General features: G+C 40.3%; 50 protein-coding genes. 15 read left to right on the top strand and 35 right to left on the bottom strand.

Annotation, left to right across the window (positions count from 1 at the left end):
• Positions 1–184 precede the first annotated feature (184 nt).
• From BKL49_RS12095 to glpX, 23 genes are all read right to left on the bottom strand, one after another.
• Positions 185–967 carry a hypothetical protein gene (locus tag BKL49_RS12095; RefSeq protein ID WP_143530783.1) on the bottom strand — a complete coding sequence of 261 codons (783 nt, stop codon included), beginning with the start codon at positions 965–967 and terminating at the stop codon, positions 185–187.
• A complete protein-coding gene (locus BKL49_RS12540; RefSeq protein ID WP_244151925.1) occupies positions 958–2,940 on the bottom strand; it encodes a glycoside hydrolase family 19 protein in 1,983 nt (660 codons plus the stop codon). The genes BKL49_RS12095 and BKL49_RS12540 overlap by 10 nt, the downstream gene beginning before the upstream one ends.
• A 148-nt stretch (positions 2,941–3,088) precedes the next feature.
• A complete protein-coding gene (locus BKL49_RS01360; protein WP_077422852.1) occupies positions 3,089–3,364 on the bottom strand; it encodes a hypothetical protein in 276 nt (91 codons plus the stop codon).
• A complete protein-coding gene (locus BKL49_RS01355; protein ID WP_077422851.1) occupies positions 3,361–3,597 on the bottom strand; it encodes a hypothetical protein in 237 nt (78 codons plus the stop codon). Before BKL49_RS01355 ends, BKL49_RS01360 begins: the two co-directional genes overlap by 4 nt.
• Before the next feature lie 523 nt (positions 3,598–4,120).
• Positions 4,121–4,519, bottom strand: a complete 399-nt coding sequence (locus tag BKL49_RS01350; protein WP_077422850.1) for a hypothetical protein — start codon at positions 4,517–4,519, stop codon at positions 4,121–4,123.
• Positions 4,516–6,048 carry a glycoside hydrolase family 19 protein gene (locus BKL49_RS01345; protein ID WP_077422849.1) on the bottom strand — a complete coding sequence of 511 codons (1,533 nt, stop codon included), beginning with the start codon at positions 6,046–6,048 and terminating at the stop codon, positions 4,516–4,518. The genes BKL49_RS01350 and BKL49_RS01345 overlap by 4 nt, the downstream gene beginning before the upstream one ends.
• A gap of 35 nt (positions 6,049–6,083) precedes the next feature.
• Positions 6,084–8,375 carry a type VI secretion system Vgr family protein gene (locus BKL49_RS01340; RefSeq protein ID WP_077422848.1) on the bottom strand — a complete coding sequence of 764 codons (2,292 nt, stop codon included), beginning with the start codon at positions 8,373–8,375 and terminating at the stop codon, positions 6,084–6,086.
• Positions 8,376–8,434: 59 nt separating this feature from the next.
• Positions 8,435–8,692 carry an FAD assembly factor SdhE gene (locus tag BKL49_RS01335; protein WP_077422847.1) on the bottom strand — a complete coding sequence of 86 codons (258 nt, stop codon included), beginning with the start codon at positions 8,690–8,692 and terminating at the stop codon, positions 8,435–8,437.
• Positions 8,693–8,780: 88 nt separating this feature from the next.
• The gene (locus BKL49_RS01330) at positions 8,781–10,454 is read right to left on the bottom strand and encodes a fructose-specific PTS transporter subunit EIIC (RefSeq protein ID WP_077422846.1); all 1,674 of its coding nucleotides are present in this window, start codon (positions 10,452–10,454) and stop codon (positions 8,781–8,783) included.
• 4 nt (positions 10,455–10,458) lie between these two features.
• The gene (gene fruK / locus BKL49_RS01325; RefSeq protein WP_077422845.1) at positions 10,459–11,400 is read right to left on the bottom strand and encodes a 1-phosphofructokinase; all 942 of its coding nucleotides are present in this window, start codon (positions 11,398–11,400) and stop codon (positions 10,459–10,461) included.
• A complete protein-coding gene (fruB, locus tag BKL49_RS01320; RefSeq protein ID WP_077422844.1) occupies positions 11,400–12,926 on the bottom strand; it encodes a fused PTS fructose transporter subunit IIA/HPr protein in 1,527 nt (508 codons plus the stop codon). Before fruB ends, fruK begins: the two co-directional genes overlap by 1 nt.
• Before the next feature lie 68 nt (positions 12,927–12,994).
• The gene (locus BKL49_RS01315) at positions 12,995–13,525 is read right to left on the bottom strand and encodes a hypothetical protein (RefSeq protein ID WP_167367102.1); all 531 of its coding nucleotides are present in this window, start codon (positions 13,523–13,525) and stop codon (positions 12,995–12,997) included.
• Between the two features lie 77 nt (positions 13,526–13,602).
• Positions 13,603–14,895 (bottom strand): polyamine export protein PaeA, encoded by a 1,293-nt coding sequence (gene paeA, locus BKL49_RS01310; RefSeq protein ID WP_077422842.1) that lies wholly within the window; start codon positions 14,893–14,895, stop codon positions 13,603–13,605.
• Between the two features lie 84 nt (positions 14,896–14,979).
• On the bottom strand, positions 14,980–15,504 hold the full coding sequence (locus tag BKL49_RS01305; RefSeq protein WP_077422841.1) for a DUF1523 family protein: 525 nt from the start codon (positions 15,502–15,504) through the stop codon (positions 14,980–14,982).
• A gap of 27 nt (positions 15,505–15,531) precedes the next feature.
• Positions 15,532–16,314, bottom strand: coding sequence for a TatD family hydrolase (locus BKL49_RS01300; protein ID WP_077422840.1), 783 nt, complete (start codon positions 16,312–16,314; stop codon positions 15,532–15,534).
• Between the two features lie 50 nt (positions 16,315–16,364).
• Complete coding sequence (locus tag BKL49_RS01295; RefSeq protein WP_077422839.1) at positions 16,365–17,357, bottom strand: DNA polymerase III subunit delta'; 993 nt, start codon at positions 17,355–17,357, stop codon at positions 16,365–16,367.
• Positions 17,354–17,986, bottom strand: a complete 633-nt coding sequence (gene tmk / locus BKL49_RS01290; RefSeq protein WP_077422838.1) for a dTMP kinase — start codon at positions 17,984–17,986, stop codon at positions 17,354–17,356. Before tmk ends, BKL49_RS01295 begins: the two co-directional genes overlap by 4 nt.
• A 1-nt stretch (position 17,987) precedes the next feature.
• Positions 17,988–19,034: an endolytic transglycosylase MltG gene (gene mltG / locus BKL49_RS01285; protein WP_077422854.1), complete on the bottom strand. Its 1,047-nt coding sequence runs from the start codon at positions 19,032–19,034 to the stop codon at positions 17,988–17,990.
• A 65-nt stretch (positions 19,035–19,099) separates the two neighbouring features.
• Positions 19,100–20,032 carry a peptidylprolyl isomerase gene (locus BKL49_RS01280; protein WP_167367101.1) on the bottom strand — a complete coding sequence of 311 codons (933 nt, stop codon included), beginning with the start codon at positions 20,030–20,032 and terminating at the stop codon, positions 19,100–19,102.
• 75 nt (positions 20,033–20,107) lie between these two features.
• Positions 20,108–20,647, bottom strand: a complete 540-nt coding sequence (pyrR, locus tag BKL49_RS01275; protein WP_077422853.1) for a bifunctional pyr operon transcriptional regulator/uracil phosphoribosyltransferase PyrR — start codon at positions 20,645–20,647, stop codon at positions 20,108–20,110.
• Positions 20,648–20,784: 137 nt separating this feature from the next.
• On the bottom strand, positions 20,785–23,208 hold the full coding sequence (gene gyrB / locus BKL49_RS01270) for a DNA topoisomerase (ATP-hydrolyzing) subunit B (protein ID WP_077422836.1): 2,424 nt from the start codon (positions 23,206–23,208) through the stop codon (positions 20,785–20,787).
• Between the two features lie 133 nt (positions 23,209–23,341).
• Complete coding sequence (locus tag BKL49_RS01265) at positions 23,342–24,472, bottom strand: NADH-dependent flavin oxidoreductase (protein ID WP_077422835.1); 1,131 nt, start codon at positions 24,470–24,472, stop codon at positions 23,342–23,344.
• A 212-nt stretch (positions 24,473–24,684) separates the two neighbouring features.
• Positions 24,685–25,698: a class II fructose-bisphosphatase gene (gene glpX, locus BKL49_RS01260; RefSeq protein ID WP_077422834.1), complete on the bottom strand. Its 1,014-nt coding sequence runs from the start codon at positions 25,696–25,698 to the stop codon at positions 24,685–24,687.
• Between the two features lie 151 nt (positions 25,699–25,849).
• Between glpX and zapB the strand changes: the two genes are divergently transcribed.
• The 3 genes from zapB to mnmG all read left to right on the top strand — a co-directional run bounded on the left by zapB (position 25,850) and on the right by mnmG (position 28,861).
• Positions 25,850–26,068, top strand: a complete 219-nt coding sequence (zapB, locus tag BKL49_RS01255) for a cell division protein ZapB (protein WP_077422833.1) — start codon at positions 25,850–25,852, stop codon at positions 26,066–26,068.
• A gap of 54 nt (positions 26,069–26,122) precedes the next feature.
• On the top strand, positions 26,123–26,563 hold the full coding sequence (gene mioC, locus BKL49_RS01250) for an FMN-binding protein MioC (RefSeq protein WP_077422832.1): 441 nt from the start codon (positions 26,123–26,125) through the stop codon (positions 26,561–26,563).
• Between the two features lie 408 nt (positions 26,564–26,971).
• Positions 26,972–28,861, top strand: coding sequence for a tRNA uridine-5-carboxymethylaminomethyl(34) synthesis enzyme MnmG (mnmG, locus tag BKL49_RS01245; protein ID WP_077422831.1), 1,890 nt, complete (start codon positions 26,972–26,974; stop codon positions 28,859–28,861).
• A gap of 57 nt (positions 28,862–28,918) precedes the next feature.
• Here the strand turns inward: mnmG and BKL49_RS01240 are convergent, their stop codons facing one another.
• Positions 28,919–29,764, bottom strand: a complete 846-nt coding sequence (locus BKL49_RS01240; RefSeq protein WP_077422830.1) for an SDR family oxidoreductase — start codon at positions 29,762–29,764, stop codon at positions 28,919–28,921.
• A 153-nt stretch (positions 29,765–29,917) separates the two neighbouring features.
• Here BKL49_RS01240 and BKL49_RS01235 point away from each other — a divergent pair, with 153 nt between their 5' ends.
• The 11 genes from BKL49_RS01235 (at position 29,918) to BKL49_RS01185 (ending at position 37,949) form a co-directional block, all read left to right on the top strand.
• The gene (locus BKL49_RS01235) at positions 29,918–30,274 is read left to right on the top strand and encodes a winged helix-turn-helix transcriptional regulator (protein WP_077422829.1); all 357 of its coding nucleotides are present in this window, start codon (positions 29,918–29,920) and stop codon (positions 30,272–30,274) included.
• Positions 30,275–30,348: 74 nt separating this feature from the next.
• Positions 30,349–30,960: a 16S rRNA (guanine(527)-N(7))-methyltransferase RsmG gene (gene rsmG, locus BKL49_RS01230; protein ID WP_077422828.1), complete on the top strand. Its 612-nt coding sequence runs from the start codon at positions 30,349–30,351 to the stop codon at positions 30,958–30,960.
• Between the two features lie 123 nt (positions 30,961–31,083).
• Positions 31,084–31,452: an ATP synthase subunit I gene (locus tag BKL49_RS01225; protein ID WP_077422827.1), complete on the top strand. Its 369-nt coding sequence runs from the start codon at positions 31,084–31,086 to the stop codon at positions 31,450–31,452.
• Between the two features lie 27 nt (positions 31,453–31,479).
• Positions 31,480–32,268, top strand: a complete 789-nt coding sequence (atpB, locus tag BKL49_RS01220; protein WP_077422826.1) for a F0F1 ATP synthase subunit A — start codon at positions 31,480–31,482, stop codon at positions 32,266–32,268.
• Between the two features lie 55 nt (positions 32,269–32,323).
• Positions 32,324–32,578 (top strand): F0F1 ATP synthase subunit C, encoded by a 255-nt coding sequence (gene atpE, locus BKL49_RS01215; RefSeq protein ID WP_005539567.1) that lies wholly within the window; start codon positions 32,324–32,326, stop codon positions 32,576–32,578.
• A 48-nt stretch (positions 32,579–32,626) separates the two neighbouring features.
• Positions 32,627–33,097 (top strand): F0F1 ATP synthase subunit B, encoded by a 471-nt coding sequence (gene atpF / locus BKL49_RS01210; protein WP_077422825.1) that lies wholly within the window; start codon positions 32,627–32,629, stop codon positions 33,095–33,097.
• 13 nt (positions 33,098–33,110) lie between these two features.
• On the top strand, positions 33,111–33,656 hold the full coding sequence (atpH, locus tag BKL49_RS01205; RefSeq protein WP_077422824.1) for a F0F1 ATP synthase subunit delta: 546 nt from the start codon (positions 33,111–33,113) through the stop codon (positions 33,654–33,656).
• A gap of 14 nt (positions 33,657–33,670) precedes the next feature.
• Positions 33,671–35,212, top strand: coding sequence for a F0F1 ATP synthase subunit alpha (atpA, locus tag BKL49_RS01200; protein WP_077422823.1), 1,542 nt, complete (start codon positions 33,671–33,673; stop codon positions 35,210–35,212).
• Positions 35,213–35,229: 17 nt separating this feature from the next.
• Entirely contained in the window at positions 35,230–36,099 is an 870-nt protein-coding gene (gene atpG / locus BKL49_RS01195) for a F0F1 ATP synthase subunit gamma (protein ID WP_077422822.1), read from the top strand.
• Positions 36,100–36,116: 17 nt separating this feature from the next.
• On the top strand, positions 36,117–37,490 hold the full coding sequence (gene atpD / locus BKL49_RS01190; protein ID WP_077422821.1) for a F0F1 ATP synthase subunit beta: 1,374 nt from the start codon (positions 36,117–36,119) through the stop codon (positions 37,488–37,490).
• Between the two features lie 30 nt (positions 37,491–37,520).
• Entirely contained in the window at positions 37,521–37,949 is a 429-nt protein-coding gene (locus BKL49_RS01185) for a F0F1 ATP synthase subunit epsilon (RefSeq protein WP_077422820.1), read from the top strand.
• A gap of 133 nt (positions 37,950–38,082) precedes the next feature.
• On the opposite strand, the gene BKL49_RS01180 is transcribed toward BKL49_RS01185, so the two are convergent.
• The 6 genes from BKL49_RS01180 to rbsD form a co-directional block, all read right to left on the bottom strand.
• Positions 38,083–39,078 (bottom strand): substrate-binding domain-containing protein, encoded by a 996-nt coding sequence (locus BKL49_RS01180; protein ID WP_077422819.1) that lies wholly within the window; start codon positions 39,076–39,078, stop codon positions 38,083–38,085.
• A 27-nt stretch (positions 39,079–39,105) separates the two neighbouring features.
• Positions 39,106–40,026 (bottom strand): ribokinase, encoded by a 921-nt coding sequence (gene rbsK, locus BKL49_RS01175; protein WP_077422818.1) that lies wholly within the window; start codon positions 40,024–40,026, stop codon positions 39,106–39,108.
• Between the two features lie 75 nt (positions 40,027–40,101).
• Positions 40,102–40,980, bottom strand: a complete 879-nt coding sequence (gene rbsB, locus BKL49_RS01170) for a ribose ABC transporter substrate-binding protein RbsB (RefSeq protein ID WP_077422817.1) — start codon at positions 40,978–40,980, stop codon at positions 40,102–40,104.
• A 20-nt stretch (positions 40,981–41,000) separates the two neighbouring features.
• A complete protein-coding gene (gene rbsC / locus BKL49_RS01165) occupies positions 41,001–41,969 on the bottom strand; it encodes a ribose ABC transporter permease (protein WP_077422816.1) in 969 nt (322 codons plus the stop codon).
• A gap of 9 nt (positions 41,970–41,978) precedes the next feature.
• Positions 41,979–43,466: a ribose ABC transporter ATP-binding protein RbsA gene (gene rbsA, locus BKL49_RS01160; protein ID WP_077422815.1), complete on the bottom strand. Its 1,488-nt coding sequence runs from the start codon at positions 43,464–43,466 to the stop codon at positions 41,979–41,981.
• Between the two features lie 14 nt (positions 43,467–43,480).
• Positions 43,481–43,900, bottom strand: coding sequence for a D-ribose pyranase (gene rbsD / locus BKL49_RS01155; RefSeq protein WP_077422814.1), 420 nt, complete (start codon positions 43,898–43,900; stop codon positions 43,481–43,483).
• Positions 43,901–44,168: 268 nt separating this feature from the next.
• Between rbsD and BKL49_RS01150 the strand changes: the two genes are divergently transcribed.
• On the top strand, positions 44,169–44,888 hold the full coding sequence (locus BKL49_RS01150) for a lysine/arginine/ornithine ABC transporter substrate-binding protein (protein WP_077422813.1): 720 nt from the start codon (positions 44,169–44,171) through the stop codon (positions 44,886–44,888).
• Positions 44,889–44,959: 71 nt separating this feature from the next.
• Here BKL49_RS01150 and hcr read toward each other — a convergent pair whose 3' ends face one another.
• From hcr to speFL, 5 genes are all read right to left on the bottom strand, one after another.
• The gene (gene hcr / locus BKL49_RS01145; protein WP_077422812.1) at positions 44,960–45,982 is read right to left on the bottom strand and encodes an NADH oxidoreductase; all 1,023 of its coding nucleotides are present in this window, start codon (positions 45,980–45,982) and stop codon (positions 44,960–44,962) included.
• Positions 45,983–46,103: 121 nt separating this feature from the next.
• Positions 46,104–47,756: a hydroxylamine reductase gene (gene hcp / locus BKL49_RS01140; RefSeq protein ID WP_077422811.1), complete on the bottom strand. Its 1,653-nt coding sequence runs from the start codon at positions 47,754–47,756 to the stop codon at positions 46,104–46,106.
• A 373-nt stretch (positions 47,757–48,129) separates the two neighbouring features.
• Entirely contained in the window at positions 48,130–49,449 is a 1,320-nt protein-coding gene (gene potE / locus BKL49_RS01135; RefSeq protein WP_077422810.1) for a putrescine-ornithine antiporter, read from the bottom strand.
• Positions 49,450–49,508: 59 nt separating this feature from the next.
• Positions 49,509–51,671 carry an ornithine decarboxylase SpeF gene (gene speF / locus BKL49_RS01130; RefSeq protein ID WP_077422809.1) on the bottom strand — a complete coding sequence of 721 codons (2,163 nt, stop codon included), beginning with the start codon at positions 51,669–51,671 and terminating at the stop codon, positions 49,509–49,511.
• A gap of 226 nt (positions 51,672–51,897) precedes the next feature.
• Positions 51,898–52,050: a leader peptide SpeFL gene (gene speFL, locus BKL49_RS01125; RefSeq protein WP_341860617.1), complete on the bottom strand. Its 153-nt coding sequence runs from the start codon at positions 52,048–52,050 to the stop codon at positions 51,898–51,900.
• Between the last annotated feature and the right edge of the window lie 22 nt (positions 52,051–52,072).

Genomic DNA, 52,072 nt, shown 5'->3' with positions numbered 1-52,072 from the left:
TGTAAAGCTGACTGTTCCGCGCAACATATAAAAAGTTATCTTTAATCCCTTTCTTTATCTTGTTTATATGCCGCTTCCGCTTTTTCTTTAAATTGCTCGATATCGTCATAGGTAAAGATAAGTTTTGGTTTTAAAAGAACAAAAAAATAACCGCACTTTATAAAAAGTGCGGTCGATATCGTGGTTAATTTAGATCAACTGAATCAGCTTTGATCCACATATTGATTTCTTTTTTTCCTTTGTAGTTGATGAAATACCATTTTTCTCCATGTTCATCAATTTTCTCATCTAGAATAGAAACTTTATCACCCTTTATTAAATATATCTTACTTAAACTTCCAAAATGTTTATATAAGTAAGATTTATTATTCACAATCCCAATTTTATTACAGGTTTCATTATTTACTTTAAAATCATAAATATTACACTCATAGTACCCGAAATCAGCCCATTCTTCTCCATCAGCATTACTCTTAAATAGATAAACAACATTATTTTTTTTAGTAAAAAAGTTAATTTTACTTATAGGTGTCACTAACTTTACCTTCAAACTAGAGTTTGTTTTATTAAAATCATAATCAACAACACCAAATTTAGAATCTAAATCATCAACATAGTTAGAATTTATATCTTCAAACCTAATCCCATTTTTAAAAGAGAGATTATATCCATAATATATATCATACTCAGGAGAATAATTAATTTTATAAATATCTTTTAATCTCCCACTAATTTTATCAAAAATATAGTTCGCTTCAGTTTTAGTATTAAATGACGCATTGTAATTATTTGATACCTGGAAAGTATTATTTGTAAAAGTGAGCGAGCTACTTAACTCTTCACTTATTAGATCATTTCTTATTTCTTTTCCTTCTAAGTAAACTCTATTATCTTTTATTTCATAATCAGCAAATACCAAATCAGAAAACAAAAAAACAACTAAAGATAAAATTAACTTTACAACCATCTTAAACACTCCTCTAATTTAGATGCATACCCTGCTATTGTTAAGGCTTTATCTGTTCCATTGATTATACGTCTAGCATTTAAATAATCCTTATTACTATTAGAAATATAATTAGACATTTTTTTCCCTGTAAACATCCCTGTTTCCATACCATAAATCATGATCTTTGTTGCATATTTTTGGTCTAAAGCTAACTCCGGGTTATTAACAAGATCTTTTTTTAAATACTCTCCTGATTTTCTATAATTTTTCTTCCAGGTAAGTTGAACATAACCTCTCCCCCTATATTTATATCCATCTCCTTTCTGGGTATTTTCCATATCTATTGCCCTTGCTCTTCTTTCTCGTGTATCAGCCAACACTGGATCATATTTATTAAAATATGACAAACCACCTTTCTCGGTAATCGGCTCAAAAGTATGCCCTGTTTCATGCTTTGCAGTCGCAAGCATGTATGCAATTTTTGGTAAAGTACAAATATATGACGAATCAGCTTCAACGTATTCCTCAATACCGGTAAATATATTTTCCAGAGCCTGTTTCTGAGAACTCGTCAACTTCTTAAATAGCTTTTCATACTGGCTAAAAAAGAAATCTCGATCAATTAATCCTTTATTCTTAGCCAACCACCCAATCAGCCCCAACGGATGCATATAATACGCCTGCTCGCCGCTATTAAATCCGTCCACCTCTAATTTGATAGATAAATCTTCTACCCGTTTTTCTATTCCGGAAGCTACGTCGTTCTTCCCGTTATCCCGATAAACATCACACACTTGTTTAAAATCGGCTGACTTCGTCTTCTTCCACTCGCTGTCATGTTTGGCAATAATACCCGTCAACCTTCTTTGTTGTATCGGATTTAATAATAAATCCTTGAGCTTGCCCGCTTCAAATTTTATCGGTGTACCTTTATCCGCTTCTAAATTTAGCTCCGTCATTATCGCCTTAAACATCGGGTCTAATTCGTTTTTCTGCTCAATCGTCAACTCACTTTCTGGGTCGATAGTCTGATGTAAAGGGTGCTTGAATATGCAAAGCCCCTTACCCGCTTGAGTAAACACATTAACACCCGGGAATAATATGCCGTGGGTTACATGGCTGTCATCCACATAAATCCCGCTGTCTTTATTGTTTTGTTGTTGCTGATAGAGATATGGCTGTACATTGTAATAGGTTTTTGTCTGCTTCGGGTTTTGCTTGTCTTTTATGCTTCGCTTTTCCACATCGGCAAGCGGTACCATCATTTCAACTTGACTTTGTTCCAGTTCAAACGCCTCATCGTTCACGAGGCTGTAAAGCTGACTGTTCCGTGCAACATATAAAAAGTTATCTTGAATTCCTTTCTTTTCTTTATCTTGTTTATATGCCGCTTCCGCTTTGGCTTTAAATTGGTTGACGTTGTCATAGGTAAACACTTCAAGATGTAACAACTTTTCGCCGCTTTCTCCTGGTTGGTTATATTCACCCATCAGCCCCAATTCTTCACCCGCTTTAATTTCGATTGGTTTGCTCAATGTCACTTCTGTGTCAAGCAATGTGTCAAGATTATGACGAATCAAGAGCGGTATGCCGCTTATCGGGTGGTCTATGAGGGTTTCATAAGAGCCATTAAAGATTTTCCAGTGTTTACCTGTTTTCGGCTTATGTTCAACACCATTCGCGTCTTTATACCACATGACTTCATCAAACTGAGTTTTGTTATCGGGGTATTTTCTGATTAACAGCTGCAACCCGTCAGGCAACTGTGCCACTCTCTTATTCTCTTCTCTTATCATCACCGGGAATTTATCCGCTGATTTCGTTAATGCCAAAACTTCTTTGCCCGAACTCTGATAATCACTCACTCTTGCCGTATGGCGGTAAAGCGAATAAAACCTCAGGATATTATCTTTAGGATAAGCTATCTCATGTTTTACCAGAAAAAATCCCGTCGAATAGACCGCACTTTGAGAAGACGATTCGCTATCCACTTTATAAATAATCAGTTTGCTGTCGACAATTTCACCCTGCCAGCTTATCTAACTTAACTTCTTCAATATCGGTCTGTGTTGATAAATTCTAGTTTTAAAAGAACAAAAAAATAACCGCACTTTTTATAAAGTGCGGTTTATATAGTCATTAATTTAGATCAACTGAATCGGCTTTGATCCACATATTGATTTCTTTTTTACCTCTATAATTAATAAAGTACCATTTTTGCTCCAAGTAAGAAAATTCATCCAATATAAAAAAATGATCTCCATCTATTAAATATAACTTTGTTTTGTATTCATCTCTTGGATTATCATATAAATAAATTTTATTTTTAGAAACTCCTTTTTTATAAAACTTTAATTCTTTACTTAAACATGATAGTAGAGAATATTCACCTTCTAGCTTAAAAAATAAAATCATAGCTTTATACTTTCTAAATTATCTTTTTTAGGAAATCTACCTACAATATTTTTTATATCATCACAAGAGAATGACTTCATATACTGTTTATTTGAATTAAATGCTTTCAGTAAAGAATCAAGTTTATCAAATTCTGAACCATTAAAATTTCCCTCATATAAGGGATAACATGTAATAGTATTATCATCTATATCAGAAAAATCCACTCTCGATATATCTTTTGGTGTAGACATAGAACAATACTCTGTTCTTAAATCATTACAGTAAGAACAAGGAGTAACATACTCAATACGCTCCTGAATAAATGATTTTTTATTGTGATCATATTTTATTGATGAAACATAATAAGATGAATTTGACGAGCTAGAACTATAGATATCAACTTGCTCATTAAAAATATTATATTTTATATTAATAATATCATCATCTGAATTTTTCTATATTTATATTTGCTTGTATATCACCTCTACTATAAAAGAGTATATTATCTTTAAGAAAGTACCCTCCCCACGACACTTTACAAAAAAGAGAAAGGATAAACCCAAATAAACATAATTTAATCTTCTTCATCTTTAATATAATCCTAATATCTTTTCTGTTTTAGAATAGCTTCATTTAAAAGATCACTCCTTTTCATTAGATTTATTTTATTAAGTAAATACCGATATAAAGTTTAAACTCAATAGCTCGGATAACTCTCCAGTAAGTTTAAAGCTAATGAAATCAAATTATTGAGTACTATAAAATAGCATATAGTTAATAGCATCTTCCAGATATATCAGAAACCTGATAATTAGATCCAAATATTCTATTAAAGATCATTTTTTTCTTTGTGGATGAGTTATAGTAGTTAACTTCATCAATTTTTCCACTTTGTATCATAAGTGTATATATCCCTGATGTTTTTTTTCCATTAATAATTTCATAATAACTTTCAGAAAATGTAATTTTGTTACTATCTCCTCCATCATCAAAAATTTCTCTATTTTTAAATTCTAGACTTATTCTTTTATTAATTGGGTAATAGGATAAATAACCTCTATCTGGTGAGATCATGAGAATTCTATTAGAGCCATCAATAGAAAAACAAAAGTTCTCAGCATAAATATTTTTAGAAAAAAATAAAAAAAATACTAATACTATTTTATTTATCATAGTTTCTCCAATCTATTTCTTGCAAAATCAACTGCTCCAGTTCCTGTATACCCATATCTAGCTTTTTCTTTATTTTTCTTTTTATTATAACCAAATGGATATGTTTTATTTTTTGCCATTTCTAAGAAGCGTTCATACCCTTTTTTAGCCTCATTTGTACTCTTAGATTTCCCTTTTTTAGATAGTCCAGGGTCATTCCAAAGTGCCCATCCAAAGCATTCAGCAATAAATTTTGGATCTTGATAAACTGCACTATCTTCAAAAGGAGTGTAGTTATCTAGCATTGATATCACCTTACGCGATAGATTCTTACAAAGTCTAACATTTAAGGCATTAATTGATAATTTATAATATCTTGCTCTCTCATCAAAATGGTTATACCCACCATTAATCAAAGCGCTAACAGTAATTAAATCATTATTAATTGCATATTTATCAAGTTCTCTTTTTTTCCAAAACCACATCCCTGATCCAACAGCATGTTTTTTCTCTTTTCCTATTCTGACTTTATTGTCACCTAAAAAGTTTTCCCCAACACTTTCTCCATATCCTCTGTAGTTATCCGCCCAAGTCAACTGCATTACCCCTCTTCCCTTATATCCATCATATACATCTTTTTCTTGAATTCCCCTTCCTAGAATTTCCTCTAAAAACTTATATTCTCCTGATTCATGCAATGAATTGGCAATAAAAAAAGCTTTTCCTATACATGTATTAATATCATATTTTTTAAAAAATTCATTTAAATACTCTAAAAAGTCTATAGCTTGTTTATTTTTGATAATTTGATTAAATTCATCTAATGTAATATCCCTATAGCAAAAACACCCACCCTCTTTAGGCGGAGTAACATCTACAGGCTTCCCATTAGCCGCACTTCGTTGCTCTATCGTACTATTCTTTTTATTATCCTGACTATTTTCTTTTTCTGAAGATGCTTGTTTTTGTTCGATTTTTTTCTCAGATTTTTCAAATTCTTTCTCTTTTTTAAGTACTTGTTGAGAGGGTACATTTCTCGTTCTAAATCCCAAAGGGTAGTATAACTTTGTCCCTTCAACCAACTTGTCACTATATATCATTCGGTTATAGAACATTAATGCCTCAACCGCATCGCCCCCTAATTTAACCTCAAGGCTATCCCAAGTATCGCCTTGTCTTACAAGGTAATAAGCTCGCTTATAGTCTTGCTCTTCATCATTTTCATTAGCAAGTGCTCTAGTCTTAATAATATACGTATCCGGCATCAATGCTTTGATTGATGTTTTTCCTTCCGGCCAAAAAAATGTATCTGTTGTAGAATGCTGAGTTCTAGGAAATTTTTCACTCCAAAAGACAAGCTCTAACACTTTATGTACCATTGTCGTTGATTTGACCAGTTCTTTATTGAACCACACTTTTCCGTTGTTATCTGCTCTTGGCGGTAAATTTGTAACTAAGCTACCATTAATATAGAGCTCAAAATGGCAATATACTATTGGTTTTCTTTCATTATCTAGAAACTCAATGCTATATAATTCTTGTTTGCTCATATCTTTCTCTCTTATTCTTTTTCATGATACACAAATTAACTTTCAATTCTCGCTTGACCAACAAATATGGTTAGCTGCTCTTCAACCTCTCGATAGATGCGAGTTGTTCGACCATCTTCATCTAACATCCCATCTGTCACGATGTTCCCCTGGTCATCCAATATCGTATAAGGCACTTTCTTTTCACTACAACGTCCATAAATGTCATAGACATCCAAACGCGTTGAATAGTAAGTATCTGATGTAATCGTATTATTTATCGTGGTTTCAAACGGGTTCACCGCGTCGGCTTCGCCATTCTCCTCAATCAACTCCCCCTCAATATACACATTCCCTATCAGCTCAATGCCCTCTCGGTTAATGACTATCGAACCGCCCGGTCCGCTGATTTCTACGGTTTCGTAACCCTCTAAGTCAAACTCTTCGCAGATTTGCTCAAGCAGTTCCCCCGCCCGCCAACTGCCGTTTTGGGCAATGTCGATGTTGAGTTCATTGCCGACGTGGATGATGGTGTCGCCATGCACATTGACATAACGGTTGTTATTGACGTTGAGGAGGTCGTCTTGTTCCACTTTAGTGATACGGTTGCGTCCGATAGTTTTGATTTGGTCTCGGTTGACGGTTAAGTCTTCATCTTGATTGACCGTTTCCGTGCGGTTGTTGCCGATGTGGATAGTTTCGTTTCGGCTCACTTGTTCGGTGCGGTCATTACCTATTTGAGTTGTTTCATCTTGTTTGACGATGTGGTTTAAGTCTTTTTCCGCGTGAAGAAAGATTTCTTCTTGTCCTTTCTCATCTTCAAAACGCAATTCATTAAACCCGTTGCCTTTGTGGCTTTTGGATTTGATTGTGGTGCGGGTTTTGTGTTCGGGCAATGTGTAAGGCGGTTCGGTGGTGCTGTGATAGGTGCGTCCGACCACGATAGGTTGGTCAGGGTCACCGTTTAAATATTTTACCAATACCTCGTCGCCGATTCTCGGTATCATCATATTGCCGTATTGTGCACCCGCCCAGCCTTGAAGCACCCGAATCCAACAAGAGCTGTGTTCGTCTCCATTGCCCCGTCTGTCCCACGGAAATTGTAATTTGACCCGTCCCCATTCGTCACAGTAGATTTCTTCTCCTTTAGGGCCAACTACATGTGCCACTTGGGTGCCGCGAATAATCGGACGGGGCGTTGGTGGGCTGCGCCAAGGTTTGTGATGAGGAATCAGAAGCAGCTTGTTTTCGTAGTGGTTGCCACTTTCTACTGTTTCCTCTTCAACCTCAACGATTGTCCGTTCTACTGCTTCTTCCTCTAAAACCCCGATTTGTGTCCCCGTATGCTCCACGCGCACCACTAACCAATTTTGATTGAATACCTGTGTGCCGTGTCCTTCGAGGGTAAAACCATAACCCGGTATGACGCGCATATCATCGCCCGTCGCGAGAGCCGTTTCAGAAAGTGCCAGTTCCGCCTCCAACCGATAACGGCTAAAGGGATTGCCTTGTTCGTCACGTTTGTATCGGCCGGGGTAATCGTAGTGTTCATAAACGCTCGGTGAAGTGACCGCACTTTTAGGCGGTTTAGATGAGGAGGAATTGCTTGGGGCGGTAGATTGGGCGGTATGTTGATGTTCTAAATGGTAGTTAGGATTTAAGAAAGTGTAATCACGGAGGGTTTGGCGGGAGATTGTCATTTTTCGACAATATTCAAACTGCCAAAGACTGGCAAAAGGGCGGTCGCCGGCGGGATTGGCGTTATAAGTCAATGTGCCTAAAATCGGTGAGGTGACACTTTGATGCCCAAAACGCAGTTCGTGACTATCCGCATGATGGTCGAAATAATAATACCACCCTTCTTCTGCTGCCAAGCGTTCGATAAACGCTAAATCCGTTTCACGGTATTGCACACAATATTCCCGTTCCCAATCCAACGGCAATGGTTCAAAGCTGACTTTTTCTACATGGTTCTTTTGTAATAAAGTACGGATGATTTTTTCGCTGTTTTGCTGTTGGAAAATACGGCTGTCCGATTGCAACCCCGCCCGTACTAACGCCGGCTCTACCACCATTTGATAATGGGTACGGACAAAGCCGGTTTTACCCAACCCAAATCCCGTGACAATCCCGTTCACATAGCGCACCGGTTTATCTTCCTGCCAGAAAGTAAATGTTACCGGTTTATCCATCAATGCCGAAAACGCAATGTTTGGGTCAAAGCTTGATAACATGAGTTCTAAACGAAAGGGCTCTGAAAGCCCTTCGGTTAAATGAAAACTCACCACATCAAAAAGGTATTTATTACTTGTATCAAGGGTATAGCGGTAGTTGGATTGGGTTGCCATAAATGTCCTTTATTCTAAATTTAAAAACTAGTTAACCTAAAAAGCGCTAAAAGGGTAAATTACGCCGTAGGAATTTTTTGTACCCTTTGAATATATTCCACCATATTTTGCAACTCGGTATCTTCGGATCTTCCCCGATTAAAAAACCAAGAAAACAGTTGCAAATCCGTACTGGCAAGCAAGCGAATGAAAATATCTTTTTGTGTATCCGGCAGTTGGTCAAAATGTTGTTGGTAAAAAGGCATAATAATTTTATCCAACTCTAACATTCCGCGCCGACAATCCCATTCAATACGAAGTTTATTGTATTTTTCCATCTTTCCTCCAAGCAAAAGTGCGGTTAAATTTTCTGACGTTTTAAAATTTTAGAAAAAACAACCGCACTTTTCATTGATCATTTCGCGATTATTCCGCCGTTACTTTCGGTTTAATTAAGGCATAAATCACACCGGTAATTAATGCACCCGCCGCAATCGCCGCTAAATAACGCATTGGCTCGGAAACAAACGGAATGACAAACAAACCGCCGTGTGGCGCTTGTAATGAAATATCGGACGCCATTGAAATCGCCCCAGCCGTCGCACCGCCAATTACCGAACTGATAATCACACGAATTGGATCGGCCGCCACAAAAGGCAATGCTCCCTCGGAAATAAAACATAAACCCAATACGAAAGAGGCTTTCCCCGCATCACGTTGATTTGCGGTAAATTTACTGCGCGCAATCCAAGTGGCAATCGCCATACCGATTGGCGGTACCATTCCTGCTGCCATTGCCGCCGCCATTGGCGTATAAACTTGCGATGCAATCATCCCTACCGAGAAAGTATATGCTGCTTTGTTGACCGGCCCGCCCATATCAATACACATCATCGCACCGATTAAAGTTCCTAGCACCATGGCATTCACTTCGCCCATCGATTTTAACCACTCGCTCAAAGCATTCATAATTTGAGCAACCGGTGGGTTGATAACATAAAGCATTGCCAAGCCAACGATTAGCGTTCCCAAGAGCGGTAAAATTAAAATCGGTTTTAATGAAGTCAAACTTGCCGGTAATTTAATGATGAGATTTAAACCTTTCACCACATAACCCGCAAGGAAACCGGCAACGATACCGCCTAAAATACCCGCCCCTGCCGTGGTAGCGAGCATACCGCCGATAAGCCCCACCGCAAGTCCCGGGCGATCCGCAATTGAGAACGCCACATAACCGGTAAAGACTGCGATCATCAAATGGAAGGCTGCTCCGCCGCCGATGTCCATTAAGGCTTTCGGAATACCGTGGAAAATGGTTTCATCTTTAAAGGCTTCAATGCCGAACATAAAGGAAATGGCGATTAATAATCCCCCCGCCACCACCAATGGCAACATATGGGACACACCGGTCATCAAGTGTTTATAAACGCCTTTTTTCTCGCCGCTTTGTTCCGCATCTGTCGCTTTTGCATTGCCGCCTTCAAACACTTTTGCTTCTTTAAAGGCTTTGTCAAATTCTTGTGCGGTTTTCTTTAAAGCAAGTCCTGTTGAAGTGCGGTACATCGGTTTTCCTTTGAATTTATCCAACGGCACATCAATATCCGCTGCCACAAACACAAGATCTGCCGCAGCCACTTCTTCTGCGGTAATTTCATTGCCTGCGCCCACTTGACCACGTGTTTCCACTTTCACGTTCCAACCTTGTTTTTTCCCATAGGCTTCAATGGCTTCGGCAGACATAAAAGTATGCGCCACGCCGGTAGGGCAAGCGGTCACCGCCACGATATTTTTCACACCGGAAACACCGCCAAAACCGACCGCACTTTTCGGTGCAACATAATCGACACCGTTCGCTATTGCATTGGCGAGGGTAACTTCCGGTGAAATCATTGCAATATCAACGCCCACCATAAACACTTTTTTGCCCACTAATGCCGCATTGTTCGGTAATGTTGAACCAAACACCAACGCAAGATCTGCCTCTGCGGCATTTTCAACGATTGAAACATTGGCTTTCTGCGCCGCAGTACGAAATATTTCACGTAATAAGTAGGCTTTTGCGTTGCCCACGTTGTCTGATTGGGTTAAAAATAACTTCATTCTCTTATCCTTCAATCACAGTGATTTTCACTTGGTTTAAAATGGGGTTAAGCAGTGCCGGATCGCTGACACCAACATTGCTTTGTGAAACGGCAAATGCAGATACGGCACTGGCAAATGCTAAGGTTTCGTTTTTTGATAAACCTTGTTCAATACCATAAATTAAGCCTGCCACCATCGAATCACCGGCTCCCACCGTACTCACCACGTTTTCACATTTTGGCGGCTGTGCTTTCACAATGCCTTCGTTATTAATCCAAAGCGATCCTTCCGCGCCCCTCGAAATAATCACATTTTCAATGCCTTGTGCTTTCAATTTTTGTGCGGCATTGATGATTTCTTCTTCATTATTAAGTGAATGCCCCACCCACGCTTCCAGTTCTCGGTGATTTGGTTTCACCAACCAAGGATGGGCTTTTAAACCGGCTGTCAAGGCGGCATTGCTACTGTCTAATACCACTTTCACACCGGCTTGATGAAGTTGATTTAACCATTCGGCAAATAATTCCGGCGTAACACCACGGGGCAAACTTCCGCACACGGCAACGATGTCATAATCTAAACAATATGCCAGAGAATCGGCGGCAAATTGTTGCCACGCCTGCGGACTAATTTCATAACCAAGGAAATTTAAGTCGGTGACATCCGCCTCGGTTTCCGTGATTTTTACATTAATGCGGGTTTTGCCAGCAACACGGTGAAATTTATCTTCCAACTCTTGTTTTTTGAACAGTTGCTCAAAGTCCCCTACATTGTCTTCACCTAAAAAACCGCCTACCGCAACATCTGTGCCTAAATCCTTCAGCACTTTTGCCACATTAATCCCTTTTCCGGCAGGGAAAAGCCCAAGGGTTTCAACGGTGTTGACTTCGCCTAATTCAATGCGTGCCAAACGCCCGACCAAATCATAAGCTGTATTTAATGTAATAGTTGCCACTTTTGCCATTATTCTTCTCCTTTCCCTTCGCCAAGACCGGATTCAATGGCAAGACGAATACCCTCAATGGCTTCTTTCGCTTGTTCGCCTGTGGCAACAAAGCGTAAACGAGTGCCTTTTACTACACCTAACGCGACGATTTTCATTAAACTTTTCGCACTCACCAACTGGGAATCACGATCAAGATTTTGCACCGCAACGGAAGCATTATATTTTTTCACTTCGTTCACCAATACCGCACTCGGACGGGCGTGCAAGCCGTGTTCATTGTTGATTACAAAGACCGCTTCAATGGCATCGGAAGGTAAGCTGTTATCTTCTGCCACTGTGGCTGTGGAAGGTTGTTCGCCCATAACGACAATACTGTCAGGTTCGGCTGGCGGTACGGCAGATACATTTTCCCCTAATCCTTCCGCAATGACTTTCCCCAAGGCTTCCATCGCTTGTCGGGCATCTTCACCTTCAGCCACAAAACGTAAACGATGACCTTGTGTGACACCTAATGCGACAATTTTCATCAAACTTTTCGCACTCACCGGCTCCCCACCACGGGTCAGATTTTGCACGGTGATTTTTGAGGTAAATTTTTTCACTTCATTGACTAAATTGGCACTCGGACGGGCGTGTAAACCGTGTTCGTTACGAATCGTGAAGGTTCCCACTACCGCACCGCCGACATCCGCACTTTCCGCCGATTGAGTGGCGGTTGTTTCTTCCCCTAAAAGTGCGGTCAAAATATCGCCGGAATTTCCACTTAATAAGGCACTTTGGGTGTTTTCTTCCAATAAACGGGCTAAAGTCGGATTTATCGCCTCATTCACGGCGGAAACCGTAATAACCCCTTTCACGGCTTTACCGTTATGATTAAAAATGGTTTTGGCACGGCTAAATGCCAAGGCGTTTTTTAAATTGCCCGAAACGGCATCGGTGATCCAAAGTCCCTTGCCTAACGGCAGGGCGGCATTGCCGATCACTTCGGAAACAAAGCTATTTTCAACCGCACTTTGTGTTTTTAATTGTGCGGCATTCATCGCCACTAAGGTTAATAAACTTTGCGTGTTGACATCCAAATGAATATTTTCTTCAGGAATGGTAAAGGCTTCGATAGATTCGCCCATTAAAATTGCACGGAATTGGGCAACATCGGTGATGTTGGCTAATTTTGCGGCGGTATCTTCATCTCCCAATACGTGGGTTAATTGACGTAATAATGCCAAATGTTCGTCAGAACGGGCGGCAATGCCGATCACCACATAAGCAATGTTGCCTTCGCCCCAATCAATACCTTGCGGAAATTGAAATACTTGCACGCCGGTTTTTTTCACCATTGAACGGGTTTCTAACGTACCATGCGGAATGGCTATACCATTTCCTAAGAAGGTTGACGTTTGCTGTTCACGGCCGAGCATTCCCTGCAAATACCCACTTTCCACATTGCCTGCGTTTTCCAAAGCGGCGGCTGCCATTTCAATCGCTTGCTGCTTGCTTTGTGCATTGGCATTTAAATGAATGTTGCTTTCCGAAAGTTCTAACATTCTTACTCCTTGTCCAAGATTTAGAAAAAGAAAAACTGCTGATGGAATCCCCACCAACAGTTCATTAATTATTTAGATGTACAAACCTTTAACAACTCGTCACTGCCTTTTGCAATGTACTCATCATTTTCACCACGCTCTTTGCCTTTTTTCAGATCACGCATTGCATCGTAAATGCCTTGAGTCACACTTGGCGAATCCAATTTGCTCCAGCAAGTCGGGCTTAAACGGTTAAAATTATTTTGTAAGGCTTCTGCGTGCAACACGCCGCTATAATAAGCATACACATCGGAATCGTGTCCGCCGGTGTAAAGTTTGTCTTGAATTTGTTTTGTCGGTACTAAAATGCGGCCTAAATACCAGTCGTTTGCACCGCTGGCAAAATTATCCACATAGAAATTTTCATTGACGCGTCCTTTATAGGTCGCCACGGTTGCTTCATAAGCCGCCGCATAAGATTTTTGATCGATTTTATCTTTGTCTAAATCAATCACTTTTTTGTCGTTTCCCATAAAAGGAATATGTGATGTGATTGAAGAAACGGAGGAACAGGCTGCAAGCGTAATAGAAAATAATAATACGGCAATTTTTTTAAACATAGTCATTCCTATTTTGATATAACAAAAACCGCCGCCATTATACTGGCTGCGGGGGATTAAGCAAGAAAGAGCCTGATTTACTCACCCTCTTTCACCAATGACACAAGGATTTGATCGATCTTGAAATTTTCCGTATCAATCACTTCAAATTTATATTTATCATAAATTAACGAATCGGTTTTTTTCGGAATTTTACGCAACATATACATCATAAATCCGCTGATCGTCTCGTAATGTTCTTCATTGGGGAAAGATTCAATACCCAATGCCCGCATTACATCTTCAAGCGGTGTTGCGCCGTCAATAAGCCAAGAATTTTCATCACGGCTGACTATTTGCTCTTCTTCATTAGAGACTAATTCGCCCATCACAATGCTCATCACGTCATTAAGGGTGACAATCCCCACCACCAGAGCATATTCATTCACGATCACGGCAAAATCTTCACCGGTTGATTTGAATAATTCCAACACTTCATAAAGCGAAAGCGTATCCGGCACAAACAAGGCTTTACGTAAAAGTCTTGGATCAGTAAGCGACACATCGACATTTTGCAGATACATCGTCAATAACGTGTGGGATTCCACATAGCCTAGAATTTTATCAAGGCTTTTGTCACAAATAACAAGTTTAGAGTGGGAATCACGGGACAAGGTATCCATCACTTCTTGCCGGCTAAAAGTGCGGTCTAAATACACAATGTTTTCACGCGTGGTCATTGTTGAAGTAACAGTACGTTCCTGCATATCAAAAATATTTTCAATCAGATAATGCTGCTCGGTTTTTAACACGCCTGCTTCCGCCCCGGCTTCCACCACGGCGACAATATCTGCAGAAGTCATATTGTCATCACGCAGGGTAGAAACACCGAAAAGTTTGAAAAGCACATTTGACAACCCATCAAATATCCAAACAATCGGTTTTAATAAGAAAATTAACACTTGCATTATTCCAACAGTACGCAATGCCACTGCTTCAGGATTAATTAAGGCAAGACGTTTCGGCATCAGATCTGCCAAAAGAATAAAGGAACTGGTCACTAAAAAGAAAGCAATCCAAGAAGAAGCGGATTCCACCCAAGTAGCTTGTGTGTATTCTTGCAAAAATTGTTGCAAATGCAGGCTAATATCCGCTTCACCAATCATCCCGCCTAAAATAGCAACCATATTTAGCCCTATTTGCACTACGGTAATAAAACGTCCCGGCTGCTCTTGCAGTTTAAGAACTAATACGGCTTTTATATTTCCTTCATTTGCCATATTTTGCAGTTTGATGCGACGAGCTCCTGCCAAAGAAATTTCGGCAGACGACACGATTGCACTGATAACAATTAACACCATTAATACTAAAATCGCTGCAAATAAACTCATAATATTATTCTCACTGACTTGATAGATTGGTTTACGTTGACAAAGTGCGGTCAAATTTAACCGCACTTTTAAGAAGAAGTGAATTTAGTTTTCGCTGTCAAACCAGCCACGGACAAATTGAATAGAAAGGAAGAATGTCATCAATAAAAACGCATAAAACACCCAAGATAAAATAGGATGACTTGGTGTTACATCGCCACCAATTTCTTTCACCGAAACCGCATTGCGAAATTCATCAAACATTGTCAAACGCCAACCGTAGTATTTTATTTGAACCAATTTGTTTTCATTCCCCAAGGCTTGTGCCTGAGCCTGTAAATTTGCCGAGCCGAATTTAAAGTAAAACGGAAAACCCCAGCGGGTATCTTCGTTACGATATACCATAATTTTTCCGTCATCATTTTGCGTGTTGATGTAATACACATCACGGGTCGGGCCGTCCGCCGGATTGGATTTGGTGATCGGACCGTCTTTATCCACCCGTTTGACTTCCACGCCGGTTACCCGCGTTACATCATAGTGAGGAAAAACATAGTTCACCGCGGAAAACATAAAACCGTGGAAAACAAATACAACCAAAAATAAAAAATATTTAAAAAATTTACGCATTACGTTTCCTTTATAAAAATTGAGCATTTATTCTACACGAATTTTAAATAAACGCTCGAAGTTTTGCGTGGTAAGCCGTGCAAATTCTTCCGTAGAAAGCCCTTTTAAGGTTGCCACATATTCGCAAACTTCCCTTGTGTAAGCCGGTTGATTTTCTTTTCCTCGATATGGCACAGGGGCAAGATAAGGTGAATCCGTTTCTACCAACAAACGATCTGCCGGCACATAGCGAATGGCTTCACGAATGGCTTCGGCATTTTTAAAGGTGATAATGCCGGAACAAGAAATATAAAAGCCTAAATCCAAGGCTTTTTTGGCGAAATCTAAGGTTTCCGTAAAACAATGAATCACGCCACCGCATTTTTCTGCGTGATTTTCCCGTAACATAGAAATAGTATCATCGCCTGCCGAGCGGGTATGAATAATCACGGGTTTATCCAGTCGATTGGCAATATTAATTTGATCGGCAAACACCTGTTGTTGTGCTTCTTTATTGTCGGCACTGTAATAATAATCCAAGCCGATTTCACCAATGGCGATCACTTTTTTATCCTGCGCTAAACGAAATAAACGCTCGCTATCATAAGGTTCTTCTTCAAAATCCAAAGGGTGAACGCCACAAGCCAATGACACATTGTCAAATTGGCTCAATGTCTCATAGGCTTTTTCAAAACGGCTTAACGTTACACCAATGGCAAGTAAGTGTTTAACATCGCGTGCATAGGCTTTTTCAACTACATCTGCAATGTTTTTGTGTAAATTTTCATAATCCAGTGCATCTAAATGGCAGTGGGAATCAACAATAAACATATTTTATTTTATTTTCCTTACTTCTCTTTAGAGAAAAAACATCAATCATTCTATTTAAAGACTTCTGTGACTAACTTGGTTAATCCGTCCAATAATATTAATTCAACATTCACGCCGTTAATTGAGCGTAAATCCGACCGCACTTTCTGCATAATTTTAATAGCCTGCAATAATCCTAATGCGGTTTGCTCACCACTAAATTGTTCTACGCCACGTGCTAAATCGGCAACTTGACGATGATCATTAATGTCGAGCTTATGTTTCAAACTGTCGCTAAGAAAAGCTAAAATCCAATCCACTTGCCGTATGTAATGTTCTTTATCAAACAAAGGGAGCAATTCCAAAGGCGAACGGCGGCGGTAAAAAATCCAAAATTGTCGTAAGAAATTTTTGCGTTGCTCAATCAATCCTTGTTGTAGCGTTTCCAAAGCAAGTAATGGGCGACCCAAATTCATCGCAAGTGCGGTAGAAATATCGTCAGAATTAACCACACTTTCGCCGCTATTCTGTGTTTGCAACCAATCTTGTGCCATTTGCTTGCTTGGTACAGGTAATGTCCACACTTGGCAACGGCTATAAATGGTGGCTAATAAAGAGGCGGAACTTTCTGCCTGCAACAAAAAATACGTATTGGGACGGGGTTCTTCCAAGGTTTTCAATAAGGCGTTGGCGGCAGCTTCCGTTAAACGTTCCGCCCCTTCAATATAAACCACTTTATTACCGCTTTGTTGTGCGTGTTGCGACACAATTTCATTCATTTCCCGTACTTGATCGATACCAATATCTTTGCCTTCAATCGATCGCAATTCGTGGTAATCAGGATGACTATGCGCCTGCATTAAATGACAAGAATGACATTGTCCGCAAGGTTCGCTACCTTGTGGATTGGTACACATTATTCGGTGGGAAAGTGCTTCAAATAATGTTTCAATCCCCAGCCCTTGATCGGATTTTATCAAGATGGCGTGATGGCCTAATCCTTCGGAAAAAGTTCGGGTGATTTTGCTATAAGTGGGCGTAAGCCAAGGATAAAGTGCGGTCATTTTTCGTTATATTTCCACCAATTTTTGACCGCAGTTTCAATATCGGCACGCACTTGGTCAATATTTTGTTCGGCATTAATCATTACCGCTTTCGGGTTATTTTTAACTAATTCCAAATAACGGGTGCGGGTACGATGAAAAAAATCCAAATTCATTTGTTCAATACGATCCAGTTCACCACGTCCACGGGCGCGCGCTAAACCAACGGCAGGATCGATATCCAAATAGAGGGTGAGATCCGGTTCAAAATCACCTAAAACCGCTTCTTTTAAGGTTTGCATAAAATCTGTATCAAGCTGACGACCCCCGCCCTGATAAGCCTGCGATGACATATCGTGACGATCGCCTACGACCCATTTTCCTTGAGCAAGTGCCGGTTTAATCACATTTTCGACCAACTGAATTCGTGCCGCATAAAGCATTAATAATTCCGCTTTATCGGTTACCGGCTCTTCATTTTCGTGCTTAATCAGCTGACGTAATTTTTCCGCCAAAGGTGTGCCGCCTGGTTCGCGGGTAAACACCACATCTTGAACTCCCAATTCTTTTAAAATCGCCACCACCGATTGATGTGCCGTGCTTTTTCCCGCACCTTCCAAGCCTTCAATCACGATAAATTTTCCGTGCATATTATTTCCCGTTTTTCTGATTGCGGTACCAACGTAAATACGCCTGCACCGCTTTGTTATGTTCATTCAAATTACGGCTGAATTTATGCCCACCCGTGCCATCTGCCACAAAATAGTAGAAATCCGTTTTCTCCGGATGTGAAACCGCTTGCAATGCACTTTCACTCACCATTGCAATAGGGGTAGGCGGTAAGCCGTCAATAACATAGGTGTTATAGGGTGTGGGCGTTTCGAGATCTTTCTTGCGAATATTGCCGTTGTAATTATCGCCCATACCGTAAATCACCGTGGGATCGGTTTGTAGCTTCATTTTTGCATTAAGACGATTAATAAAAACGGAAGCCACTTTGGCACGTTCTGCCGCAATGCCCGTTTCTTTTTCGACAATAGAGGCAAGCACTAACATCTCGTAAGGATTGGCAAATGGCAAATTTTCATCACGCTCATTCCACGCTTTATCCAAGACTTTTTTCAAGCGATCCGCAGAACGTTGTAGCAATTCCAAATCCGTTGAATTTGGCGTGTAATTATAGGTATCGGGATAAAGCCAGCCGTCAATATTTCGCCATTCATAAACGGATTTAGCCAAATCCGGAATCGCCAATAATTCAAAAATGTCTTTATCACTTTTATCTTTTAAGGTTTGCTTTAAATGCGGTGCTTTTTCAAGGTTTTTTCGCCATTCTTTAAAGGTTTTACCTTCAATAAACTGCACGTTAAATTGCGCTTCTTTACCGGAATTAAGCAAATTCAAAACATCTTGCACGGTTTTCACACCGTTTAAAGCATAAGTTCCTGCTTTAATTTTATTTAATTCAGGCTTTAATTTGAGCAAATAAGGCAACAATCGTGCGTCATCCAATAATTTTTCCTGTTCAAAAAGGGTCGCCAATTTTTGCCCTGTCGTGCCACGTTCCACAATCAAAAGTTGATCAGGTTGAACATTCACGCTTTCCTGCTGAAATGCATTGAGTTTTTGATAACCCCAAAAACCGGCACCTGCCACAATGAAAAGAAGAATAATGAGACTAATAAAAAATTTTTTCATAGAAAATTGATAATGAAATAAAAACAACAAAAGGGGCAATCGCCCCTCTTATACTAAATATGGATTTATTGATTAAAATATTGAATATCCGCCGTTTTACGCAACGCCTTCACCCAGTCTTTTGTGGCATCTTGTAACTGGCTATTCACAATTTGTTCATAAGCTTTTTGGCGGTATGCTTCTTCGGTGCGATCCCCATCACGAACCCCTGTTACTTCCAAAATATGCCAACCAAATTCCGATTTAAACGGTGCGGAAATCACACCCGGTTTTGTGCTTTGCACCGCTTTTGCAAATGGGCCGACATAGGCTTCTGGGAAGGCATAGCCTAAGCTCCCACCATTTGCACCGGATAAATAATCTTTAGAATATTTTAATGCAGCATCGGCAAACGTGGTTTTGCCGGAAAGAATATCGGCACGAATTTGTGTGAGTTCTGATTTTGCCTGTGCATCATTTAATAACGGATTAAGTTTTAAAAGAATGTGACGAACTTCATATTCTTTGCCTGTGACTTTTTGTTCCGTCCCTTTCGCTTTGGCTTCTTTTAACATTTTTTGTCCAAGGGCATCCACTTCTTCACGGGTAATTTGCACGCTGTTGCTGATAGCGTGATTACGCACACCGGACATCATCATTTGATTTGCAATTTGTTGGCGGAAAGCTTTAAGAGAAATGCCCTGATAATCTAATGCATCTAAAAATTGACCATAGGTTAACCCATTTTTCGCCGCAATATCTTCCACAATGCGGTCAATTTCACGTGGGTTTACTTTTATGCCGGATTCTTGAATGGCTTTTTGTACCAAAATATCATCAATTACTTTGTCTAATGCCGCTTGGTGATCACCTTTTTTCCCCATTGCCGCACGCACTTGGCTTTCCAATATAGGCGCACCGTCCACCGTTGCCACCACACGTTCTTCTGCATTTACAGAAGAAAAAGAAAACACACCTAATGCAATAAATAAAAGAGATTTTAGTACCGATTTTTTCATAATTATTTTTCTTTTAAGAAGTCAATAATGCTCGTTAGAGTATCAATTTTAAGCAAGGTTCACAATAGCTTAGGATTATTTTGATAAGAGTGCTACTTCGTAACAACCGTCATATTTTTGTGTACGCACCTGCACTTTTTCTTCGCGACCGGTCGGAATGTTTTTCCCCACATAATCCGCCCGAATGGGTAATTCACGATGACCACGATCAACAAAAATCACCAATTCAATTTTTGCCGCACGCCCAAAATCGGTGAGTGCATCCATTGCGGCACGAATGGTTCTTCCGGTAAATAATACATCATCAATTAAAATCACATTTTTATCTTTTATATTAAGATATTGCGATGTGCCGCTATATATGGGCATTGGATTTTCAGGTTCAATTTGTTGCAAATCATCACGATAAAAGGTGATGTCCAATTCCATTGAGGGCAGTTCCACCTGCACTAAATCGATAATTTTACGTTTAATTAATTCGGCAATCTCTGCCCCACGCCGTTTAATCCCCACAATTACAACATTCTCCAAACTTGAATGCTTTTCTATAATTTCGTGGGAAATACGGGAAATGGTTCGTAGGAACTGATTTTCATCAATAATTATCTTTTCCATCATTCATCTAATTTTGATCGATAAAATATCGTTGTTACCGTTGATAAAAAGTAAAGCGAATTTTAACCGCACTTTAGGATAATAAAACCGCACTTTATGCGCTAAAGTGCGGTCATTTTTACGTTGTTTTTTTTAGATTAAATATCTAAATTCGCTCTTAATGCGTTGAGTTCGATAAACTCACGGCGAGGTTCAACTTCATCTCCCATTAAGGTAGTAAAGAGTTGATCCGCCGCCACCGCATCTTTAATGGACACTTTCAACATTCGGCGGGCATTTGGATCCATTGTAGTTTCCCAAAGTTGCTCGGCATTCATCTCGCCCAATCCTTTATAGCGTTGAATTTCCAAGCCTTTGCGGGATTCCTTCACCAACCATTCTACCGCTTGTTCAAAACGGCGAACCGGTTGAATTTTCTCCCCACGGGACACATAAGCTCCCTCTTCCAACAAGCCGTTTAATTGATTGTTAAGTGAAACAATCTTCGCGTATTCATTACCGTTGATAAAATCAAAATTAAGGAAATAATCGGTATCAATGCCGTGTTTACGGACGGTAATCACCACTTCATACACTTGGCGTTCACCATTGAATTGGGTGCGAACGGAATATTGGTGTGCCTCTGTTTCTTTTTCTTCAAGTAACTGAATGAAAGATTTTCCCCAATTTTCAACCGCACTTTCCGTTTTCATCATTTCAACTGAAAGGGGGGATTGATAAATCAACCCTTGCAACAATGCCGTTGGATAATAACGGCTTAAACGCTCTATGAGTTTTTGCACGGCATTATATTCTGCCATTAATTTTTCAAACACTAAGGCGTTCATCGCCGGGGCATTTTCGCTAACGTGCAATTCCGCCCCATCCAAAGCAAGGGTTAATTCATATTGCTCCATTTCTTCCGCATCTTTGATATAACGCTCTTGTTTGCCTTTTTTCACTTTATAAAGCGGCGGTTGGGCAATATAAACATAGCCCCGTTCAATAAGTTCCGGCATTTGACGGTAGAAGAAAGTGAGCAGAAGCGTGCGAATATGCGACCCGTCCACATCCGCATCGGTCATAATGATGATATGGTGATAACGCAATTTGTCCGGATTATATTCATCACGCCCGATACCACAGCCCAATGCAGTAATCAGCGTCCCCACTTCTTGTGAAGACAACATTTTATCGAAACGGGCTTTTTCAACATTTAGAATTTTCCCTTTTAATGGAAGAATTGCTTGGGTTTTGCGATCACGTCCTACTTTGGCTGAACCACCGGCGGAATCCCCCTCCACCAAGTAAAGTTCTGAAAGTGCAGGGTCTTTTTCTTGACAGTCGGCAAGTTTACCCGGCAGACCTGCAATATCCAACGCCCCTTTACGGCGGGTCATTTCACGGGCTTTGCGAGCGGCTTCACGGGCGCGTGCCGCCATAATAATTTGGTTTACAATGATTTTGGCATCGGCAGGATTTTCTAATAAATATTCCTGCATTTTTTCATTCATTGCAGATTCCACCGCACTTTTTACTTCGGAAGAAACCAATTTATCTTTCGTTTGCGATGAGAATTTTGGATCAGGCACTTTCACCGAAATAATCGCCACCAAGCCTTCACGCGCATCATCACCGGAAGTCGCTACTTTTTCTTTTTTCAATAGCCCTTCATTTTCCATATAGCTATTTAAGCTGCGGGTTAATGCCCCACGAAAACCGGCTAAATGTGTACCGCCATCCCGTTGCGGAATATTATTGGTAAAGCAATACACGTTTTCATTTACCCCATCATTCCACTGCAAGGCAACTTCGACACCAATGCCGTCTTTTTCTGCGGTGAAATAGAAAGGTTTTGGATGAATCGGGTTTTTATTTTTATTTAAATATTCAACAAAGGCTTGAATACCACCCTCATAATGGAAGTGATCTTCCGTGCCGTCCCGCTTATCGATTAAACGAATAGACACACCGGAATTTAAAAATGACAGTTCACGTAAGCGTTTTGCCAAAATTTTGTAATCAAAGGTTGTAATGGCAAAAATCTCCGGACTTGGCCAAAAACGCACTGTTGTTCCCGTTGCTTCCGTGTCACCAATAATGGTTAATGGCGATTGTGGTTCACCCAAATGATAAAACTGCTCGTGTACGTGACCTTGGCGGCGAATAGTAAGTTGTAATTTGTCGGAAAGGGCATTTACTACCGATACCCCCACACCGTGCAAACCACCGGATACTTTATAAGAATTGTCGTCAAATTTACCGCCGGCGTGAAGTACCGTCATAATCACTTCTGCCGCAGAAACGCCTTCTTCAGGGTGAATATCCACCGGAATACCACGACCATCATCCTGCACCGACACCGAGTTATCATCGTGAATCGTCACAATAATATCGGAACAATAACCCGCCAATGCTTCATCAATGGCATTATCCACCACTTCAAACACCATATGATGTAAGCCTGTGCCGTCATCGGTATCGCCAATGTACATACCCGGGCGTTTACGCACGGCATCAAGTCCTTTTAATACTTTAATGCTGGATGCACCATAGTTATCGGTCACGGTCGTCTCTGACATAGTTTATCTCTATTTTGTAAGTGAAAATTGAGCGGGATTATAGCAAAAAATAGGCGGATTGGCGAAAGGTTTGAAGAAAGCAAGTGCGGTCAAAATTCTCGGTGAATTTTGACCGCACTTTTAAAGCCAAAAATTAGAGATCCAAGAGATTTGGTGTTTGCCCTTTTAACGGCGGTAACCACGCTTGCGAACCACTCATTGTAAAATTCCACAATAAGTCAGGAAAACCATAATGATCGGTTTGTTCAGGATCAACCGCACGTTGAATACCTTCTTCATTACCATTAATTATTTTGGTTGCAATATCAACGGTTTTACCCAAAGCAATAAACTCCGCCCAACCTGTATTAAAGGCATCCAAAATTTCCGTTGGCGTATAAAGATTTCCGACACCGATAAGCGGTAATTTTCCGCCAATTTGATCGTGAACCAATTTAATGCGGTAAGCATTGGTATCCGCTCCACGGCGTGCTTTTTTATAAAAATCCCAAAGTGAAATGTGCAAATATTGCAATGTTTGATTTTTCAAAACATCAATTAACGCTAAGGTATCTTCCATCGTAATGCCGGCTTCTTCAGGCTCTTCCGGTGAAAAACGATAACCCACAATAAAATCCTCCGCATTGTGTTTCGTTTTTGCCGCCAATACCGCTTCAATTACCGCTAATGGAAAACGCATTCGTTTTTCACGCGAACCGCCCCATTCATCATTACGACGATTTGAATGACCAGAATAAAATTGTTGAATCACATAATTATTCGCACCGTGAATTTCTACCCCATCAAAGCCGGCACGAATGGCAAGATCTGCCGCATTACCAAATGCCGCAATAAGTGAGCGAACTTCTTCATCACTTGCTTCGCGGGTGCCGGTTGCCTCATCCGCACTTGCGGAAATTTTATCTTTGCCATTCAGCAATTCTGTAATGGCTAATTTGCCGCCGTGATGAAGTTGTAAAATAGCTTTTGCGCCTTGTGATTTGATAATTTTTGCGGTTTCTTTTAAAGAAGGAAGTTGGGATTCGTGAATGGCTTCAGGCTGACCATGAAATGCTTTACCGCCATCTTGGACTAATGTGGCGGCAAGAATAAACATTCCCATATCACCGGCACGATTGCCAATAAAACGGCGTTCTTGTTCGCCAAGTGTGCCGTCTTCATTTGCACCAAAATGTGTCATTGGCGCAACCACTAAGCGATTTTTAATTTCTACACCATTATTAAGCGTATAAGATTGAAAAAGTGGAGAAAATTTTGGATTCATTTGCTTTCCTTAATTTTGTGATAAAAAGTGCGGTTGATTTTTTGACTGTTTTTGTAAACCAACCGGTGAAATAAATTACCAAAAGGTTCGTGTTATAAAATGATAATAAAAATCTCATTAACCTAAAATGCTAAAAATTTTGCATAATCCTCTAATGCCAAACACCCCAAAACCAATAAAAGATGTTTTGAGGTGTTGTTATAAAGGTTGAACTAGCTATTCAATATTTTATAAATTTCCGTATCCTTTCTATCTAAGTAGTGAATGGACTGAATTTTACGAATAGTGCGTGATTTTCCCCGAATAAGAATAGTTTCCGTGGTAGCAAGTGTTCCTTTGCGTGAAATACCTTTTAATAGTTCACCGTGCGTGATACCGGTGGCGGCAAAAACCAAATTATCATCCCGAACCAACTCTTCCAATTTCAATACTTCGTTCACTTTTACCCCTAATTCTTTGCAACGGCAAATTTCTTCTGCGGCGATTTTTTGATTTTCTTCCGTTTCGCCTTTCACTTTATTACGTGGAATTAAACGGGCTTGCATATCCCCGCCCAATGCTCGTACAGCCGCTGCCGCTGCCACACCTTCCGGCGCACCGCCAATACCGTACACCATATCCACTTCGGCATCAGGCAAACAACATAATACGGAAGCGGCAACATCACCGTCCGGAATTGCCATAACACGGATTCCTAAATCGTGCATTTGTTGAATAACTGTATCGTGACGGGGCTTTGCGAGTACCATTACGGTGAGATCGGACAAGGATTTACCCAAACGGGAGGCAGTACGGCGAAGATTTTGTTCGATAGGTAAATTAAAGTCAATCATCCCCTTCACTTCAGGGCCGACCACCATTTTTTCCATATACATATCCGGTGCTTTGAGGAAAGTGCGTTTGCCGCCGGCTGCCAACACGGAAATTGCATTAGACTGCCCCATTGCCGTCATACGTGTACCATCAATAGGATCAACGGCGATAGAAACCAATTCTCCATTCCCCGATCCCACTTTTTCACCAATATAAAGCATTGGTGCTTCATCAATTTCACCTTCACCAATAACAACTTCACCATCCATATGAATCAAATTCAGCATATACCGCATCGCTTTTACCGCGGCTTCATCCGCCGCATTTTTATTGCCACGTCCAAGCCAAGTGTGTGCCGCCAATGCAGCCACTTCCGTAACACGAGAAAATTCAATAGCCAATGCCCGATTCATTTTTAATCTCCATTTTGTTTCAAGCCAAAAAATCGCACTATTTTATCACGAGCAAACGTTTGCATAATAAAATTTTATTGAGGGCTTTAAAAAGAAAAATGAAGTGGTTACAATAAACCTGTTTCGGACGTTATTTTAAAAGGAAATCACTATGTCATTAGAAATTTTAAACCAGCTTGAAGAAAAAATTAAACAAGCGGTAGAAACCATTCAATTACTTCAACTTGAAGTAGAAGAATTAAAAGAACAAAAAAATCAAGCACAACAAGCCGTTGAATCATTGCGAAATGAAAATGAACAACTGAAAAACGAACACCGTAACTGGCAAGAGCATATTCGTTCATTGCTTGGTAAATTTGATAACGTTTAATCATTACAAAGGGCTTAGAAAATCTAAGCCTTTTTCTTTAAGCTATTTTTATCTATGAAAATTTGTATTCTTTCCGGCAGCACATTAGGCACAGCCGAATATGTGGCAGAACATTTAGAAAATGTGTTAAAAACACAAGGCTTTTCAACCGCACTTTTCCACGGTGCAACCTATGATGATGTAATCAATGACCCCCTATGGCTTATCGTCACCTCCACCCACGGTGCAGGTGAAATTCCTGATAATTTACGTCCTCTTTTTGAACAAATTGCCCAATCAGATACCAATCTTAAACACCTACGGTTTGCAATCGTAGCCTTAGGCAATTCTGATTACGACACATTTTGTTATGCGGCAAAACAGATAGAAGAAATTTTGCAACAAAAAAATGCAGTCAAACTTTGTGATACCTTAAAAATAGATGTGTTAAATACAGATGATCCCGAAAGGGATAGCGAAGTTTGGCTTCCTCAATTTGTTCAAACTCTCTCTTAATTTAAAAAAGAACGATGATTTTCACGATCATCGTTTTTTATTACCTGTGAATAACTCATCCAAAACTTGTCAAAAAGCTGTATTTTTTCACTGAATAAATTTTTAATTGCTATCCTCTGTGGATAAATCATCAAGTTATCCACAATTAATCATTCCACTTTTTGCACTTGATCTACATTTTTTTACAAGATCTAACTCATTCATTTATAACTAAAAAAGGATCTTAATCACAGGATCTCACGATCCTAATAGTAACAATAATAAGATCTCTTTATATAAAAAGAGATCTTAGATCTATTACCGAGCGGATCTAGTGATCGCTTTTCCCGATCCAATTCTTTCTTTCAAGCAAAACCGAATTTTTGTAGAATACCGCACATTTTTAGATCCGAATAAATAGAGAAAATTATGTTTTATAACGAAACTTACGATGTGATCATCATTGGTGGTGGTCACGCCGGTACGGAAGCCGCACTTGCGCCGGCACGTATGGGATTAAAAACCCTTTTATTGACACACAATGTCGATACATTAGGGCAAATGTCTTGTAATCCTGCTATTGGGGGGATTGGGAAAGGTCATTTAGTAAAAGAAGTGGATGCTATGGGCGGCTTAATGGCGCGTGCTGCGGATAAAGCCGGTATTCAATTTCGTACGTTAAACAGCAGTAAAGGCCCTGCTGTGCGTGCCACACGGGCGCAGGCAGATCGCGTGCTATATCGCCAAGCCGTGCGTATGGCACTGGAAAATCAATCAAATCTCGATATTTTCCAACAAGAAGCCACCGATATTTTGATCGAACAAGATCGTGTAACCGGTGTTTCAACAAAAATGGGACTTATATTCCGTGCTAAATCCGTGATTTTAACGGCAGGGACATTTCTAGCCGGTAAGATCCATATTGGTTTGGAAAATTATGAAGGGGGGCGCGCAGGTGATCCGGCTTCGGTAAGTCTTTCCCATCGATTAAGAGATCTCGGATTACGTGTGGATCGTCTCAAAACCGGTACGCCGCCACGTATTGACGCCCGTACCATTAATTTTGATGTATTGGCAAAACAGCACGGCGATGAAGTGTTGCCGGTATTTTCATTTATGGGATCGGTTTCCGATCATCCCCAACAAATTCCGTGCTATATCACCCATACCAATGAGCAAACTCACGAAGTGATCCGCCATAATTTGGATCGCAGCCCAATGTACACCGGTGTGATCGAAGGGATCGGGCCGCGTTATTGTCCATCGATCGAGGATAAAGTGATGCGTTTTGCGGATCGCAATTCGCATCAGATCTACCTTGAACCGGAAGGGCTAACCAGTAATGAAGTTTATCCAAATGGGATCTCAACCAGTCTTCCTTTCGATGTACAAATGGGGATCGTCAATTCAATGAAAGGATTGGAAAATGCTCGGATCGTTAAACCGGGCTATGCGATTGAATATGATTATTTTGATCCTCGTGATCTCAAACCCACGTTAGAAACAAAATCGATCTCAGGTTTATTCTTTGCCGGTCAGATCAATGGGACAACCGGTTATGAAGAAGCGGCGGCACAAGGATTATTGGCAGGGATCAATGCGGGACTTTATGTTCAAGAAAAAGAAGCCTGGTTCCCACGCCGTGATCAGGCTTATACCGGCGTGTTGGTGGATGATCTTTGCACGCTTGGTACAAAAGAGCCTTATCGCGTGTTTACTTCCCGTGCCGAATATCGCTTATTACTACGCGAAGATAATGCCGATATTCGATTAACCCCAATTGCGCACGAGCTAGGGCTGATTGATGAAGTGCGTTGGGTGCGTTTTAACCAAAAAATGGAAAATATTGAGCTTGAACGCCAGCGTTTACGCAGTATTTGGTTGCACCCCCGTTCAGAATATTTGGAAGAAGCCAATAAAGTCTTGGGTAGCCCATTAGTGCGTGAAGCAAATGGTGAAGATTTACTACGCCGACCGGAAATGAATTATGAGATTTTAACTTCCCTCACCCCTTATCAACCGGCGATGGAAGATAAAGAAGCGGTGGAACAAGTGGAAATCGCCATTAAATATCAAGGTTATATCGAACATCAACAAGATGAAATCGAAAAACAAAAACGTCACGAAAATACAGCGATTCCGGCACAATTTGATTATTCCAAAGTCTCCGGATTATCAAATGAAGTGCGTGCGAAATTAGAACAGCATCGTCCGGTATCTATTGGACAAGCAAGCCGTATTTCCGGCATTACTCCGGCGGCAATTTCCATTATCCTCGTGAATTTGAAAAAACAAGGAATGTTAAAACGTGGGGAATAAGGTTCGCTAAGTTTAGAAAAAAGTGCGGTTAATTTTAACCGCACTTTTTATAGATGATTAAAGTGCTTGTTTTACTGCTACATCTAACCCTACGGTCGGACGACCTAATAATTTCTCTAGGGTTTTATCTTCTGAGAATAATGCGCCATTTGCAGCATCGGCATCACATTCTGCTAAGAATGTCGCTAAACCTTCCGGTAATCCGGCTTTAATTAATGCTGCGGTATAATCTGAAACCGAAAGATCAACGTAAGGGATTTCTTTACCTGTTTGTTTGCTAATTTCTGTGGCGAGATCACGGAGAGTATAATTGATTGAACCTGCCAGCTCATAAGTTTTGTTTTCGTGTCCCATTGTTAGTGCAACATTTGCAGCGGCTTCGGCTAGTTCTGCGCGCAATGCCGAAGAAATTCGCCCTTCTTTTGCTGAACCGTATAATGCTTGATTTGCGATTGCGGCAGGTACGGAAGCCGTATAGTTTTCAGTGTACCAACCGTTACGCAAAATTGTGTAGGTAATACCTGAAGTTTTTAATGCAGCTTCAGTCGCCAAATGTTCACCGGCTAAAGATTTCACTGCATTGTTTTTATCCGCACCTAACAAACTTGTGTAAATAATATGTTTCACACCGGCTTTTTTGGCGGATTCTATGACATTGCTATGTTGTTGTACACGTTGCCCAACTTCACTGCCTGAAATCAAAATTAAAGTGTCTATGCCTTGTAATGCTTCTACCTGACCTTCCGTTTTTGAGTAATCAAATGCGCGTGCTTCAACATCTGAAATTTTTGTCGGATTACGTGCAAGGGCAATAACATTGGCATTTTTTGCTTTTAATAGATTTAATACGATAGCACCGAATTGACCGGTTGCGCCGGTAACTGCAATAGTTTGTTTTGTCATTGTGTTGTCCTCTTTTATAAGATTGAAGTTTTGATTGTTTCTTTAATGTGGCGTATTATAGTTATTAACTTCCTTTTAGGAAGTACTTACATAAATGTAAGTTTATATTTTTTGAAAAATATTTATTAACATATTGATTTTAAAGGTATAAAAATGGAAAAAGGAAAGAAACGAGGAAATATATTGGAAGCAGATTGCCCTTCCCGTCAAATTTTGCAACATTTAACAGGACGTTGGGGAGCGTTAGTACTTGTAACACTTCATTCCGGTACAAAGCGATTTAGTGAGTTACGCCGTGAAATTAATGGTGTGAGTGAAAGAATGTTAACGAAAACCTTGCAGGAATTGGAAGAAGACGGAATGTTAATCCGCAAATCTTATAATACCGTTCCGCCACACGTGGATTATACATTGACGGAATTTGGTACGCAGGCATCACAAAAAATGTTTGAATTGGTAGATTGGATTGAAACTAATTTGTCAGATATTTTACGGAACAAAAAGCGTTAAGTTGTAAAAAAACAAAACGGATTTTGACCGCACTTTTAAGTAAAATGCGATCCCCTAATAAAGAGAATAAATCAATGAAAGCTAAATTAGACAGTCTTCTTACTCAGGCAAATATTCAATTAAGAGATCAACAAAAACAGCAGTTGATCGATCTTGTTAATTTATTAAACAAATGGAACAAAGCCTATAATTTGACTTCCGTGCGTGATCCGATGGAAATGCTGGTTAAACATATTTTGGACAGCCTTGTAGTAAGTCCTTATTTACAAGGTGAATATTTTATTGATGTGGGAACGGGGCCGGGTTTGCCGGGGCTGCCTTTGGCTATCGCAAATCCCAACAAACAATTTGTGTTGCTTGATAGCCTTGGTAAACGTATCAGTTTTATTCGTAACGCAATACGTGAGTTAAAACTCACAAATGTTGTTCCGGTATTGAGTCGTGTTGAGGAATACCGGCCGGAACAAAAATTTGATGGGGTATTAAGCCGTGCTTTTGCTTCACTGAAGGATATGACGGATTGGTGTCATCATTTACCAAAAGAAAGTGGACATTTTTACGCCTTGAAAGGGCTTTATCAAAAAGAAGAAATTGAAGCATTGGATGAAAAATACACGATTCAACAAGTGGTTGAATTACAGGTACCTGAACTTATCGGCGAGCGTCATTTGATCATTTTGCGTTAAATCATTACATTTTTGTAAACTATTTTCTAAAAGTGTGATTTAGATAACATTTTTTTAGCAGCTTTAAGTTGAATCTGATTTTTTCAATAGTATAATTGGCGCGGTTTAAGGTTATTGAAAGTAATGTCGAGAATAATACAGCAAGCGAAAACGCAGTATCGGAAAGCTATTCAAATCGAAGTAGTCATTATGTTGCTATTTGCTTGTTTTTTTGCTTTTTGGCAAATCAAAAATGCTTTGGATTTTTTGCTCGGTTTTCTTTCTGCACTTATTCCTTTTGGCGTTTTTGTGTATATCGTTTTTTATCGAAATTTACCCGCAAAATTAACCGCACTTTACAAAGGTGAAGCCATTAAATTTGTGCTGACAATGCTATTCATCATTGCCTCTTTCAAATGGTTTTTTGTGACACATTTTGTGATTTTTTTTAGCGGTTTTTTTATGGCATTAATGTTGAACAATCTCGTTCCTTTTTTGCTTCGCCGAATTTGATTTTATTGTACTAATATAGGGTTCGTTATGTCTGGACAAACAACATCGGAATACATTAGTCACCATCTCTCCTTTCTAAAAACAGGGGATGGATTTTGGCATATTCACGTAGATACCTTGTTCTTTTCTATTTTATCTGCCGTTATTTTTCTTTTCATTTTCTCTCGTGTGGCTAAAAAAGCGACCACAGGCGTTCCCGGAAAAATGCAATGTTTGGTTGAAATTGTCGTGGAATGGGTTGATGGTATTGTAAAAGAAAATTTCCACGGCCCGCGTGATGTGATTGCACCTTTGGCATTAACCATTTTTTGTTGGGTGTTTATAATGAACGCGATTGACCTAATTCCGGTCGATTTCTTACCTCAATTAGCCGCATTATTTAACATTCATTATCTCAGAGCCGTACCTACTGCCGATATTAGCGCAACCCTTGGTATGTCTATTTGTGTTTTCTTCTTAATTCTTTTCTATACCGTTAAATCTAAAGGGGTTAAAGGATTGGTTAAGGAATATACCCTGCACCCGTTTAATCATTGGGCGTTTATTCCGGTAAACTTTATTTTAGAAACGGTAACCTTGTTGGCTAAACCTATTTCTCTCGCGTTTCGTCTATTCGGTAATATGTATGCGGGTGAATTGATCTTTATTCTTATTGCTGTGATGTATTCTGCCAATATGGCGATTGCCGCACTAGGGATTCCTTTACATCTTGCTTGGGCAATTTTCCATATCTTGGTTATTACCTTGCAAGCCTTTATTTTTATGATGTTGACGGTCGTTTATTTAAGCATTGCTTACAATAAGGCAGATCATTAATCGTTTTTTATTAACCGGCTCTAGGGCTAAAACTTAACTTCTATTGGAGAAAATTATGGAAACTGTAATTACAGCTACTATCATCGGGGCATCTATCCTTCTTGCATTTGCTGCATTAGGTACTGCAATCGGTTTTGCTATCTTAGGTGGTAAATTTTTGGAATCTTCTGCTCGTCAGCCTGAACTTGCATCAAGTTTGCAAACTAAAATGTTTATCGTAGCAGGTCTATTGGATGCGATTGCGATGATTGCGGTTGGTATTTCTTTACTCTTCATCTTTGCGAATCCATTTATCGGTTTATTACAATAATCCCTTATTTGCTTATCAACCTAAAAAAAGCATTTTAAGGAGGTCGTTGTGAATTTAAATGCAACATTAATTGGTCAGCTTATTTCATTTGCACTATTTGTGTGGTTTTGTATGAAATTTGTATGGCCGCCGATTATTAAAGCCATTGAAACGCGTCAAAGCCAAATTGCTAACGCATTAGCATCGGCAGAAGCGGCGAAAAAAGAGCAAGCGGATACGAAATTACTTGCAGAAGAAGAAATTTCTAAAGCGAAAGTTCAAGCTCAAGAAATTTTGGATGCCGCCAACAAACGTCGTAACGAAGTGCTTGATGAAGTGAAAGCCGAAGCGGAAACGCTTAAAGCAAAAATCATTGAACAAGGTTATGCGGAAGTGGAAGCGGAACGTAAACGTGTTCAAGAAGAATTACGTCTTAAAGTGGCTTCTTTGGCTATTGCCGGTGCTGAGAAAATTGTGGGTCGTACGATTGATGAAGCGGCAAACAATGACATTATTGACAAATTAGTTGCAGAACTATAAGAGGCTTTAGCTTATGTCAGAATTAACTACAATAGCCCGCCCTTATGCCAAAGCAGCATTTGATTTCGCATTGGAACAATCCGCCAATAATAAAAGTGCGGTTGAAAAATGGACCAAAATGTTAGGTTTTTTGACCGCACTTGTTGAAAATGCGGAAATGAAAGCGTTTTTAACCGGTTCATTGTCTGCACAAAAAGTCGCGGATACCGTGATTTCAATTTGTGGTGAACAGCTCGATCAATATGGGCAAAATCTTATTCGGTTAATGGCTGAAAATAAGCGTTTGAGTGCAATCCCTGCGGTATTTGCCGAATTTACCCATTATGTGGAAGAACACCAAGCCATTGCGGAAGTCAACGTTACTTCAGCACAACCATTGAATGCAACTCAAATTGAAAAAATTGCAACAGCAATGGAAAAAAGATTAGCCCGTAAAGTGAAAGTAAATTGCAACGTGGATAATTCATTGATTGCCGGCGTGATTATTCGTACCGAAGATTTTGTGATTGATGGCAGTAGCCGTGGGCAACTTGCCCGTCTCGCAAATGAGTTGCAATAAAAGAGGAATGAAAAATGCAACTAAATTCAACAGAAATTAGTGAATTGATTAAAAAACGTATTGCCCAATTTGATGTGGTGAGCGAAGCGCGCAACACAGGGACAATCGTTTCCGTAAGTGACGGTATTATTCGTATTCACGGTTTAAGTGATGTAATGCAAGGTGAAATGATTGCATTACCGGGAAATCGTTATGCAATGGCACTTAACCTTGAGCGTGACTCGGTGGGTGCGGTTGTAATGGGACCTTACGCAGATTTAGCGGAAGGTATGGAAGTACAGTGTACAGGTCGTATTCTTGAAGTACCGGTAGGTCGTGGTTTATTAGGTCGTGTGGTGAACACACTTGGTCAACCGATTGATGGTAAAGGTGAAATCGAAAATGATGGTTTCTCTCCGGTTGAAGTGATTGCACCGGGGGTAATTGATCGTAAATCGGTAGATCAACCTGTGCAAACCGGTTATAAAGCCGTAGACTCAATGGTGCCAATCGGCCGTGGTCAGCGTGAGTTGATCATTGGTGACCGTCAAACCGGTAAAACAGCATTGGCAATCGATGCAATTATCAACCAACGTGATTCCGGTATTAAATGTATCTATGTTGCGATTGGTCAAAAAGCGTCAACGATTGCAAACGTAGTGCGTAAATTGGAAGAACACGGTGCATTGGAAAATACCATTGTGGTTGCCGCGTCAGCCTCTGAGTCTGCCGCATTACAATACCTTGCACCTTATGCAGGTTGTGCAATGGGTGAATATTTCCGTGATCGTGGCGAAGATGCGTTAATTGTTTATGACGATTTATCAAAACAAGCCGTTGCTTATCGTCAAATTTCCTTGTTATTACGCCGTCCACCGGGTCGTGAAGCTTATCCGGGGGATGTTTTCTACTTGCACTCACGTTTACTTGAACGTGCAGCCCGCGTAAATGAAGAATACGTAGAAAAATTTACCAAAGGTGAAGTAAAAGGAAAAACCGGTTCTTTAACCGCGCTTCCAATTATTGAAACGCAAGCGGGTGACGTATCTGCATTTGTACCGACCAATGTTATTTCAATTACCGATGGTCAGATTTTCTTAGAATCCAACTTATTTAACTCAGGTATTCGCCCTGCGGTAAACCCGGGTATTTCGGTATCTCGTGTGGGTGGTGCGGCTCAAACTAAAGTGGTGAAAAAACTAGCCGGTGGTATTCGTACCGCATTGGCTCAATATCGTGAATTAGCCGCATTTGCGCAGTTTGCTTCAGATCTTGATGATGCTACCCGTAAACAGCTTAATCACGGTGAAAAAGTAACCGAGTTATTGAAACAAAAACAATATGCACCGCTTAGTGTGGCGGAACAATCCGTATTACTTTTTGCGGTTGAGTTTGGTTATTTAGAAGATGTGGAATTGCAAAAAATTGCAAGTTTTGAAACCGCACTTTTAGATTATGCTCACCGTACCCACGGCGACTTTATGGCGGAATTAACTAAAACCGGCAACTACAATGATGAAATTAAAGACACATTGAAAGCGATTTTGGATAATTTTAAAGCCAATAGTGCGTGGTAATGTAACGGAGAAAAAAGATGGCAGGTACAAAAGAGATAAAAACCAAAATTGCCAGTGTACAAAGTACACAAAAAATTACGAAGGCAATGGAAATGGTAGCCACATCGAAAATGCGTAAAACGCAAGATCGTATGGCAGCTTCTCGCCCGTATTCTGAAACAATACGAAATGTTATCAGCCACGTCTCTGAAGCCAATGTTGGTTATAAACACCCGTTTTTAGTTCAACGTGAAATTAAAAAGGTCGGGATTTTAATTGTCTCGACCGACCGTGGAATGTGTGGCGGTTTAAATATCAATCTATTTAAAACCGTAATGACGGAAATCAAACAATGGAAGGATAAAGGGATTACTGTTGAATTGGGCTTAATTGGTTCAAAAGGTATTAACTTTTTCCGTTCATTAGGGTTGCCGATTCGCGCACAGCTTTCAGGTTTGGGTGATAATCCGGCAATGGAAGACTTAATTGGGGTAGCAAACGGAATGTTTAATGCCTATAAAGACGGTGAAGCCGATGCGATTTACATCGCTTACAATAAATTTGTGAATACAATGTCACAATCACCGATTTATCAACAATTAGTTCCATTACCGGCGTTAGAAACCGATAATTTAGAGCAAAGAGAAAGCACTTGGGATTATTTATATGAGCCGGAGCCAAAAATCTTATTAGATAGTTTGCTCACGCGTTATTTAGAATCACAAGTCTATCAATCTGTGGTGGATAACCTTGCTTCCGAGCAGGCTGCCCGAATGGTGGCAATGAAAGCGGCAACTGATAATGCAGGTAATTTAATCAATGACTTGCAATTAGTTTACAACAAAGCCCGTCAGGCAAGTATTACAAATGAATTAAATGAAATTGTTGCCGGTGCGGCAGCGATTTAAGGAATAGAGGAACGGTAATGGCAGCAGGAAAAATTGTACAAATCATCGGTGCGGTGATTGACGTTGAATTCCCACAAGATGCAGTACCAAAAGTTTACGATGCATTAAAAGTTGAATCCGGTTTAACCCTTGAGGTTCAACAACAATTAGGCGGTGGCGTGGTTCGTTGTATCGCATTAGGTACATCTGACGGATTAAAACGTGGCTTAAAAGTAGAAAATACCGGAAACCCAATTCAAGTACCGGTGGGAACGAAAACCCTCGGTCGTATTATGAACGTATTGGGTGAACCGATTGATGAACGTGGTGAAATTGGTGCGGAAGAAAATTGGTCTATCCACCGTGCCGCACCAAGTTATGAAGAACAGTCTAACAGTACGGAATTATTAGAAACCGGTATCAAAGTTATCGACTTAATCTGCCCATTTGCGAAAGGGGGGAAAGTTGGTCTATTCGGTGGTGCAGGTGTAGGTAAAACCGTAAATATGATGGAATTAATCCGTAATATTGCGATTGAGCATTCCGGTTATTCCGTCTTCGCCGGTGTAGGTGAGCGTACTCGTGAAGGTAATGACTTCTACCACGAAATGACGGAATCTAACGTTTTAGATAAAGTGTCATTGGTTTATGGTCAAATGAATGAGCCACCGGGTAACCGTTTACGTGTTGCTTTAACCGGTTTGACTATGGCTGAAAAATTCCGTGATGAAGGGCGTGATGTATTGTTCTTCGTGGATAATATTTATCGTTATACCCTTGCAGGGACGGAAGTATCGGCATTATTAGGTCGTATGCCGTCTGCGGTAGGTTATCAGCCAACATTGGCGGAAGAAATGGGTGTGTTGCAAGAACGTATTACTTCAACCAAAACCGGTTCTATTACCTCCGTTCAAGCGGTTTATGTTCCGGCGGATGACTTAACCGACCCATCTCCGGCGACAACCTTCGCCCACTTAGACTCAACTGTTGTATTGAGCCGTCAAATTGCCTCTTTGGGGATTTATCCGGCGGTTGACCCATTAGATTCTACATCTCGTCAGTTAGACCCATTGGTTGTTGGTCAAGAACATTATGATGTGGCACGTGGTGTACAGGGTATCTTGCAACGTTATAAAGAATTAAAAGACATCATTGCAATTCTTGGTATGGATGAATTATCTGAAGAAGATAAATTAGTGGTAGCACGTGCGCGTAAAATCGAACGTTTCCTATCACAACCTTTCTTCGTTGCTGAAGTCTTTACAGGTTCGCCGGGTAAATATGTGTCATTAAAAGACACCATTCGCGGTTTCAAAGGTATCTTAGACGGTGAATACGACCATATTCCTGAACAAGCGTTCTATATGGTGGGTTCAATCGAAGAAGTACTGGAAAAAGCCAAAAATATGTAATCACTTCAAGTCATTTGAAGGAGAACAAAAATGGCGACATTTAACCTAATCATAGTCAGTGCAGAGCGAAAAATTTTTGAAGGGGAAGTAAAACAACTCCAAGCAAGCGGTATCGAAGGGGAACTGGGCATTTTAGCCAATCACGTTCCTCTGATGACAGCGATTAAACCGGGAATTGTTAAATTCACTCTTGAAAATGGTAACGAAGATGTGATCTATGTTTCGGGTGGTTTTTTAGAAGTACAACCGAAGGTGGTTACCGTGCTTGCCGATGTGGCAATCCGTGGTAGCGAGTTAGATGCAGATCGTATTCGTGAAGCGAAACGTAAAGCAGAAGAAAACATCGTATCGCATAAATCTGATGCAGATCACGAGTTGTTGGTGGCGAAACTCTCCAAAGAGTTAGCAAAACTTCGAGCTTACGAGTTGACAGAAAAACTTGTGAAATCAAAAAGATAAAAAAAGTGCGGTTAATTTTAACCGCACTTTTTGTTTATATGGATATTATGTGACAAATAGACAAAGAGAAAATAAGTAATGAGGGCTACACATTTAGCTTTCTAATCATTTCAATAAATTCGTCTCATAAATATCAGATAGCCTGAACAGATTGCCGCAAAATTAAATCGGGATTCAAAGTGATTGTTTGATAATCACGCTTTGGCTCTTTGATACGCTGTAATAAGATTTCTACGGCAAGTTTGCCAAGTTCGGCTTTTGGTTGGCTCACTGTTGAAAGCGGTGGTGAAAGGTATCGTGCCAATTCAATATCATCATAACCAATCACGGAAATATCTTGTGGAATACGTAATCCTTGTTGATAAATAGCCTGATAAGCGCCCACGGCGATAGTGTCGCTACAACAAAATACGGCTGTTGGACGATTCCCCTTTGACAGAAGGCTTTGCATACCAACAATCCCCCCTTCAAAATCGAAATGACTTTCGATAATCCAATCTAAATTTGGTTGAATATCTGCCTCAAGGAGTGCTTTTTTATAGCCTTTTAAGCGATTTACCGCCAAGGATTTTTTTAAATTACCGGTAATGATCCCAATCTTTTTATGACCGGCATCGATTAGCGATTTTGTCGCCAAATAACCGCCAAGTTCTGAATTTTCAAGAATTTTATCGGCATTTAGTTCTGTAAACCACCAATCCATTACCACTAAAGGAACGGAAGGATTAATATCTGTTTCTGCATTAAAACGGCTATCACCACACATCAGCAATAATCCGTCCACTTGTTTATGCATTAATGTTTGCAGATTTTGTTGTAATCGTTTGGTCTCACCGCCTGTGGTGGCAATAATGAGGTTATATTGATGCTGTTGACAATATTGCTCCACACCTGCCATTAGTTCTGCAAAAAATGGGTTGTTTGTCGCTGTAACAAGCAAGCCGATCGTTTTTGTTTCCTTCACTTTTAAACTGCGTGCCACGGCAGAAGGTGTGTAATTTAGTTCTGCCACCACCCGCATTACTTTTTCACGAATTTCATCACTGACAAAACGCGAGCCGTTCACTACATGCGAGACGGTAGAAGTGGAAACCTGTGCCAATCGTGCAATATCTTTCATTGTTGCCATAAAAACATCCCGTTTTTTAACCGCACTTTAGGCATTTGCAAGAAAATTCAAGGTTTCTTGTTTTGTAGGAATGGAGGATTGCGCGCCTTGTCGGGTAACACTGATTGCCGCTGCCGCTTGCGCAAACCGAATTGCTTTTTCAAAAGATTGGCCTTCCAGTAATGCGGTAACAAAACCACCATTAAAAGTATCACCGGCAGCAGTGGTATCCACCGCTTGTACCTGAAAACCCCGAATTATTTTGCTTTCACCTTTTCGGCTGAAAAAGACACCTTTTGCGCCAAGGGTAATGATGACACTCTCAATCCCTTTTTGATGAAAAACCAGCGCCGCTTTGACCGCACTTTGTTCGTCTGTTACTTGCACGCCGGTGAGGATTTCCGCTTCCGTTTCATTTGGCGTAATGATGTCGATTTGGCTTAATAAATGATCCGATAAAGGTTGTGCCGGCGCAGGGTTCAATATCACTTTTACACCATTTTTCTTGGCAATGTTTGCGGCAAGTTCCACAGCGGTAACAGGGGTTTCCAACTGCATAAGTAAGTAATCGGATTGGGCAATTTGTGCTTCATTTTGCTGTATGATTTGTTCATTCAGATAAGCATTTGCACCTCGTGCAATCACAATACTGTTTTCGCCGGATTGTGCAACTTGAATAAATGCCATTCCTGTCATTTCCTGTTCGATTGTTGCAATGTGGGTGGTATCAATGCCGTCTTGCAAAAAAGTATTTTTCATTATTTTACCCATATTATCATCACCAACACAGCCGATAAATGCGACATTCGCCCCTAAGCGTGCGGCAGCAACCGCTTGATTTGCCCCTTTTCCACCATAAGCGATATGGTAATTTTCACCGGTTAAGGTTTCCCCCGGTTTGGCAAAATAAGGTACGGAAATAACGTGATCCACATTAATACTGCCGAGAACAGTGAGATTTTTTTTCATATTGAAATCCTACATTTTTAATGTATTGATTATTATAAAGGGCGTTATGATACGCCCTATATAAATGATGTAAAATTATTCGCTAATTACTTTCAAATCCACCGGAATTTTGGCTTCAACCTGTTCGCCTTTTAATACTTTATCGGCAGTGATCACGCCAAGCGAACCAATTAAATCCGGCTGTTGTGCCACCGTGGCGGTCATTTTTCCGCTTTTCACCGCTTTTACGCCATCTTCCGTGCCGTCAAATCCCACTACGATCACATTTTTATTTGCCGCTTTAATAGCACGCAAAGCCCCTAATGCCATTTCATCATTTTGCGCAAAAATAGCTTGAACGTCTGCTTTGCCGGAGAGGAGATTTTCCGTCACGTTCAAACCTTTCGTGCGGTCAAAATCGGCAGGTTGGCTGGCGAGAACATTAAATTTATGGGCTTCAACGGCTTGTTTGAAACCTTCTCCACGTTCACGGGCTGCAGATGTACCGGCAATGCCTTCTAACTGGATCACTTTTGCACCCTCACCTAATTTTTGAGCAATGAAATCCCCTGCCATTTTTCCGCCGGCAACGTTGTCAGAGGCAATGTGGCTGACGACTTTACCCTTTGCCGCACCACGGTCTAGGGTAATCACCGGAATATTATTACGGTTTGCAATAGCAACGGCATTGCTCACTGCTTCCGAATCCGTTGGATTGATTAAAAGCACTTTTGCACCACGAACGGTTAAATCTTCAACATTAGCAAGTTCTTTTGCCGGATCATTTTGAGAGTCTAATACCACCAGTTTATAGCCTAATTCATCGGCTTTTTTCTGTGCGCCCTCTTTTAATGTTACAAAAAACGGGTTATCTAAGGTGGATACCGCTAAGGCTATTGTGTCTTGAGCGGTTGCCGCGCCGGAAACGGCTAAGCCTAATAATATAGCGGTGCTAAGTGCGGTTAATTTTTTCATAGTTTTTTCCTTAATGTGAGTTATGGTTTTTTTATACCAAGATAGTTATCGGCTAAAACGGCAACCAGAATAACCAACGCTTTTGCTATCATTTGATAGTAAGATGAAATATCCAATAAATTCAGGGCATTGTTTAAGAAACCGATAATTAATGCGCCGATAAGCGTTCCCATTACACGGCCTTTCCCACCCATTAAACTGGTTCCGCCCACCACAACGGCGGCAATGGCATCCAATTCGTAAGAAACGCCGGCTGTCGGTTGGGCAGAAGAGAGACGGGAGGTGACAATAAGTCCTGCCAGTGCGGATAAGAATCCGCTTACGGCGAACACAAACACTTTGATTTTATTAACGTTAATGCCGGAAAGTCGGGTGGCAGATTCATTTCCACCTAAAGCATAAATATAACGACCCATTGGCGTGTGTTTCAAAATGTACCACGCAACGGCAAACACCAATGCCATAATCCAAATAGGGATAGGAATACCAAGAAAGTACCCCGTGCCAATGCCGGCGAAAATATCGGCATTATCAGAAAAGCCGGTAGTAATAGGGCGACCTTCTGTATAAACCATTGTTATGCCACGTAGTAACGTCATCGTAACAAGGGTTGCAATAAAGGCTTGCACTTTGCCTTTTGCCACAATGACACCGCTTACACTGCCTAATAATGTACCGATGAATAATGTGGCGGGAACAACCAATAAAATAGGCAATTCACGGCTTACCATTGAAGCGGCAATCGCACCGGTGAGGGCTAAAATTGAGCCGACAGAAAGATCGATCCCCGCAATCAGTATTACGAACGTCATTCCCACGGCGATAATGGCATTCACGGAGGTTTGACGTAAAATGTTTAGAATATTATCCACACTGAAAAAATCCGGATTGATTATCGAAACGATGGCAATCAGGATAATGAGTGCAATAAATGAACGTTGTTCAATCAAAAATTTTCCAACTTGGAAACGGGATGTGTTGGTTTTCATTCTGTTTACCTACTTATGTTTACCGATGGCTGCCGCCAATAATTTTTCTTGAGTTGCTTCTTCACGGGAAAATTCCGCACTGATTTTGCCTTCCCGCATCACCAAAATACGATCGCTCATTCCCAGCACTTCCGGCATATCGGAGGAAATCATTAAAATACTCAAGCCCTCTTTTTTAAATTCATTGATAAGTTGATAAATTTCCTTACGCGCCCCCACATCCACACCACGTGTCGGTTCATCTAAAATCAACACATTTGGACGCGTCATCAAACCACGGGCAATCGCCACTTTTTGTTGATTTCCACCGGAAAGCAAGCCAACTTGTTGCTCCCGACTTGGCGTTTTGATATTGAACATCAAAATAAAATCATCCACCGCCATGGTTTCGGCTTGGTGGCGAATGTGACCTTTTTGCGAAAAATACTCAAGGGCGGTAAGCGACATATTTTCTTTAACGGACATTCCTAAAATCAGCCCGTCACCTTTGCGATCTTCAGAAATATAGACAATGCCGTTATTCAACCCATCTTGCGGACTGCGATTTTCAATCTCCTGATTTTTTAACCGCACTTTACCCGCCGTTTTCGGCAATGCTCCATAAAGAAGTTTGCCAAGCTCTGTTCTGCCTGCACCCATTAAGCCCGATACACCAACAATTTCGCCTTCATATAATTTGAAAGAAACCTTCTCAACGCCACTGCCGCTTAATTGCTCAACCTCCAAGACACAAGCCCCTTTTGATTGTGGTAAGTGAGGATATTGTTCATCCAAACGGCGACCAACCATCATTTCGATTAAATCATCTTCGGTAATGTCTGCCACCGTACGTTCACCGATGAATTGACCATCACGCAAAATGGTTACCTCATCGCAGATTTGGAAAATTTCTTTCAAACGGTGAGAAATATAAACAATGCCACGATTTTCCGCTTTGAGTTCTTGGATAACCTTGAACAAGGCTCTGGTTTCTGTATCTGTGAGGGCATCGGTCGGTTCATCCATAATGATAACTTTAGATTCAAAACTTAATGCTTTGGCGATTTCCACCATTTGTTGCTCGCCGATAGAAAGTTCCGAACACAATTTTTGGCTACTATGGGTTACGCCTAAACGTGCCAAAAGTTTATCTGCCTCTTGTTGCATTTTTTGTCGATTAATCGCGCCCCACGGCGTTTTAAATTCACGACCTAAAAAGATATTTTCGGCAATCGTTAAATTTCCAATCAAATTCAATTCTTGATGAATAATACTAATGCCCGCTTCTTGTGAGGCTTTAGGGCCGTTGAAGGATACCGCTTTGCCGAGGTATTCAATCGTGCCGGCATCTTTACTATAAATGCCCGTAAGCACTTTCATTAAAGTGGATTTGCCCGCACCGTTTTCACCCATTAACGCCATCACTCGTCCGGCATAGACGGACAAACAAGCGTTGCTCAAGGCTTTCACACCGGGGAAAGATTTATCCACACCACTGATTTTGAGTAAGGTTTCCATTGTTTCACCTTTAATTAAAACGGCACACCGGAATATAAAATCACATTGGCATAAGGCGAACATTCGCCGCTACGTACAATGGCTTTGCTGTGTTGGGAATATTGTTTAAAGGTATCGTGTGGTACAAATTCCACTTGAATTTGATTACCTTGGTTTGCTTCAAGGTGATGAAGTTTTGCCAAAAGTGCGGTCAAAATTTCAGGATTTTTTTCTTTGATTTCTTCTGCAATAACCGCCCGTTCCACAAACATTTCACTGATTACCACATCTAAGGTTTGAAGAAAACTTGGCACACCCGCAGTGAGGGCGAGATCGATTCGCTCAATATCCACCGGAATCGGCAACCCTGCATCGCAAAGGGTTAAACTTTCCGTATGCCCGAGTGTGGCAATGCAATGGGAAAGCTGAGCATTTAATAAGGTTGTTTTTTTCATTTTAGCCCCTTTTTATGTTATCGAAACGTTTCGATAAACATTTCACAAGGATCATAGGCAGGAAAAAGCGAAATACAACCACGAATGTTCAAATTTGAGACAGGGATCACAGAATTTTTAAATGGAGATGATGAAATAGTTAAATCCTAATTTTTACCAAATAGAGATAAAAGATCATCATTATGAATAAATATTGCATACAAATGCAAAAATATTTAATATATATTCATTTTTTGAGGTTGAACAAGCAAACACAGGAGAGAAAACAATGAAAAAATTACTTCTACTTAGCATTGTTATAGGCGCGGGAATGACGGTAAATGCGGAAGAATTGACTTTTGGTACCGAGCCAAGCTACCCGCCTTTTGAAGCCACCACCGAAAAAGGCGAACTGGTAGGATTCGATATTGATATTGCACAAGCGATTTGTAAGGAAATCCAAGCAACCTGCCATTTTAAAACTCAGCCTTTCGATGCGTTAATTCCAAGTTTAAAAGCAAAACGTTTTGATGCCGCGATGTCGGCAATTGATATTACTCCGGCACGTGAAAAACAGGTTTTATTTAGCGATCCTTACTACGATAGCTCGGCAAGTTATATTGGCCTAAAAGGTAAAGGAAACTTGGCTACGGCAAAAAATATCGGCGTGCAAAATGGTTCGACTTTCCAACAATATACTGTCGCCGAAACGCCTCAATATACGCCAAAATCCTATGTGAATTTGCAAGATGCAATTTTGGATTTACAAAACGGTCGGATTGACATTGTGTTAAGCGACACTGCATTGCTGGCAGATCTGATTGCCAAAGAACCCAATATTGAATTTGTGGGCGAAAAAGTAACAAATGCAAAATATTTCGGCAACGGCGTAGGCATTGCGTTACATAAATCAAACAAAGCCCTACAAACCCGCTTAAACCAAGGTTTAAAAACCATTAAAGAAAACGGTGAATACCAAAAAATCTATGATAAGTGGATGAAGAAATAAGTTAAAAACACCGTGAAAACAGACCGCACTTTGATTTACTTATCAAAAGTGCGGTTAATTTTTATCTATTTTTACGGCATTAAATCCACTGATACATTGCCTTTCAGCTTACAGCTACACGCTAGCACATAGCCTTGTGCTATTTCAGCTTCCGTTAATGGACCGTTAGTTTCCACTTCATAATCACCATTCAACACCAAGGTTTTACAAGAGCCACAAATACCTTCGCGACAAGCGGCGATAATCGGCGCTTTGTGTTCTTCAAGTGCGGCGAGTAACGTCATGCCCACTGGCACAGAGAAAGTTTGCGGCACAGGATTAGTGATGGAAAGGGTAACTTGCTTGCTGTTGTCCAACATACAGTTTTCTGCGGAGGAATGGAATTGTTCCAAGAAGAAACGTTCCGCCGGAATACCGAGGGATTCTGTCATCGTACGCAAATCGTTCATATAACTTTCAGGACCGCAAGTCAGTACGGTGTAATCCGCAATATTGGGTATGAGATCAGTAAGCATTTGGCGATTTAAACGACCGGAAATAAAGCCTTCTTCAGCATCTACAGAAGCATTCATAAGGAGTTTCAGTTGTGGAAATTGTTCTTTTAACAAATGCCATTCCCGTTTAAAAATAACATCTTTCGGCGAATGCACGCTGTAAAGCACAACGACATCGACGTTCGGCTTATTTTTTAATAGCCAACGGGTCATTGACATAATGGGGGTGACGCCACAACCACCGGCAACTAACAAATAGTGGTCACTGATAATACGCGTACAGGTGAATTTACCCATTGGATCGGAGAACCAAATTTGATCGCCTTCTTTAATTTCTGAGGTAATCCAATTTGAACCTACCCCATTTTTGATACGGCGAACAGTTAAGGTGATAAAACGGCTCATACCGGGTGTAGAAGAAAGCGTGTAAGCACGCACAATATTCGGTGTGTTACGAATGCTTACCAAGGCATATTGACCGGATTCATAAGGATAAAAATCTTGGGCAATCAGCTCAATGGTAAAAACATCGTCCGTTTCTTGATGAATCGCATGAACTTGCATTTCGTTGTAGCACAACGGATTTTGGTTGTTTGACATCGTGTTTTCCTTTTGAAAGTGCGGTGGGTTTTAGTGAAGTTTTTTGATGTTTCTTCTCACTCACTTGCGGGAGAGGGGAAAAAATACTAAAAATCCGACCGCACTTTTTCTCAATTAACCCTTATTTCGCCAAGGCTTCTGCCATATCTTGTTCCGGTGTAGTTAGACCACGTAAGCCAAACTTTTCGTTTAATAATGCCATAACGTTATCATTTAAGAACGCCGGTGCAGTTGGACCGGTATAGATATTTTTTACGCCTAAGGCTAATAGCGTTAATAAAATCACAATGGCTTTTTGTTCAAACCAAGAAAGCACAAGGGTGAGTGGTAATTCGTTTACACCAATCCCCAATTTTTGTGAAAGATTCACTGCAAGCATAATGGCAGAGTAGGCATCATTGCATTGACCCACATCCAATAAACGCGGTAAGCCTTCAATATTGCCGAAATCTAATTTATTGAAACGGTATTTACCACAACCGAGTGTTAAGATGGCACAATCTTCCGGCACTTGGCGAGCGAAATCGGTGTAGTAGCTACGTTCGCCTTTGCTACCATCACAGCCACCCACCAAGAACACGTGGCGCAACTTGCCGCCAGCAACAAGGTTGATCACCGCATCAGAGGCATTTAATAAAGTTTGACGACCGAAACCCACGGTAATTTGATGTTCTAATTCATCGTATGGAAAACCGCCCATTTCTTGTGCTTTGGCGATCACTTGACTGAAATCGCGATTTTCAATATGTGTGACTCCCGGCCAACCAACGATGCTGCGGGTGTAAATACGATCTGCATAGTTACCAACATTTGGGTCGATAATACAGTTTGATGTCATAATCACAGGACCGGGGAATTTAGCAAATTCTTTTTGCTGATTTTGCCAACCACTGCCGTAGTTGCCCACGAGGTGTTTATATTTTTTCAATTCCGGATACCCGTGTGCCGGTAACATTTCACCATGGGTGTAAATATTTATGCCGGTGCCTTCAGTTTGTTCCAAAAGTGCTTTTAAGTCTTTTAAATCATGACCGGAAATTAAGATACACTTGCCTGCCACAGGTTTTACGTTCACCGTTGCCGGAACTGGGTTGCCAAAGGTTTCCGTTTCGCCAGCATCCAATAAACTCATCACTTGGAAATTCATATTGCCGATACCAAGGGCTTTTTCCAATAATTCGTTTAAATCGCTTGGATGCGTGCCTAACCACGCCATAAATTCGTGGAATTGGCGATATACTTCGTTATCAAATTTGCCTAAAACGTGTGCATGTTCCATATATGCAGCCGCGCCTTTTAAGCCATATAAGCAAAGCATACGCACGCCGTGAACTTCTTCACCAATTAAAGTGCGGTCGGTATTTAATGCAAAATTCGCTGCTTGTTTGATTAATTCTGTAATTGTTGTGCCTTCAAGTTGTAAATGAGCAAGTGGGTGTTTTACATCAATACTTGGATTCATTTCGCGACAACGTTTGATCAGGCTATCACGATGAGCAATCGCTTGTTGTGCATATTCCACTATACGTTGAGAGTCAAAGTTCACGTTAGTTAACGTAGAGAAGAAAGCTTGTGCCGTAAATGCATCCACTTCATTATCAATAATGCCTAAATCGCGTGCTTGAATAGCCCAAGCGGAAAGGCTTTGCAGGGTGGCGACCAATAAATCCTGTAAGTCAGAAGTTTCAGCGGTTTTTCCGCACATGCCTTGGGAATAGCTACAACCATTTCCCACCGGTGTACGCATCGTTTGTTCACATTGTACGCAGTACATAATAAAGTCCTTTGTTAGAGTAGATGTCGTTAGAAATAAATCCTATTAAAATACTCGGATTTATATGCGCATAATAAGCACTTTAAGTTCATTCAACAAAAGGAAGTTTGAATTAAATGAAGTTTTTTTGATCTAGATTAGGGGGATTACTCAGAAAGAGTTATGAATAATTTTATTTTGGAATTTGTTTGAATCACGAATGGATATATTTTTGGACAAGTTGAAAACCGTACGCACATTATTAAAGTAGTTAAAGGGTAATTACGTGGGATAAAAAAACGGTTTCTTTTTTATCTCATCAAATCTCTTTACGCTTATTAGCAGAAGCAATAAAAAAGCCCACACTAAGGTGGGCGAATGGAGTCACAGATATTTATTGTTTAATTGATTTATGCAGATCAAATTTATAAGACACGAAGCCATATAATGTCCAACCGATAAAAGTGGCGATTGAACCGTATAACATCGCTTGCTCACCGGCTGCATAAAGGGCATATATGCTATACACCGAACCGATAAATGCAACGAGCACGGTTGTTTTATATTTGCGCGTTGGTACATTTTCCGTTTTTAACAGCACGGCTAATGCCGCCATAGAAAGTAAGTACGGAATGACATTGGTGACCACAGCTAAATCAACCAATACATTAAATTGTTTATTTAATGATGGGCTGATTGTCAATAAAGATAATAATGTTTGAATCGCTGTAATGGTTACCATACCGATAATTGGTGCGTCTTTGCTGGTAACTTTTTTGAAAAATGCAGGGAAATAGCCTTCTTCTGCGGAAGATTTGAATACTTGAGCAATGGTAAACTGCCAGCCTAATAAAGAACCAAAACAAGACATAACCATTAATCCCATAATAACTTTACCGACAGTTTCATTAAACATGTGGGCAAAAGCCAACCCGAATGGGGCGGTAGATTGTGCTAAATCCATATTTGGTACGATACCGGCAATCACATTGGTTGAGACAATATAAATTACCGCTGCTCCAAGTGTTCCTCCCAATACGGCAATAGGTACGTTTTTCTCCGGATTTTCAACCGCATCGGAATTGGCGCAAGCCGATTCTAATCCTAAGAACGCCCATAAGGTCATAGAGATAGATACTCCAATCGCTTCAAAGGTTGGGACATTATGAGGATTCCAAGCGCTAATGTATTGTGAACCGTCAAACCAATACCAACCGACGATACTAATACCAACAACAGGAATGATGACCCCCCAAATGGTGAACGAACTAATATTTCCTGTAATTCTTGCACCGCCGAAGTTAAGCACGGTAGCAAGCCATAATGTAAAAATTGTCCACAGTGCAATGGAGAGCGGTGAAAGGGCTGTGCCTAACAGTTCGGAACCGTAACCTACGGCAGAAATTGCAATCGCCGTGTTGGCAATAACCAAAGAGACACCGTAGGTGTAATTTGCCATAAAGTTACCTGCTTTACCGAAAGAATATTCGGCATAGCCGCCCATACCGCCGGATTTTTTACTGAACATACCGCATTGTGCAAATGCGTAAGCGAGAGCGGTGGAACCTACTGCGGTCACTAACCAAGAGACGATAGAAATAGTTCCGATTTCTGCTAATTTGGTCGGTAGCATGATAACGCCGGAACCCATCATATTTACCATCGTGAGTATGGTAAGTTGTACCATACCGATTTTATTACTTTTTGTACTCATAATTTATTCCTCAAGTGCGGTCATATTCTCATTAAAAAATGACCGCACTTTTTTAGCGATTAATGTTCATTTAATACGTAACCATAGGCACGAGTCCGTCCATCAGGATCTTTTTGTAGATAGACCCCTTGGATTTCCGGTGCAAAGCCGGGTAAGGTATTAATGCCTTCTTCTAGCGCTAAGAAATATTGTTGAGCGGTTGTACTCCATCTTTCTCCCGGTACTACACAAAGCACGCCCGGAGGGTAAGGAAGCGCACCTTCCGCCGCAATTTTGCCTACAATGTCTGTGAGTGAAACTAATTCCACATTGTTGCGGATTAATTCAATGTTGGCATCGTGAGGATTCATCGCATATTCAGGTAAGGTCGCTTTACGGAATAAGTCTTTCTGTAATTGTTTTACATTGCGACTGACGTAGAGATCATGCATCTCTTGGCATAATTGACGGATGGTATAACCTCTGTAACGTTCCTCGTTATTTTTGTAAACGGTAGGTAATACATCTTGTAATGATGAATCTTGTTTGATATGTTTTTCAAACAATGCGATTTGGGCGACTAAGGTTTGCATTTTTGTTAAGGTTTCAGCAGGCGTTAACAAAAATAAGATGGAGTTCAAATCGCATTTTTCCGGGATAATACCGTTTTCACGTAGGTAGTTTGCTAAGATGGTAGCTGGAATACCGAAAGATTCGTATTCACCGCTTTCTAAGCTAATACCCGGTGTGGTGAGCAAGAATTTGCAAGGATCAACGAAGTATTGTTCATCTTCATAACCTTCAAATTTATGCCAGGTGTCGGTTGGATGGAATTTGAAGAATTCAAGGTTTGTTGCGATTTCTTCAGTATCGTAATCCTGCCATTTTTTGCCTTTTATCGTCGTAGGAATAAATGGGCGAATCAGTTCGCAATTATTTAAGACTAATTTACGTGCCTCAATCCCTACTTTTACACAATCATGCCATAAACGGCGACCGGCTGCGCTACCCTGAATTTTGGCATTCACATCTAATGTTGCGAATAATGGGTAGAACGGGCTGGTGGAAGCGTGCAACATAAAGGCATTATTAAAACGTTTGTGATTAACATAACGACTTTGACCTTTAATATGTTTGTCTTTTTTGTGAATTTGAGAGGCTTGTGAGAAACCTGCTTGTTGTTTATGAACGGATTGTGTCACGATAATACCGGGATCGTTTTCATTAAGTTCTAACAAGAGAGGCGAGCAATCTTTCATCATTGGAATGAATTGTTCGTAACCGACCCAAGCGGAATCAAATAAAATATAGTCACAAAGATGGCCAATTTTATCTACGACTTGACGTGCGTTATAGATAGTCCCATCGTAAGTACCTAATTGAATCACGGCTAAACGGAACGGACGTTGTTTCTCCGCACTTTCAGGTGCGACTTCTTTGATTAAATCCCTTAAATAACTTTCTTCAAAGCAGTGGCTATCAATACCACCGATAAACCCGAACGGGTTACGGGCAGTTTCAAGATAAATAGGGGTTGCTCCCGCTTGAACCAATGCGCCGTGATGGTTGGATTTATGGTTGTTTCGATCAAATAAAACAAGATCACCCGGTGCTAGAATGGCGTTTAATGCCACTTTATTTGCAGAGGACGTACCGTTTAATACGAAATAAGTTTTATCGGAATTAAATACTTGTGCCGCATGTTTTTGTGCATCACAGGCAGCGCCTTCATGAATAAGCAAATCGCCTAGTTTTACATCGGCATTACAAATGTCCGAACGGAAAATGTTTTCTCCGTAGAAATCATAAAGGAAACGCCCCGCCGGATGTTTGCGATAATATTGACCGCCTTGATGTCCCGGACAGTCAAAAGCTATATTCCCCATTTCCACATATTCGCTGAGCATTTTGAAGAATGGAGGAAGCATTTTTTCTTCATAAAGTTTAGCGGCAGTTTCAATTTGACGACTGTGAAGCTGGATATCATAACCATTGAGATCCTGGATATGGTAAACAGAATCATAAAATTCAGGTGAAAGTGGTTGCTCATCGGTTTGTACAACAAAAACAGGAATATTAAATTCAGTTTCTTTGATAGAATCAATAAATTGATCTATGTCGGAAGAATTTAATACAATAGCCGCAACATCAGTAAAATCAGTTTGTTTGATTTCCACCATATCTCTTTTCGTTAAGAAATATTGGGTAACAGCCGGACTATATGCAATTTTTAATTTAGGCATAATTAACTCCTTGTTTATATTATTGAGATAAAAAGGTCTCCTGCATTATTAAAATAATGCATTCTTTGTTTTTTAAACAATAAGAGGGATTGTCACTAATTTAATAATATTAGTGATTAATTCTTATTAATTTAAAATAGGGAATAACAGCTTTAATTAAGAAACAATGACTTTTAGTGAGTCATGTTTTTTAAAGCTAAAATCTCTCTGAATAGTGAAGCCACTACTAGAGAGCTAAATGGGATGGTTTATTTTGAGAGGCAAAAACAGAATAGGAGAAACAAGAACGATGTGATGGCATCATAATGTGTCTTGTTCGACGAATATGTGCCATCAAAGAACGCCCTTTTATTGGATTAAGACTTAAAAGGCGTAAAATCCTTGTATGTATGTATGTATGT

Origin of the sequence: Rodentibacter myodis (genome assembly GCF_001999305.1) — a bacterium.
Classification (GTDB): domain Bacteria; phylum Pseudomonadota; class Gammaproteobacteria; order Enterobacterales; family Pasteurellaceae; genus Rodentibacter; species Rodentibacter myodis.
Note: the sequence above shows the minus strand (reverse complement) of the source record. Positions and strands in the feature narration are given on the sequence as shown.

What these genes read in the sequence shown, in the direction of transcription:
- BKL49_RS12095 (WP_143530783.1), bottom strand. Translation starts at nt 967, where the DNA reads ATGGTTGTAAAGTTAATTTTATCTTTAGTTGTTTTTTTGTTTTCTGAT.
- BKL49_RS01360 (WP_077422852.1), bottom strand. Translation starts at nt 3,364, where the DNA reads ATGATTTTATTTTTTAAGCTAGAAGGTGAATATTCTCTACTATCATGT.
- BKL49_RS01355 (WP_077422851.1), bottom strand. Translation starts at nt 3,597, where the DNA reads ATGTCTACACCAAAAGATATATCGAGAGTGGATTTTTCTGATATAGAT.
- BKL49_RS01350 (WP_077422850.1), bottom strand. Translation starts at nt 4,519, where the DNA reads ATGATAAATAAAATAGTATTAGTATTTTTTTTATTTTTTTCTAAAAAT.
- BKL49_RS01345 (WP_077422849.1), bottom strand. Translation starts at nt 6,048, where the DNA reads ATGAGCAAACAAGAATTATATAGCATTGAGTTTCTAGATAATGAAAGA.
- BKL49_RS01340 (WP_077422848.1), bottom strand. Translation starts at nt 8,375, where the DNA reads ATGGCAACCCAATCCAACTACCGCTATACCCTTGATACAAGTAATAAA.
- BKL49_RS01335 (WP_077422847.1), bottom strand. Translation starts at nt 8,692, where the DNA reads ATGGAAAAATACAATAAACTTCGTATTGAATGGGATTGTCGGCGCGGA.
- BKL49_RS01330 (WP_077422846.1), bottom strand. Translation starts at nt 10,454, where the DNA reads ATGAAGTTATTTTTAACCCAATCAGACAACGTGGGCAACGCAAAAGCC.
- fruK (WP_077422845.1), bottom strand. Translation starts at nt 11,400, where the DNA reads ATGGCAAAAGTGGCAACTATTACATTAAATACAGCTTATGATTTGGTC.
- fruB (WP_077422844.1), bottom strand. Translation starts at nt 12,926, where the DNA reads ATGTTAGAACTTTCGGAAAGCAACATTCATTTAAATGCCAATGCACAA.
- BKL49_RS01315 (WP_167367102.1), bottom strand. Translation starts at nt 13,525, where the DNA reads ATGTTTAAAAAAATTGCCGTATTATTATTTTCTATTACGCTTGCAGCC.
- paeA (WP_077422842.1), bottom strand. Translation starts at nt 14,895, where the DNA reads ATGAGTTTATTTGCAGCGATTTTAGTATTAATGGTGTTAATTGTTATC.
- BKL49_RS01305 (WP_077422841.1), bottom strand. Translation starts at nt 15,504, where the DNA reads ATGCGTAAATTTTTTAAATATTTTTTATTTTTGGTTGTATTTGTTTTC.
- BKL49_RS01300 (WP_077422840.1), bottom strand. Translation starts at nt 16,314, where the DNA reads ATGTTTATTGTTGATTCCCACTGCCATTTAGATGCACTGGATTATGAA.
- BKL49_RS01295 (WP_077422839.1), bottom strand. Translation starts at nt 17,357, where the DNA reads ATGACCGCACTTTATCCTTGGCTTACGCCCACTTATAGCAAAATCACC.
- tmk (WP_077422838.1), bottom strand. Translation starts at nt 17,986, where the DNA reads ATGCACGGAAAATTTATCGTGATTGAAGGCTTGGAAGGTGCGGGAAAA.
- mltG (WP_077422854.1), bottom strand. Translation starts at nt 19,034, where the DNA reads ATGAAAAAATTTTTTATTAGTCTCATTATTCTTCTTTTCATTGTGGCA.
- BKL49_RS01280 (WP_167367101.1), bottom strand. Translation starts at nt 20,032, where the DNA reads ATGAAAAAATCGGTACTAAAATCTCTTTTATTTATTGCATTAGGTGTG.
- pyrR (WP_077422853.1), bottom strand. Translation starts at nt 20,647, where the DNA reads ATGGAAAAGATAATTATTGATGAAAATCAGTTCCTACGAACCATTTCC.
- gyrB (WP_077422836.1), bottom strand. Translation starts at nt 23,208, where the DNA reads ATGTCAGAGACGACCGTGACCGATAACTATGGTGCATCCAGCATTAAA.
- BKL49_RS01265 (WP_077422835.1), bottom strand. Translation starts at nt 24,472, where the DNA reads ATGAATCCAAAATTTTCTCCACTTTTTCAATCTTATACGCTTAATAAT.
- glpX (WP_077422834.1), bottom strand. Translation starts at nt 25,698, where the DNA reads ATGAATCGGGCATTGGCTATTGAATTTTCTCGTGTTACGGAAGTGGCT.
- zapB (WP_077422833.1), top strand. Translation starts at nt 25,850, where the DNA reads ATGTCATTAGAAATTTTAAACCAGCTTGAAGAAAAAATTAAACAAGCG.
- mioC (WP_077422832.1), top strand. Translation starts at nt 26,123, where the DNA reads ATGAAAATTTGTATTCTTTCCGGCAGCACATTAGGCACAGCCGAATAT.
- mnmG (WP_077422831.1), top strand. Translation starts at nt 26,972, where the DNA reads ATGTTTTATAACGAAACTTACGATGTGATCATCATTGGTGGTGGTCAC.
- BKL49_RS01240 (WP_077422830.1), bottom strand. Translation starts at nt 29,764, where the DNA reads ATGACAAAACAAACTATTGCAGTTACCGGCGCAACCGGTCAATTCGGT.
- BKL49_RS01235 (WP_077422829.1), top strand. Translation starts at nt 29,918, where the DNA reads ATGGAAAAAGGAAAGAAACGAGGAAATATATTGGAAGCAGATTGCCCT.
- rsmG (WP_077422828.1), top strand. Translation starts at nt 30,349, where the DNA reads ATGAAAGCTAAATTAGACAGTCTTCTTACTCAGGCAAATATTCAATTA.
- BKL49_RS01225 (WP_077422827.1), top strand. Translation starts at nt 31,084, where the DNA reads ATGTCGAGAATAATACAGCAAGCGAAAACGCAGTATCGGAAAGCTATT.
- atpB (WP_077422826.1), top strand. Translation starts at nt 31,480, where the DNA reads ATGTCTGGACAAACAACATCGGAATACATTAGTCACCATCTCTCCTTT.
- atpE (WP_005539567.1), top strand. Translation starts at nt 32,324, where the DNA reads ATGGAAACTGTAATTACAGCTACTATCATCGGGGCATCTATCCTTCTT.
- atpH (WP_077422824.1), top strand. Translation starts at nt 33,111, where the DNA reads ATGTCAGAATTAACTACAATAGCCCGCCCTTATGCCAAAGCAGCATTT.
- atpA (WP_077422823.1), top strand. Translation starts at nt 33,671, where the DNA reads ATGCAACTAAATTCAACAGAAATTAGTGAATTGATTAAAAAACGTATT.
- atpG (WP_077422822.1), top strand. Translation starts at nt 35,230, where the DNA reads ATGGCAGGTACAAAAGAGATAAAAACCAAAATTGCCAGTGTACAAAGT.
- atpD (WP_077422821.1), top strand. Translation starts at nt 36,117, where the DNA reads ATGGCAGCAGGAAAAATTGTACAAATCATCGGTGCGGTGATTGACGTT.
- BKL49_RS01185 (WP_077422820.1), top strand. Translation starts at nt 37,521, where the DNA reads ATGGCGACATTTAACCTAATCATAGTCAGTGCAGAGCGAAAAATTTTT.
- BKL49_RS01180 (WP_077422819.1), bottom strand. Translation starts at nt 39,078, where the DNA reads ATGGCAACAATGAAAGATATTGCACGATTGGCACAGGTTTCCACTTCT.
- rbsK (WP_077422818.1), bottom strand. Translation starts at nt 40,026, where the DNA reads ATGAAAAAAAATCTCACTGTTCTCGGCAGTATTAATGTGGATCACGTT.
- rbsB (WP_077422817.1), bottom strand. Translation starts at nt 40,980, where the DNA reads ATGAAAAAATTAACCGCACTTAGCACCGCTATATTATTAGGCTTAGCC.
- rbsC (WP_077422816.1), bottom strand. Translation starts at nt 41,969, where the DNA reads ATGAAAACCAACACATCCCGTTTCCAAGTTGGAAAATTTTTGATTGAA.
- rbsA (WP_077422815.1), bottom strand. Translation starts at nt 43,466, where the DNA reads ATGGAAACCTTACTCAAAATCAGTGGTGTGGATAAATCTTTCCCCGGT.
- rbsD (WP_077422814.1), bottom strand. Translation starts at nt 43,900, where the DNA reads ATGAAAAAAACAACCTTATTAAATGCTCAGCTTTCCCATTGCATTGCC.
- BKL49_RS01150 (WP_077422813.1), top strand. Translation starts at nt 44,169, where the DNA reads ATGAAAAAATTACTTCTACTTAGCATTGTTATAGGCGCGGGAATGACG.
- hcr (WP_077422812.1), bottom strand. Translation starts at nt 45,982, where the DNA reads ATGTCAAACAACCAAAATCCGTTGTGCTACAACGAAATGCAAGTTCAT.
- hcp (WP_077422811.1), bottom strand. Translation starts at nt 47,756, where the DNA reads ATGTACTGCGTACAATGTGAACAAACGATGCGTACACCGGTGGGAAAT.
- potE (WP_077422810.1), bottom strand. Translation starts at nt 49,449, where the DNA reads ATGAGTACAAAAAGTAATAAAATCGGTATGGTACAACTTACCATACTC.
- speF (WP_077422809.1), bottom strand. Translation starts at nt 51,671, where the DNA reads ATGCCTAAATTAAAAATTGCATATAGTCCGGCTGTTACCCAATATTTC.